The organism is Robiginitalea sp. (assembly GCF_982776155.1).
The window spans coordinates 1-48,620 of the sequence record NZ_CEXZKX010000013.1; the positions used below are offsets into that span (position 1 = coordinate 1).

The 48,620-nt window shown below is 56.4% G+C and carries 44 protein-coding genes, 1 tRNA gene and 1 pseudogene; 24 read left to right on the plus strand and 22 right to left on the minus strand.

Going from position 1 to position 48,620, the window contains the following annotated elements:
* Window positions 1–80 (minus strand): annotated as a pseudogene (locus AC3DKS_RS14460) (30S ribosomal protein S12); the annotation flags it as partial.
* A gap of 569 nt (window positions 81–649) precedes the next feature.
* On the opposite strand from AC3DKS_RS14460, the gene AC3DKS_RS14465 reads away from it, so the two are divergent.
* The 5 genes from AC3DKS_RS14465 (at window position 650) to rlmB (ending at window position 8,305) form a co-directional block, all read left to right on the plus strand.
* On the plus strand, window positions 650–3,892 hold the full coding sequence (locus AC3DKS_RS14465; protein WP_041327031.1) for a SusC/RagA family TonB-linked outer membrane protein: 3,243 nt from the start codon (window positions 650–652) through the stop codon (window positions 3,890–3,892).
* 21 nt (window positions 3,893–3,913) lie between these two features.
* Window positions 3,914–5,560, plus strand: a complete 1,647-nt coding sequence (locus tag AC3DKS_RS14470) for a SusD/RagB family nutrient-binding outer membrane lipoprotein (protein ID WP_272608236.1) — start codon at window positions 3,914–3,916, stop codon at window positions 5,558–5,560.
* Window positions 5,561–5,577: 17 nt separating this feature from the next.
* Window positions 5,578–6,576 carry a hypothetical protein gene (locus AC3DKS_RS14475; protein WP_272608234.1) on the plus strand — a complete coding sequence of 333 codons (999 nt, stop codon included), beginning with the start codon at window positions 5,578–5,580 and terminating at the stop codon, window positions 6,574–6,576.
* Between the two features lie 195 nt (window positions 6,577–6,771).
* On the plus strand, window positions 6,772–7,506 hold the full coding sequence (locus tag AC3DKS_RS14480; RefSeq protein WP_148214302.1) for a hypothetical protein: 735 nt from the start codon (window positions 6,772–6,774) through the stop codon (window positions 7,504–7,506).
* Between the two features lie 64 nt (window positions 7,507–7,570).
* The gene (gene rlmB, locus AC3DKS_RS14485) at window positions 7,571–8,305 is read left to right on the plus strand and encodes a 23S rRNA (guanosine(2251)-2'-O)-methyltransferase RlmB (RefSeq protein ID WP_272608232.1); all 735 of its coding nucleotides are present in this window, start codon (window positions 7,571–7,573) and stop codon (window positions 8,303–8,305) included.
* Between the two features lie 106 nt (window positions 8,306–8,411).
* Here the strand turns inward: rlmB and AC3DKS_RS14490 are convergent, their stop codons facing one another.
* Window positions 8,412–9,308, minus strand: coding sequence for a rhomboid family intramembrane serine protease (locus AC3DKS_RS14490; RefSeq protein WP_272608231.1), 897 nt, complete (start codon window positions 9,306–9,308; stop codon window positions 8,412–8,414).
* A 92-nt stretch (window positions 9,309–9,400) separates the two neighbouring features.
* Between AC3DKS_RS14490 and AC3DKS_RS14495 the strand changes: the two genes are divergently transcribed.
* Window positions 9,401–10,684 carry a replication-associated recombination protein A gene (locus AC3DKS_RS14495; protein ID WP_272608229.1) on the plus strand — a complete coding sequence of 428 codons (1,284 nt, stop codon included), beginning with the start codon at window positions 9,401–9,403 and terminating at the stop codon, window positions 10,682–10,684.
* Window positions 10,685–10,759: 75 nt separating this feature from the next.
* On the opposite strand, the gene AC3DKS_RS14500 is transcribed toward AC3DKS_RS14495, so the two are convergent.
* The 4 genes from AC3DKS_RS14500 to radC all read right to left on the minus strand — a co-directional run bounded on the left by AC3DKS_RS14500 (window position 10,760) and on the right by radC (window position 14,572).
* Window positions 10,760–11,710 carry a hypothetical protein gene (locus tag AC3DKS_RS14500; RefSeq protein ID WP_272608227.1) on the minus strand — a complete coding sequence of 317 codons (951 nt, stop codon included), beginning with the start codon at window positions 11,708–11,710 and terminating at the stop codon, window positions 10,760–10,762.
* Window positions 11,711–11,825: 115 nt separating this feature from the next.
* Window positions 11,826–12,515: a YjjG family noncanonical pyrimidine nucleotidase gene (locus AC3DKS_RS14505; protein WP_272608225.1), complete on the minus strand. Its 690-nt coding sequence runs from the start codon at window positions 12,513–12,515 to the stop codon at window positions 11,826–11,828.
* A gap of 53 nt (window positions 12,516–12,568) precedes the next feature.
* Window positions 12,569–13,870: a polysaccharide deacetylase family protein gene (locus tag AC3DKS_RS14510; RefSeq protein ID WP_272608223.1), complete on the minus strand. Its 1,302-nt coding sequence runs from the start codon at window positions 13,868–13,870 to the stop codon at window positions 12,569–12,571.
* A gap of 3 nt (window positions 13,871–13,873) precedes the next feature.
* Window positions 13,874–14,572 (minus strand): RadC family protein, encoded by a 699-nt coding sequence (gene radC / locus AC3DKS_RS14515; protein ID WP_041327562.1) that lies wholly within the window; start codon window positions 14,570–14,572, stop codon window positions 13,874–13,876.
* Window positions 14,573–14,652: 80 nt separating this feature from the next.
* On the opposite strand from radC, the gene AC3DKS_RS14520 reads away from it, so the two are divergent.
* Entirely contained in the window at window positions 14,653–15,096 is a 444-nt protein-coding gene (locus tag AC3DKS_RS14520; protein ID WP_015753938.1) for a DUF1569 domain-containing protein, read from the plus strand.
* Between the two features lie 28 nt (window positions 15,097–15,124).
* On the opposite strand, the gene AC3DKS_RS14525 is transcribed toward AC3DKS_RS14520, so the two are convergent.
* A complete protein-coding gene (locus AC3DKS_RS14525) occupies window positions 15,125–16,480 on the minus strand; it encodes a UDP-N-acetylmuramate--L-alanine ligase (RefSeq protein ID WP_272608220.1) in 1,356 nt (451 codons plus the stop codon).
* A 147-nt stretch (window positions 16,481–16,627) separates the two neighbouring features.
* Here AC3DKS_RS14525 and AC3DKS_RS14530 point away from each other — a divergent pair, with 147 nt between their 5' ends.
* Both AC3DKS_RS14530 and AC3DKS_RS14535 read left to right on the plus strand, forming a co-directional pair.
* Window positions 16,628–16,945, plus strand: coding sequence for a cupin domain-containing protein (locus AC3DKS_RS14530; protein WP_272608218.1), 318 nt, complete (start codon window positions 16,628–16,630; stop codon window positions 16,943–16,945).
* A gap of 10 nt (window positions 16,946–16,955) precedes the next feature.
* Window positions 16,956–17,741, plus strand: a complete 786-nt coding sequence (locus AC3DKS_RS14535) for an SDR family oxidoreductase (protein WP_015753935.1) — start codon at window positions 16,956–16,958, stop codon at window positions 17,739–17,741.
* Window positions 17,742–17,802: 61 nt separating this feature from the next.
* Here the strand turns inward: AC3DKS_RS14535 and AC3DKS_RS14540 are convergent, their stop codons facing one another.
* The 3 genes from AC3DKS_RS14540 to AC3DKS_RS14550 all read right to left on the minus strand — a co-directional run bounded on the left by AC3DKS_RS14540 (window position 17,803) and on the right by AC3DKS_RS14550 (window position 20,601).
* The gene (locus tag AC3DKS_RS14540; protein ID WP_272608216.1) at window positions 17,803–18,321 is read right to left on the minus strand and encodes a DUF4136 domain-containing protein; all 519 of its coding nucleotides are present in this window, start codon (window positions 18,319–18,321) and stop codon (window positions 17,803–17,805) included.
* A 114-nt stretch (window positions 18,322–18,435) separates the two neighbouring features.
* Complete coding sequence (gene obgE, locus AC3DKS_RS14545; RefSeq protein WP_272608215.1) at window positions 18,436–19,437, minus strand: GTPase ObgE; 1,002 nt, start codon at window positions 19,435–19,437, stop codon at window positions 18,436–18,438.
* Between the two features lie 48 nt (window positions 19,438–19,485).
* The gene (locus AC3DKS_RS14550) at window positions 19,486–20,601 is read right to left on the minus strand and encodes an adenylate kinase (protein ID WP_015753932.1); all 1,116 of its coding nucleotides are present in this window, start codon (window positions 20,599–20,601) and stop codon (window positions 19,486–19,488) included.
* Between the two features lie 118 nt (window positions 20,602–20,719).
* Between AC3DKS_RS14550 and AC3DKS_RS14555 the strand changes: the two genes are divergently transcribed.
* From AC3DKS_RS14555 to AC3DKS_RS14565, 3 genes are read left to right on the plus strand one after another with little or no spacing between them, the layout of a single operon-like run.
* Window positions 20,720–21,898: a 5-(carboxyamino)imidazole ribonucleotide synthase gene (locus tag AC3DKS_RS14555; RefSeq protein ID WP_015753931.1), complete on the plus strand. Its 1,179-nt coding sequence runs from the start codon at window positions 20,720–20,722 to the stop codon at window positions 21,896–21,898.
* The gene (purE, locus tag AC3DKS_RS14560) at window positions 21,895–22,392 is read left to right on the plus strand and encodes a 5-(carboxyamino)imidazole ribonucleotide mutase (protein WP_015753930.1); all 498 of its coding nucleotides are present in this window, start codon (window positions 21,895–21,897) and stop codon (window positions 22,390–22,392) included. The genes AC3DKS_RS14555 and purE overlap by 4 nt, the downstream gene beginning before the upstream one ends.
* A 57-nt stretch (window positions 22,393–22,449) precedes the next feature.
* Entirely contained in the window at window positions 22,450–24,480 is a 2,031-nt protein-coding gene (locus AC3DKS_RS14565; protein WP_272608211.1) for a M3 family metallopeptidase, read from the plus strand.
* 5 nt (window positions 24,481–24,485) lie between these two features.
* Here the strand turns inward: AC3DKS_RS14565 and AC3DKS_RS14570 are convergent, their stop codons facing one another.
* Window positions 24,486–24,842 (minus strand): rhodanese-like domain-containing protein, encoded by a 357-nt coding sequence (locus AC3DKS_RS14570; protein WP_272608209.1) that lies wholly within the window; start codon window positions 24,840–24,842, stop codon window positions 24,486–24,488.
* Between the two features lie 74 nt (window positions 24,843–24,916).
* Between AC3DKS_RS14570 and AC3DKS_RS14575 the strand changes: the two genes are divergently transcribed.
* Both AC3DKS_RS14575 and AC3DKS_RS14580 read left to right on the plus strand, forming a co-directional pair.
* Window positions 24,917–25,483: a sigma-70 family RNA polymerase sigma factor gene (locus AC3DKS_RS14575; protein WP_272608208.1), complete on the plus strand. Its 567-nt coding sequence runs from the start codon at window positions 24,917–24,919 to the stop codon at window positions 25,481–25,483.
* Window positions 25,480–25,725 (plus strand): hypothetical protein, encoded by a 246-nt coding sequence (locus AC3DKS_RS14580; protein ID WP_015753926.1) that lies wholly within the window; start codon window positions 25,480–25,482, stop codon window positions 25,723–25,725. The genes AC3DKS_RS14575 and AC3DKS_RS14580 overlap by 4 nt, the downstream gene beginning before the upstream one ends.
* Here AC3DKS_RS14580 and AC3DKS_RS14585 read toward each other — a convergent pair.
* A complete protein-coding gene (locus AC3DKS_RS14585; RefSeq protein ID WP_272608207.1) occupies window positions 25,707–26,537 on the minus strand; it encodes a UbiA prenyltransferase family protein in 831 nt (276 codons plus the stop codon). The genes AC3DKS_RS14580 and AC3DKS_RS14585 overlap by 19 nt on opposite strands.
* Before the next feature lie 136 nt (window positions 26,538–26,673).
* On the opposite strand from AC3DKS_RS14585, the gene gcvP reads away from it, so the two are divergent.
* Genes gcvP through AC3DKS_RS14600 form a run of 3 tightly spaced genes read left to right on the plus strand, consistent with a single transcriptional unit; the run spans window position 26,674 to window position 30,946 of the window.
* Window positions 26,674–29,523, plus strand: coding sequence for an aminomethyl-transferring glycine dehydrogenase (gene gcvP, locus AC3DKS_RS14590; protein ID WP_272608206.1), 2,850 nt, complete (start codon window positions 26,674–26,676; stop codon window positions 29,521–29,523).
* 2 nt (window positions 29,524–29,525) lie between these two features.
* Window positions 29,526–30,068 (plus strand): class I SAM-dependent methyltransferase, encoded by a 543-nt coding sequence (locus AC3DKS_RS14595; RefSeq protein ID WP_015753923.1) that lies wholly within the window; start codon window positions 29,526–29,528, stop codon window positions 30,066–30,068.
* Window positions 30,069–30,079: 11 nt separating this feature from the next.
* Complete coding sequence (locus AC3DKS_RS14600) at window positions 30,080–30,946, plus strand: glycosyltransferase family 2 protein (protein WP_148214300.1); 867 nt, start codon at window positions 30,080–30,082, stop codon at window positions 30,944–30,946.
* On the opposite strand, the gene pafA is transcribed toward AC3DKS_RS14600, so the two are convergent.
* Window positions 30,938–32,623: an alkaline phosphatase PafA gene (gene pafA, locus AC3DKS_RS14605; RefSeq protein WP_272608204.1), complete on the minus strand. Its 1,686-nt coding sequence runs from the start codon at window positions 32,621–32,623 to the stop codon at window positions 30,938–30,940. The two genes, AC3DKS_RS14600 and pafA, sit on opposite strands and share 9 nt — an antisense overlap.
* A gap of 111 nt (window positions 32,624–32,734) precedes the next feature.
* Between pafA and AC3DKS_RS14610 the strand changes: the two genes are divergently transcribed.
* The gene (locus AC3DKS_RS14610; protein ID WP_015753920.1) at window positions 32,735–33,472 is read left to right on the plus strand and encodes an MlaE family ABC transporter permease; all 738 of its coding nucleotides are present in this window, start codon (window positions 32,735–32,737) and stop codon (window positions 33,470–33,472) included.
* Window positions 33,472–34,239: an ABC transporter ATP-binding protein gene (locus tag AC3DKS_RS14615; protein ID WP_015753919.1), complete on the plus strand. Its 768-nt coding sequence runs from the start codon at window positions 33,472–33,474 to the stop codon at window positions 34,237–34,239. The genes AC3DKS_RS14610 and AC3DKS_RS14615 overlap by 1 nt, the downstream gene beginning before the upstream one ends.
* A gap of 78 nt (window positions 34,240–34,317) precedes the next feature.
* On the opposite strand, the gene AC3DKS_RS14620 is transcribed toward AC3DKS_RS14615, so the two are convergent.
* From AC3DKS_RS14620 to AC3DKS_RS14630, 3 genes are read right to left on the minus strand one after another with little or no spacing between them, the layout of a single operon-like run.
* Window positions 34,318–35,781 (minus strand): DUF389 domain-containing protein, encoded by a 1,464-nt coding sequence (locus AC3DKS_RS14620; protein WP_015753918.1) that lies wholly within the window; start codon window positions 35,779–35,781, stop codon window positions 34,318–34,320.
* Between the two features lie 5 nt (window positions 35,782–35,786).
* A complete protein-coding gene (locus tag AC3DKS_RS14625; RefSeq protein ID WP_015753917.1) occupies window positions 35,787–36,875 on the minus strand; it encodes a mannose-1-phosphate guanylyltransferase in 1,089 nt (362 codons plus the stop codon).
* Window positions 36,876–37,481, minus strand: coding sequence for a SprT-like domain-containing protein (locus AC3DKS_RS14630; protein ID WP_015753916.1), 606 nt, complete (start codon window positions 37,479–37,481; stop codon window positions 36,876–36,878).
* 96 nt (window positions 37,482–37,577) lie between these two features.
* Between AC3DKS_RS14630 and AC3DKS_RS14635 the strand changes: the two genes are divergently transcribed.
* Complete coding sequence (locus AC3DKS_RS14635; RefSeq protein WP_148214299.1) at window positions 37,578–37,994, plus strand: hypothetical protein; 417 nt, start codon at window positions 37,578–37,580, stop codon at window positions 37,992–37,994.
* Here AC3DKS_RS14635 and AC3DKS_RS14640 read toward each other — a convergent pair.
* The 6 genes from AC3DKS_RS14640 to porV all read right to left on the minus strand — a co-directional run bounded on the left by AC3DKS_RS14640 (window position 37,984) and on the right by porV (window position 44,257).
* Window positions 37,984–38,664 (minus strand): SDR family NAD(P)-dependent oxidoreductase, encoded by a 681-nt coding sequence (locus AC3DKS_RS14640; RefSeq protein ID WP_272608199.1) that lies wholly within the window; start codon window positions 38,662–38,664, stop codon window positions 37,984–37,986. The two genes, AC3DKS_RS14635 and AC3DKS_RS14640, sit on opposite strands and share 11 nt — an antisense overlap.
* Entirely contained in the window at window positions 38,646–39,659 is a 1,014-nt protein-coding gene (locus tag AC3DKS_RS14645; protein WP_015753913.1) for a M28 family metallopeptidase, read from the minus strand. The genes AC3DKS_RS14640 and AC3DKS_RS14645 overlap by 19 nt, the downstream gene beginning before the upstream one ends.
* Window positions 39,660–41,378 carry a pyruvate dehydrogenase complex dihydrolipoamide acetyltransferase gene (locus tag AC3DKS_RS14650; protein WP_015753912.1) on the minus strand — a complete coding sequence of 573 codons (1,719 nt, stop codon included), beginning with the start codon at window positions 41,376–41,378 and terminating at the stop codon, window positions 39,660–39,662.
* A gap of 10 nt (window positions 41,379–41,388) precedes the next feature.
* Window positions 41,389–42,387, minus strand: a complete 999-nt coding sequence (gene pdhA / locus AC3DKS_RS14655; RefSeq protein ID WP_041327555.1) for a pyruvate dehydrogenase (acetyl-transferring) E1 component subunit alpha — start codon at window positions 42,385–42,387, stop codon at window positions 41,389–41,391.
* Between the two features lie 145 nt (window positions 42,388–42,532).
* Window positions 42,533–43,018, minus strand: coding sequence for a cytidine deaminase (locus AC3DKS_RS14660; protein ID WP_015753910.1), 486 nt, complete (start codon window positions 43,016–43,018; stop codon window positions 42,533–42,535).
* Between the two features lie 81 nt (window positions 43,019–43,099).
* A complete protein-coding gene (porV, locus tag AC3DKS_RS14665) occupies window positions 43,100–44,257 on the minus strand; it encodes a type IX secretion system outer membrane channel protein PorV (protein ID WP_015753909.1) in 1,158 nt (385 codons plus the stop codon).
* Between the two features lie 413 nt (window positions 44,258–44,670).
* Between porV and gldJ the strand changes: the two genes are divergently transcribed.
* The 4 genes from gldJ to AC3DKS_RS14685 all read left to right on the plus strand — a co-directional run bounded on the left by gldJ (window position 44,671) and on the right by AC3DKS_RS14685 (window position 48,432).
* Window positions 44,671–46,332 carry a gliding motility lipoprotein GldJ gene (gldJ, locus tag AC3DKS_RS14670; RefSeq protein ID WP_015753908.1) on the plus strand — a complete coding sequence of 554 codons (1,662 nt, stop codon included), beginning with the start codon at window positions 44,671–44,673 and terminating at the stop codon, window positions 46,330–46,332.
* Between the two features lie 67 nt (window positions 46,333–46,399).
* Window positions 46,400–47,677 carry a UDP-N-acetylmuramoyl-tripeptide--D-alanyl-D-alanine ligase gene (locus tag AC3DKS_RS14675; RefSeq protein ID WP_272608197.1) on the plus strand — a complete coding sequence of 426 codons (1,278 nt, stop codon included), beginning with the start codon at window positions 46,400–46,402 and terminating at the stop codon, window positions 47,675–47,677.
* Window positions 47,678–47,770: 93 nt separating this feature from the next.
* A complete protein-coding gene (locus AC3DKS_RS14680) occupies window positions 47,771–48,280 on the plus strand; it encodes a hypothetical protein (RefSeq protein ID WP_148214298.1) in 510 nt (169 codons plus the stop codon).
* Between the two features lie 77 nt (window positions 48,281–48,357).
* Window positions 48,358–48,432 (plus strand) — tRNA-Val (locus AC3DKS_RS14685).
* Window positions 48,433–48,620: the final 188 nt, after the last annotated feature.

The window sequence follows — 48,620 nt, forward strand, 5'->3', positions numbered from 1 at the left end:
CACGAATCCAAAGCAGCCGATTTACTCTTCTTGGTAATTGTGGCCCTTCCTTTTCGTACTAATTGTGAAATTGTTGGCATAAAATCGCTTGATAAAAAAATATACCCCTGTTTAAGGGCTGGCAAATGTAGCAATTATTTCCTGTAATTCAAATCCCTGACATTTAATTTTAAGGCATTTTTATCCCCGCAACCCTTCATCCCCGGACCGACCCCTCCGCACACCTGAAACCGCACGCACCCGGATGCCGGTTTTGCCGTTCGGTTATACCTTAATATATATAGGGGCCCGGTTGTGTCTCCCCAACACTTCCACATGAGTTGCGGGGAAGCAATCGCGTGTCACTGGCCGGGAACAGGCCGCCTGCTCCAGCTGCCGCCCCCGGTCTTGTGAAGGCGCGACGAAAAGCCGGGGTCGAAAATGACGCTCGTTACCGGAAAGACTTAAAGTGAACGTTCGGCAGCAGGCAGCAGTCATTTTATCTTTTTCGCAACCAGGCGGGGTCAAAAATACGCATCTGACAAATGGGAAAGGCCTAAAATTTTGACTACGAATTATCCCGGCAGCGCTTAAAGTTTTATTAAAATAAGTTTGGATTATTAACACAGAATTAAGATTTTCGCACTTAGCTAATTCAAATAATTAAAAAATGAGAACAAAATTAAATGGAATCCTGACGCTATTTTTAGCGTTGGTTGTGCAGATTTCCTTTGCACAAGAAAAGACGATTTCAGGTACGGTTGCCGACGCAGACGGTCTGCCGCTACCTGGGGTTAACATCCTTGTTCAGGGCAGTACCACGGGTACGCAGACCGACTTCGACGGAAACTACGCCATCCAGGCGAGTGAAGGCGATGTGCTGGTCTTCACCTATCTCGGCATGCGTGCAGAGAACCGTACCGTGGGCGCCGGGAACACCATTAACGTTCAGATGGCAGAGGACGCCCAGGCCCTGGAAGAGGTGGTTGTAACCGCCCAGGGTATCAAGCGGGAAAAGAAAGCGCTTGGTTATGCGGTCTCCTCGGTAGACGAGGACCAACTGGAAAACCGGACGGAAGGTGATGTGGGCCGTATCCTCAGGGGTAAGGCTTCCGGTGTGAATATTACCCAGCAAAGTGGTATTTCAGGTTCTGCGACCAATATCGTTATCCGGGGGTATCAATCCTTCAGCCAGGACAACCAGCCGCTCTTTATCGTGGACGGGGTGCCTTTCAGTAGCGACACCAACGCCCAGGGTAGCTTTGTGGACGGGAACAACGGTTCCTCCCGTTTCCTGGACCTGGACCCGAACAACATCGAAAGCGTCAACGTACTGAAGGGGCTCTCTGCAGCTACCCTGTACGGGGAGCAAGGTAAGAACGGGGTTATCCTGATCACCACCAAGAACGGTGCTGTGGGCGGGCAACCCAAGAAGTCGGAAATCACGGTTTCCTCTTCGATCTTCTTTAACAAGATCGCCTCCACCCCGGACTACACCATGAAGTACGGGAATGGGTTTGACCAGGCATTCGGCTGGTTCTTCTCCAACTGGGGTCCTTCCTTTGAGCGCGAAGGCCGCGCCGGATGGGGGAACTTTTCAAACTTCCCGTCAGTTTACGACATTCGTAACGACGGGACCATCCTCCACCCCTTCTCCACTGCGGGTGCCTCTACGGGCATCCCTGCAGCCTTCCCGGAATTCCAGGGACGCCGCTACGAGTGGAAGCCCTACGCCAGTGTGCCGAACTTCTTCCGCACGGGAACAGTTTCCAATCTCTCGGTAAACGCCAACGGCTCATCCGACGACGGAACACTGAGCTACAACGCGAGCTTCGGTCACCTGGAAGACGAAGGATTTACCCGCGGCAACACGCTGAACCGGAATACTCTCGGTCTCGGTGGGCGCGCGGTGCTCAGCAATAAATTCACCATCAACGGGACGATGAACTATTCCCGTACCGATTTCAAATCGCCTCCTGTAGCTCTCGGAGACGGTAACCAGGTAATCGGTAGCGGTGCTTCTGTATTTAGTAACGTATTCTTTACGCCGCGTTCGGTAGACCTGATGAACATCCCGTTCCAGAACCCGATCACCGGAGGAAGCGTTTACTACCGTCAGAACAACAGTATCCAACACCCGCTTTGGACAGTGAACAACGCCTTTACGCGTCAGCTGACCAACCGGGCCTTTGGTAACATCTCAGCCCAATACGATATCAACGACAACCTGAACCTGCTCTACCGCTTTGGTTACGACGTGTACAACGAGCGTAACCTGAACGCTCAGAACAAAGGAGGTATCGGGGTGTCTACCCAATATATCAGCGGGGTTTACCAGACCTGGGACAACAACAACACCATCTGGAACCACGATGTGATCCTGAACGGATCCTATGACCTCTCCGAAAAACTGGACCTGACGTTTAACGTCGGTGGGCAGTCGCGACTGACGCATTTCGACCAACAGGGGGTTGCCAGTAGCGGCCAGAACGTCTTCGGCGTCCTCCGTCACTTCAACTTCGACCTGCAGGATGAAATCCAATTTACGCAGCAGCGGAACATCGTCGGTCTGTACGGCCAGGTAGACTTTGGCTACGACAGCTGGCTCTACCTGACGCTGAATGCGCGGAACGACTGGGTTTCCAACCAGTCGGTGGACAACCGCTCCCTCCTCTACAAAGGTGGTAGCTTCTCCTTTATCCCGACTTCGGCCTTTGACGGCCTGTCGAGCCCGGGAGGGATCAACTACCTGAAGATCCGGGGTGGTTACGGGGAATCTGCCGGTTTTGCAACCGGGTATCCGACTTCTGTCGACCTGTTCCTGAACACGCAGAACTTCGTTGACCAGGATGGTGCCTTTGTGGTTTCCAACACGGTATCCAACACCCTGGCCAACCCGAATATCAAGCCCGAGCGTTACGCCGAGTACGAATTAGGTTTGGAAGGGCGTTTCTTTAACTTCCTGACGCTGGATGTTTCCGCCTACAAGCGATTCACCAACGACCTGATCGTCAACCGTCCCCTGGGGCCGGCTACCGGTGGTACCACCATCCAGACGAACGTCGGGGAAATCGAAGGTGAAGGACTTGAGATTGACCTGGGAGCAGCCCTGGTTCAAACTGAGGATTTCAGCTGGAACGTAAATGCCAATTTCAACACGAACCAGTCTACAGTTACTGATCTGGGAGAAGACACCGATATCATCGTGTACGCCGGTTTCACCAACCTGGGGAACGCCGCCATTGAAGGCGAGCAACTCGGGGTGATTGTCGGTAGCCGCATCCAGCGGAACGAGAACGGCGAGTTTGTTGTGGATAGTAACGGAAACTACATTTCGGAAGAAGTAGATGAAAACGGTCGTCTGCCCGTCATCGGGAACCCGACTCCGGATTTCATCCTCAACGTAGGCAGTGACCTGAATTACAAAGGCTTCAACCTGAGCTTCCTGTTCAACCACCAGCAAGGTGGGGACATCTACTCCCAAACCGTAGCCACGCTACTCGGACGGGGGCTGATTGCCGATACGGACAACCGGGAAGCCACGTTCATCCTGCCGGGTGTAAGCACCGACGGCAGCCCGAACACCGTAGCCATCAACAACTCTGCTTATTACTTTAGCAACGTGCTTTTCGGACCTTCCGAGCTGCAGATTTACGATGCTACCACGCTCCGTCTCCAGGAGGTATCCCTCGGATACAGTGTGCCGAGCAAATACCTGGACAAAACGCCGTTTGGAAGCCTTTCCTTTACCGTTTCAGGATTTAACCTGTGGTATAAGGCCTTCAATGTGCCGGAAAGCTCCAATTTCGATCCCAACGTAGCGGGTATCGGAGTAGGAAATGGCCAGGGATTCGATTACCTGAACGGACCGAGCTCCAAGCGTTACGGATTCAGCATCAAAGCCAGTTTCTAAAAAAAAATATAGCAATAGATTATGAAAAAAGTATTAAAAATAGCGAGTTTCATCCTGGCTGCCGGAGCGTTGACGTTCCAGTCATGTGAAACCACGGAATTGGATCTTCGGAACAATCCGAATGCACTCTCCCCGGAAAGTGCCTCTCCAGATTTCCTATTGAACAGCATCCAGCGGGAATTTATCCGTACGGTACAGACCGTAGGGACCCGGAACGCTGAGTTTGCACGAATCGAATATATGTTTGGCCGCCAGTACCGGACCGTTTACGACCCGGGCGACTTCAACGTCCAGTGGACCGACGTATATACCGAACAATTGACAGATACCTATGCCCTGTACGGCATTGCCGATACGGACGACCTGCCCTTCCATAAAGGAATGGGGCAGTTCATGGAGGCTTTCTCCATGACCATGCTGGTCGACAACTTCGGGGATGTTCCCTATTCCGAGGCTAACCAGGGCGCGGATAATTTCAACCCTAGCGCCGATTCAGGCGCGGCCATTTACGCGGCCATGCTGGACCTGTTGGATGAGGCGATTGCCAATTTCAACGCAGGTGGAGTTGCCCCCGGCACGGATTACTTCTTTAACGGGGATGCCGATGCCTGGGTAAAGGCCTGTAACACCTTAAAGCTGAAGTTACTGGTCAACACCCGCCTGGTAGATGCCAGCGCAGTGAGCCAGTTTAACAGCATCATCAGCAGCGGCAACTACATTTCCTCTATCGAAGACGACATGCAGTTCCAGTGGGGCACGCAGGAGGTACAGCCGGATACACGGCACCCGCAGTACGCCGGGGACTATACGCCTTCCGGGGCCAATGATTATCGTTCCAACCACCTCATGCAGTACATGATGGATATGGACGACCCGCGGATGCGTTACTACTTTTACCGCCAGAATGCTGAAACCCCGGGTGCTCCCGGTGTTCCACCGAACCTTGAGACCATTGAGTGTTCCCTGCAATCACCTCCCGTACACTACAACGGCTTTCCGTTCTGTAGCCTGGAGAACGGCTACTGGGGCCGCGACCACGGTAGCGACGAAGGGATTCCGCCGGATGGTTTCCTGCGGTCTATCATCGGAGTGTATCCTGCCGGAGGGAAGTTTGACGACGACACCTTCGAAGGCCAGGTACTCGGAGATGGTGGCGGCGGAGCCGGTATTACTCCTGTACTCCTCGCGTCTACTGTAGATTTCTGGGAAGCCGAAATCGCCCTGGTTAGCGGCAACACGCCCGCAGCCCGCCAGCATCTGCTGGACGGCCTTGCCAAGAGCGTAGAGAAAGTGAGCAGCTTCGGATCTGTCGATCCGACCGCCGACCTTTCATTCGAGCCCAGCGATGCGGATATCGCCTCCCACGCAACAGCGGTTGGGGACGCTTTTGACGCTGACAGCGAAGGCGGGTGGAATGTCCTGGCTCAGGAATTCTACGTAGCCCAGTACGGTAACGGAATGGATGCCTTTAACTTCTACCGGAGGACCGGATATCCGGATAACCTCCAGCCGAATATCGACCCGAGCCCGGGGAACCTGGTTCGCTCGTTCTTCTATCCGTCTACAGAGGCCAACAACAACTCGTCTATCACTCAAAAAGGAGATCACACGCAGCAAGTCTTCTGGGACAACAACCCGGCAGGACCGAGCTTCCCGTTCTCTAACTAATAAAACTCCGAAGTAAGATGAAAAAGATTTTAAATATCAAATACTTAGCCTTGGCGTTGACTCTCGCTTTCTTTAGTTGCGAGAGCGATGATAAGGTGATCGATCAAGTTTTCGACGGAGTGGATACCGAAACTCCATTCCTCCGGATCCTAAACCAGTCGGGTTCGAATCTGGATATATTCAATACCAGTTCGATGCACACCTGGGAACTGGAATACCAACTCGTTCCCAACGACCCGTCCCTGGATAAACTGCAAAGCGTGGACTTTCAGGTATCATTTATTGATAACAATGACGAGGATGGTGTAGACCGCTCTGCGGGCCCCGCTGCTTTTGGCTCCCTGGGGCCGGCAGACTTCGATACCGAAGGGGACTATGGCAACATGAAAGCTTCATTCAGCTATTCCCTGCAGGAAGCCATGGACGCCGTTGGCGTTACGATCGACGACCTCTCCGGAGGGGACAATTTCCTGGTAACCTGGGAATTGACCACCACGGATGGAGATGTAATCGGCCCGGATGATGTGAGCGGGGACGTTGCAGCTGTTGGGGGATACTATTCTTCCCAATACCAGCTGATTGCCTCCCTGGTTTGCGACTTTGACCAGCCGGACTTCTTTACAGGTGATTACCTGTTGGAGCAGCTCGACCTGGGTGCTGACCCGTTCTTCCCCTCTTTCGGGGATACTTTCGCCACCCAAACGGTTACGCTCAGTGGCAGTGGAACAAGCCGTACGTTCGATTTCACGTATTACCCGGCGTCCTTCGCCATCGGTAGTACGATGACCCTGAACTTTGTTTGTGACCGCGTATTTATCAGCGGTGCGAATATCGGGTTATCTTGTGATGGTGGAGCTACTCCGATTAGCCAGTCGAACAGTGATGCTACCATCACCTTCTTCGACAACACGGATTTTACCAGTGACGAGATCATCCTCTATGTAGAGGACTTTGATCCCGACGGAGGATGTGACACCGGCACTTACGATGTTCGTTTGCGTCTGACCAAACTGTAGATCAGTTTACTTAAATTGTAAAGACCGCCTCTCGGGGCGGTCTTTTTTTTGTATTTCCTCAAAAAACAGGCGTTCAAATTTCATAAAATCATATGAGTATCGCTTTGAATTACCGGGTGTCTAAAGGTTTTGTTAATATGTCGAATGAAACTCAGGAAGCCCTTTAATTTTGTTATATTTCGCAAAATTTTTGAGATGTTTAAAAATATAATGATAGTCCTTTTGTCCGTGGCCGCGTCCGGCACCCTTTCCGCCCAGGCCAACCGGCAATTGCGCAACAATGGCATGAGTGCCGCAACCGGGAATTTCTTCTCTGAAATGCGCAAGAAGAAAGATGCGCAGTCTTCCATTACGGAAACCGTGGGCACCCCGTATATCGAAGAGAGTTTCAAACCCTGCGAGGTGTATTACGGGGACGAACTGGTAGGAAAGTTTTTCTACCGCCACAATGCTTTCAATGACGAAATCGAGATTAAGGACTCCCAGGTTCCCGGGGAAGAGGTTACTTCTCTGGCAACTATGCGGGAGCTTCGGCTGGTGGATTTGGTAAGCGGCAATGAGCTCTCCCTGATGACCTATGAGAATAAGGATGAACAAATGCGGAACGGGTATCTCTACGAACTGAAGGATGGGGAAAAATACCACCTGCTTTTCAAAAAGAACGTTAAGTTCACCGAGGGGACCAAACCGGCCAACCCGCTGCTCCGCCCCACCCCGAACAAGTTTTCGAAGTTTGTAGAGTACTACTACTTCACGGACGACAGCAAGGTTGCCCATTATGTGCCGACGCGCAAGGGTAAATTCCTACGCTCCTTCTCCGATAAGGAGATTCAGGAAAAACTCAAGGAATTTATCAAGGAGGAGGACATCAACCTGAACCGGGAGGAAGACCTTGTACGGGTTTTCAAGTTCCTGGACCAGCAGGCCTGATCCCAATTAAATATTCCCAAAAACCATCTGCCCGGGCAGGTGGTTTTTTTTTTACCTTCAATCCATGAAAGAGGAACTCCACATCTTTGGCATACGCGCGGTCCTGGAAGCGCTTGAAGCAGGGAAGACCCCGGAAAAAGTCCTAGTGCGCAAAGATCTTACGGGCAACCTGTTCCGGCAGTTGCAGGAAGCGGCCAAAAAGCATAATATGAGCCTTACGGTGGTTCCGCCAGAGCGGTTCCGGCGCTTTGAATCGCGCAACCACCAGGGGGTGGTGGCCGTGCTCTCCCCGATCACGTACCGGGAACATACGGCCCTGATCGATGAAACACTGGCCCGGGACAAGGCTCCTCTCTTCCTCCTGTTGGACGGTGTATCCGATGTGCGCAACCTCGGCGCAATCATCCGTACGGCTGAATGTGCCGGCGTCAGCGGGCTTTTCCTCCCCGCCAGCGGCAGTGCTCCCGTTTCGGCCGATACGATCAAAACTTCCGCTGGGGCTGCATTTAACCTTCCCATAGCGAGAAGCCCGCACCTGAAAGACGTTGTATACTACCTCCAGGCCTCCGGGGTGCGCCTGGTGGCTGCCACCGAAAAAGCAGAAAGCACACTCTACGAGGCGGACCTTACCGGGCCCCTGGCCGTGATCATGGGATCTGAGGACCGGGGCATCCACCCTTCGCTCCTGAAGCTCTGCGACATCCGGGCCCGGTTACCCATGCGGGGGAGCATTGAGTCCCTGAACGTCTCGGTGGCCTGCGGGGTTTTCCTCTTCGAAGCCCAGCGACAACGGGGGTAAGCGATCAGCATTTAACCATTTTTTTTGCGAAACCGGCAAGCCCGGAACCGGGAGCCGGCACCAATGATTCATCCCGACTTTACGGCATTTCTTTGATTTCCGGATTTTATTTGCTTTTCGGGTTTTCCGCACCATCCGGTTTATCCTGTCCATCCGGTTTATCCGGGCCATCCGGTTTATAGTGGTATCGGTAGGTGACGGTTGCCCGTCCCGGGGATCGACGGCTTCCGGGATTTGCAGGGGGTGCGGGGACTTTGGGGGTATCCGGGCCTGAGGCGTACGGGCCTGAGGCATCCGGGCCGGCGATGTCTGAACTTGGGGAGCCCGGGTCGGGGCTCTCCGGGGATCCAATAAAATTTCCCTCCTGGTCGAATTGCTGCATAAACGGGTCGTCCTCCTCCCGGTAGTCCTCCCGTTCCCAATCGTATTTGGGCGGCACAGGCACCCGGACCCGGAAGAATGCAGCCAGAAGGAACCCCACCAGGGCCCCGCTTAAGTGCCCTTCCCAGGATATCCCCTCCTTGATAGGGAAGACGTACCACAACAAGCTGCCATACAGGAAAACGACCCCAAGCGACAGGGCCACCAACCGGTAATGCCGGGTAAAAACCCCCTTGAAGAAAATAAAGCTCGCCAACAAGTAGATAATGCCACTGGCCCCGATGTGATAGGACGGCCTGCCGATGCACCAGGTGAGCAACCCGGTCAGTAACGCGCCGAGGATGAGCGTCCGCCAGGCGATGGGACGGTAAAAATAAAACAGGGTCGCTGTCAGGATGCCCAGGGGGAGCGTGTTGTTGTACAGGTGATCCAGGGATCCGTGGATCCAGGGGCTCGCCAGGACGCCCCGCAAACCCGTCAGGGTCCTCGGGTATATGCCCCAGGTATTCAGGTTCAACCCCAGGCGCAATTCCAGCAGGTATACGCTCCAGATAGCCAGGACCAGGACCATGGGCACGGCCAGGACCCAGGTGGAGTACCGGAAATGTTGCTCGTCGGACATAGGCTGCCAAGTTACTAAAATCCCCGGCCCCGGCAGGAAAACAGCAGGATCATCCCACGAGGCTTTCCTGTTAATTATAGTATTTTTGAATTATGAACGAACCCCTTGCCGAACGCGTCCGGCCGCGAAAACTCTCCGAATACCTGAGCCAAACCCACCTGGTGGGGCCCCAGGGCGCCCTCACCCGGCAAATCGCAAACGGTACGGTGCCCTCGATGATCTTCTGGGGCCCGCCCGGTACGGGCAAAACCACGCTGGCCCATATCATTGCCGAGGAAAGCGGCCGGCCCTTCTTCACCCTGTCCGCTATCAACAGCGGGGTAAAGGATGTCCGGGAAGTCATCGAAAAAGCCCGCCAGGGGGGTGGCTTGTTTACCACGCGCAACCCGATCCTCTTTATTGATGAAATTCATCGCTTCAGCAAATCCCAGCAGGATTCCCTCCTGGCCGCTGTGGAAAAAGGCTGGGTCACGTTAATCGGCGCTACCACGGAAAACCCGAGCTTCGAGGTAATCCCCGCACTGCTCTCCCGCTGCCAGGTATATACGCTGGAATCGTTTGGAAAGGAAGACCTGCTAAAACTCCTGGAGCGGGCCATGGCCAGCGATACCCAGCTCCGGTCCCGGGAAATTAAATTGGAGGAAACCGATGCGCTCCTCAGGCTTTCCGGGGGAGATGGCCGTAAGCTCCTGAATATTTTTGAACTCGTCGTTTCGGCTTCCCCGGAAGACCCGGTGCGCATTACAGACAAAATGGTGACCGACCTGGTGCAGAACCAGCCCGCGCGATACGATAAAACAGGCGAGCAGCACTACGATATCATCTCGGCATTTATCAAGTCCATCCGGGGCAGCGACCCGAATGCAGCTGTGTACTGGCTGGCCCGTATGGTTGCCGGTGGCGAGGACGTAAAGTTCATTGCCAGGCGCATGGTCATTGCCGCTTCCGAAGACATCGGCCTGGCCAATCCCACGGCACTGGTCATGGCCAATACCACCTTCCAGGCGGTGCAGGCAATCGGGTATCCGGAAGCCCGGATTATCCTGAGCCAGTGTGCCGTTTACCTGGCCACCTCCCCCAAGAGCAACAGCACGTATGCCGCCATCAACAAGGCCATGGGCGCGGTTGAAAAAAGCGGGGACCTGCCGGTGCCCCTGCCGCTGCGAAACGCCCCCACCAAACTGATGAAAGAACTGGGCTATGGGACGCACTACCAGTACGCCCACGACCAACCCGGGAATTTTGCCGAAATGGAATTCCTCCCGGAGGCCCTGTCAGGCACGGGATTCTACACTCCGGGTAAGAATGCACGGGAAGCTGCCCTGGTGGAATTTTTAAAATCCCGCTGGAAGGATAAATACGATTTTGAAGGGTGATACCCCCCGGGGGGATTTCGCCCAATTGTCCCCGCCTGGAATTTTACGGCACCTGCATCTGTCTGCGGACCTGCATTAAAATTTAATCCGAATCCGCTCCGTCCGCAGTTTGCCCGCGTCGTAAAACTCGTGGATCCAGAAATCGTCCTGTTGGTACAACATCCCCCGGGTTTCGCCGTCCACCACAACGATGTACCGGTCGGCCTGGGAGGTTTTCATCAGTTTCATTCGAATCTTAGGGGTACTGTCTACCAACTGGAAGCCATTTTCGATTTCCTGGGCATATAACAATTCGCCGGAATCCGGGGCCGGGGAGCCGGAATCCGTTGCATGGGAGCCGGAATCCGTAGCTTGGGAGCTGGCACCCGATACACGGGGTTCGGTATCAGCCCCGCTGCCACCGGGGTCCGCTGTATCCGGCCGGGAAGCGGCGGGCACATTGCCGGAAACCGGGCTCTCCGGGCGCTGGGGGATCGCCTCTCGGGCGGCTTCAAGGCCACGGGCAGACTCCTCCCGGGTCAGCTGGCCCCCAGGAGGCTGATTTACGGATGCAGCCTGATTACCAATGGATTCCGAAGCCGTGCCGGCCATATCATCCCCGGGAGTATAGGAGTACCCCATCCCCGCCAGGGACTGAAAGGCTTCGGCTATTGCCCCTTTGTAGGCGTCCGCATAATCCTTCTCCTTGCTGGTTCCCTCCATGGTTTCAAAAACCACCTCGCCCTGGCAGTCCACAAACTGCAATGCGACGCGGGTCATAAACATACCCGAATCGTCCCGAAGCTTCACATAGGCAGCCTGGCAGGGGTCTATCCGGAGCTCCGTCGGCTGTTGCGTATCGTATACGGCCGGGAAACCGTTTTCTGTCAGGTAATACTTAACAATCGTGCTGGTCTGGTGCTGGTTCACCTTTTTAAACGCTTCAAAGTGCGTGGGCACCACGATGTATTTGTAGGGGTTCAACTGGCCACGGCCGCTAAAAACACAGCAGCTAAAAAACAGCAACACACTAATCCTCAGTAACATAGTAGATTAATCTCTTAGAACTCCAAGATAGGATTTTTAATCCGAACTGGAAAGGTAGCAGGCGGTCCGGGCACCGGGTCCTTACCCACACGCCCCCCTTACGGGGACCTGGCGGTTACAGGAGGGATTTTAGTTCCTCAAGGCCGTAAATCACCGGGCCTGCGGTATCCGCCGGCTCCGGGTGGACATGGAAATGAACCGTCTGCAGACCTGCAGAGCGGGCACCCAGGACATCCGCCTCCAGGCTATCCCCTACCATCACCGACCGACTGGCTGGGACGCCCGCCAATTCCGTGGCAAGGTGGAAGATCCGGGGATCGGGCTTTTTGACCCCGGCCCGTTCCGAATGGACAATTTCGGAGAAATAACTGTCAATCCGGCTATTGCGCAACTTGCGATACTGCACCTCCCCGAAACCGTTCGTGATGATATGCAACCGGTATTTTCCGGACAGGTAGCCCAGGATGTCCGCAGCACCCGGGACCAGGTGCGTCTGTAAACACAACTGGTCGATGTACGCCTGGGCCAACTGGTTAATCTGCCGGTCGTCCAGGCGGAGATCCAGCCGGTCGAAAACGATGCGGAGGCGCCGGTACCGCAATTCTTCCGCCTGAATCCTGCCTTCCCGATACTCCTTCCAGAGTTGCAGGTTCAGCGGAATATAAACCTGCAGGAACCGGGAAACATCCACCGGCAGGCCGGCTTCCCTGAAAATATTGCGGTAGGTGACTTCCGAATTCCGCTCAAAGTCCCAGAGGGTGTGGTCCAGGTCAAAAAAGATATCGGTGACGGGGTGATCGATCATGGTTGGGATTGGGGATTCTATCAGGCTGTTAAAGGTTATCAGGCTGTTGAAGGTTACTTGTGATACTTGGCAACTACCTGTTCGTAGAGTTCCAGCCAGCCCTTGGTCTGGTATCCGCCCAGGAGTTCATTGGAAAAGATACAGCCAAAATACCCGTTGACCTCTTTCAAAGTAGCGTAAAGCTCGTCCAAAGCCTCCCAGAGCGCCTTCCTGTTGGCAAAGGCCAATAGGGAATAATCGTGAAAGGCAAAGGGGAAGATCTTGATGGGCTGCTGCGTTTCCAGGTTGATGTCGTAGAAATAGAAGGGGGTACAGGTGCTGGCCCTGAACCCGATCCGGTGCGTGTACCCCATGGTGTAGTCTTCGGTGAATTCGGCTTCGATCAGGTCGCGGTACGTCTGGGGGATGTCCACCCGGTTGTAGCGCAGGCGCGAATAGTTCACCGGGCGGTTCAGCACGTCGGACAACCGCCTTTTTTCCTCCTTGAGCACCTCCAGGTTCCCCGAGGCCGTATAGGAGGCTGCCAGGGAGACCACCGAGTAGTCCGCCACCGATTTGATCAGGTGCCGGAACCGGTTGTTGTACGGGGATACATTCTTATCATAGGTGGAATACTCGGCAAACTGGAAGAAGAATTTGGCCGCCACCGGAAACTTCTTATGAATATCTATCAGCGCATCGTAGTTGTCGTACGGGTCCCGGGAAGGGTCGAACCAAACCCGGACGCGGTCCCAGGTCCTGCGGAATTTCAGCCGGGAAAGGTCTAGCAGGAACCCGCCCAGGCTCCTGAAGAAGCCCCGTCGCGCGTAGCAGTGAGACGTGGTCACGTCGATGACGGGCCGGAATGTATAGGCCGGTGGAGCTGCCTGGAGTTCCGGGAACCGGTCCTTCAGGAGGCCGAGGAGTTTGTACGCCCAAAGGTCGATCAGGGGCAGGTGGAGGAAATCGTGTTCAAACGCCAGGCTCTCCCTGGGTGGGAAACGGCCGTGCATATCCCGGACGTGCGGCAGGTATTCCTCATACCGGCTGATCAGGTAGAACGAAGCCGCCAGGATGTCATAGGGGATGTTGGATCGGTCCCCGGTGCGGAAAAAACAGGGCAACCCGTCCCACTGGCCCATCTGGACGGGGATGGTATCCACCCCCTGCTGAAAGAGCAGGTCGTGGCTGCGGATAAAAAATTCATTTTGCAGCGGCTGGCGCGTATAGGTGATTTTAGGGCCCTTGTGACCGATAAAATCTTCCACCTTACTGCTAAAGCGTACTTCAATCCCGAGGATCCTGGTAAAGAGCTGCCGGGCCGTATACGTAAAACGCGGGCTTATCTTATGGGTATAGATCAGAAGTTCTGTCAATGCCTAAAGTAATTGTTCGTCTGCAAAGCTAAAATACGCCGTTCCTCCGAGTATCAGGTGATCGAGCACCCGGATATCCATGGAACGGGCCGCTTTTTCAATTTTACGGGTAATCTGCCGGTCCGCTTTACTCGGCTGCAGGTTCCCCGATGGGTGGTTATGGGCCAGAACCAGGGACACGGCGTGTAACTCCAGGGCTTTACGCAGCAACAGCCGAACGTCTACGAGGGTCCCCGTCAGCCCGCCTTTGCTCAACTGGAACCGGCTGAGGACCCCGTTTGCATTGTTCAGGTAAAGCACCCAGAATTCTTCGTGGTCCAGGCGGGCAAGCACCGGCTGGAGCATCCGGAATGCATCCGCGCTTTCGCGGATCCGGATACGCTTGAGCCCCGGGCCGTTTGCCAACCTCCTGGCCACCTCCAGGGCAGCGGCAATCGCGGCGGCTTTCGCCGGCCCCACCCCGGAAAAGGAGCGCAGCCCTTCCACAGATATGCGTTCCAGGCCGCTCAGACTGCCCCCGGCGTTTCCCAGGATACGGCGCGCAAGCGCGAGGGCTGTTTCCCCCCGCGTCCCGGAACCCAACAGCACGGCCAGCAATTCCGCGTCCGACAGGGCGGTTACCCCGGCGTCCAGAAGGCGCTCCCTGGGGCGTTCCCCGGGCGACCAGCAGGGAATGGATTCATTGGGTTTCAGTTCCGGCATATAAAAATAGATAACAATTTGAAAACGCAATCCTCCAGCAGCAGCCGCTGAATTTTGTAACTTTCCGTAAAACTCGAATTGTGAAATCCCTCTTTGACCCGGAAGCCCACAGGGAAATCAAATCCCGCCTGAAACAGCTCAGGGCCGACGACAAGCCGGCCTGGGGTCGTATGAGCGCAGGGCAGATGGTATGGCATTGCCAATTCCCCCTCAAAATAGCCATCAAAAACAAGGACGTCCGGATGCGCACGAACCCCCTACTCCTTTGGTTCTTCAAAAAAAGCCTCTACAACGACCGGTTATGGCGTAAAAACCTGCCAACTGCCCCCGGCGCTAAAGCTACCGAACCCAGGGATTTCGACGCGGAATTTCCGGTACTGATAGACCTGGTGGATGCCTGCCACGCCCTGAAGGACCGCAAAGTGTGGAACCCCCACCCCATGTTCGGCGAACTAACCCCGGAACAATGGGGGAAAATGCAATACAAGCACCTGGACCACCACCTCCGCCAATTTGGGAAATAAGCCCGCACGGAAAAGCCGGTGCGGCCCCTTACCTGAATTTTCCGGCAAGCGCCTCCAGATCCAGCCCCCCGTAATTCCCGCTGCTCATCATGAGCAGGACGGTATCGGAAACCTCCAGGTCCTCCAGCGCCTCCCGTAGCGCGGCCGTTTCTGTATATACCTCCAGATGCTGCAGATTAAAAGCACGTTGGATATCCTCCGGGCTGATTTCCTCCAAACCCTTGATCTTTAGCGCTTCGGGGGTGTAGAACACCAGGGCGCGGTCTGCGGCATCCAGGCTTCCCCTGTAGTCGGACAGGAAGTCCGCGTTCAGGCTGCTGTAGGTGTGCAATTCCAGGCAGGCGACGAGCTTTTTCCCGGGGTATTGCTCCCGGACCGCCCGGGTAGTGGCATGCGCCTTACTGGGCGAATGCGCAAAATCCTTGAACAGGTATCCCGAATCATTCCCCGCCAGTAATTCGAGGCGGCGCGCAGCCCCCTTAAAGGTTGCCATGGCTTCGTAGAACTCCGTGGCATCCACCCCCATTTGCTGGCAGATCCACTGGGCACCTGCCATATTGTTCAGGTTGTGCCGGCCAAACACCTTCAGCGGCATCATGCCTTCCGGGGTGTCCAGGTAGGTTACCCCGTCCCGGATTTCATAATCCGGCGTGGCATAGGGAAACTTGCGGATCGGCGCCTGAAGGCCCTCCACAAGCGCCTTCACCTCGGGGTCTTCCGTGTTGTAGGTAATGCTGCCGCCGGGGACAATCCCCTCCAGGAATATCCGGAACTGCTCCAGGTAGTTTTCAAAGGTGGGGAACACGTTGATATGGTCCCAGGCAATCCCGCTTAGCAGCGCAATGTTCGGTTGATACAAATGGAATTTCGGCCTCCGGTCGATGGCGGACGAGAGATACTCATCCCCTTCCAGGACCATAAACTCATTCTCCCCGGTGAGGTGGACCATCCGGTCGAAACCCTCGAGTTGCGCCCCCACCATGTAATCCGCGGGTTTGTCCCAGTAGCTGAGTACGTGCAGGATCATGGAAGTGATCGTCGTCTTCCCGTGGCTGCCCCCGATAACCACGCGGGTCTTGTCTTTGGCCTGTTCGTACAGGAATTCCGGATAGGAGTAGATGGGCACCCCGAGTTCCCGGGCCCGGGCCAGTTCCGGGTTGTCGGCCCGCGCATGCATCCCGAGGATCACCGCGTCCAGGCCGCTGTGGATTTTATCCGGGAACCACCCAAAGGTGTCCGGGAGCAACCCGGCTTTTTGCAAACGGGTTTTGGAAGGTTCAAAAATGACGTCGTCGCTCCCGCTGATTCGGTGTCCCTTGTCGTGGAGCGCGAGCGCCAGGTTGTGCATGGCACTTCCGCCTATGGCGATAAAATGGATGTTCATACCTATTGGATAGCTGCCGCCAAAGATACGCAATGCACATGGGTTGGCCAGCCCGGGTGCCCTCCGGCAACGACCTTGTCTTTTGGGGACGAAAGGCGTAATTTACACCGCGAACACGGGAACTTTTCCCAAGGAAATATTTCGTTTATGGAATACTCGCTCAACACGATGGCCCCCAGGGAAATCATGCCCGGATTCAACGGGCGGATGGTACACGGAGAAAAAATGAGCCTGGCCTTCTGGGAGGTCCGGGAAGGGGCCGAGGTGCCCCCGCACCAACACAAACACGAACAAATCATGCACGTCCTGGAGGGGCGTTTTGAATTTACGCTGGACGGGCATACGGGCATCTACGGCCCGGGGGATATCGTCCTGATCCCGTCGGGGGCGATGCACAGCGGGAAGGCCCTGACCCCCTGCCGGTTACTGGACGCCTTTGCCCCCGTTCGCGAAGAATACCGATAAACCGAAGGATATGGAAATCTCATTAGAAGGGAAACACGCCCTGGTAGGCGGCAGCAGCCGGGGTATCGGCCTGGGGGTTGCCCGGGAACTCGCAGCCAGCGGTGCACGGGTAACCCTCGCGGCCCGGAGCGGGGACAAACTCCGGCAACTCGTCGGGGAGTTGGCGGATGAAACCGGGCGCGGGCACGGGTTTATCCAGGTAGACTATACGGACCTTGCAACGTATAAAACGCAAATCGCGGAGTTTCTTGAAAATGACCCGGTCGATATCCTGGTCAACAACACGCAGGGGCCGCCGGCAGGCACCAGCCTGGAGCAGACCGTGGACGACTACCAACAGGCGTTTGACCTGTTGTTTAAATCCGTGGTGCATACGACGCACTGCGCCCTGCCCCACATGCGGCAACAGGGTTGGGGGCGCATCATCAATGTCGCCTCGGTTTCCGTCCGCGAGCCGCTGGGCTACCTGGCGCTTTCCAATAGTATCCGCGCGGCTGTGGTGAGTTGGGGCAAAACGCTTGCCTCCGATGCCGGGCCCCATGGCATTACGGTAAATTCGGTGCTTACGGGCTATTTCGACACGGAGCGACTCGCCTCCCTGAACAATAAAAAAGCGGAGCAAATGGGCGTTGACACGTCCGAAGTCACCGGGAAACTCCTGGATAATGTCCCCTTGCGCCGGTTTGGGAAGCCCGAAGAGTACGGGTACCTGGCCACCTTCCTGGCATCCGACAGGGCTGCGTATATCACCGGGGCGGTGATCCCGCTGGACGGCGGGCTGCTACGTTCCTATTAACCCGCCAGAACGAAAGGGGGATTCCCGCATCCGGTCGGAAGGCCGGCAACCCGGCAGCCCGCTACCGGGGAGGAAAGGATGAAAACGCTTTTTGCGCCACCTGCAATAGCCGGGCCTCGCGTTCCGCCGGGTCGGCCTGCTCCGGGAACCGATCGGTAGTGATTGCCTGCCATACCAGGGTTTCCCTGGTGCGGTCTATCACGTCAAAGGTAATCCGCCGCTCCAGCCCGTTGCCGTTGACCGGGATGCCAACGGATACCCCGCCGCCCACCTGCCGGCCCGTACCCCCCATGCCAAAGCCCACGCTGCTGCCCGACGGCCGGTCGTAGGTATCGCTGTAAATATTTACCAAAAAGTCCGGTTCCTCGGATTGCTGGAACCCGCGCTGCCGAAGGACTGTTTCCACGGCGTCGAGCAAACGGCGCGCGTCCAGGTCGCTCAGCCCGGTTTGCATTTCGGGGTAGAAGTTATAGGTGCCGTAAGCGGACCAGTCCTGTTCCCGCTCATAATCGGTTTGAACCCGGACGGTTCCGCATGCTGAAACCAATAGGAGGCAGATCAGTATCCGAAGGTGATTCATAGCAGAGGTACTTGGGTCTTCCTCCCTAAATTACGCAAATTGGCGCTAGTGGTAAAGCGTTGTCCGGCCTATTCGTTGAACGGCTCCCGGCTTATTCGTTCAATGGTTCCGGGCTTATTCGTTCAACAGCTTCCAGAGCTGATCCTTCAGCTGCGTCAGGCCCTGGCCGGAAACCGAGGAGATAAACAGGTTAGGCACCCCGGGCAAACTGTTCTGCAATTCAGCGTCGAGTTCCCGGGTGAGCTCCGCGTCGAGCAGGTCGGACTTGGAAACGGCGAGCAACCGACGCTTGTCCAGCAGTTCCGGGTTGTATTTGCGGAGTTCCCCGAGCAGGACCTGGTAGTCGGAGGCAATGTCCTGGCTGTCTGCCGGCACCAGGAACAACAACAAGGCATTTCGCTCGATATGTCTCAGGAAATAATGCCCCAGGCCCTTCCCCTCGGAGGCGCCTTCGATAATCCCCGGGATATCCGCGATGACAAAGCTCTGAAAATCCCGGTATTTGACAATCCCCAGGTTGGGTTTGAGAGTGGTAAACTCGTAGTCGGCAATTTTTGGCTTGGCGGAAGTCAAGGCGGCTAAGAGCGTGGATTTTCCGGCATTCGGAAAGCCCACTAGCCCAACATCCGCGAGCACTTTAAGCTCCAACAGCAGGTTTTTCTCCTCCCCGGGCAACCCCGGCTGGGCATAGCGGGGCGTTTGGTTTGTGGAGCTCTTGAAGTGCCAGTTGCCCCGGCCCCCCTTCCCGCCTTCGGCCACGATCTCCTCCTGCCCGTCTTCGGTAATCTCAAAGAGTTGCTCCCCGGAATCGGTATCCTTTACCACCGTGCCCAACGGAACCTCCAGAACGACGTCTTCCCCGTCCGCCCCGGTGCTGCGCTGGCGTCCTCCGTGTTCCCCGTGGCCCGCCTGGAAGTGGCGTTTGAACTTAAAGCCCAGCAAGGTCCAGAGATCCTTGTTTCCCCGGACGATCACATGGCCGCCCCGGCCGCCGTCCCCGCCGTCCGGACCGCCCTTGGCGACGTATTTTTCGCGCCTGAGGTGCGCAGAACCCTGCCCCCCCTTCCCGGACCGGAGGTGGATCTTAACATAATCGACAAAGTTGCCTTCCGTCATGGGGTGCAGGTGTTGGTTACTGCGGCCTGTTGCAGCCGCTGATTGGTCCTACAGCGATTCGATGACCCCGGCCAGGCGGTCGGTAATCTCCTGGATCTCGCCGATCCCGTTTACGCTGTAGAATTTATCCTGTTCCTCGTAGTAGGATTTAAGGGGTGCCGTTTTCTCGTTGTATTCCCGGAAACGGTTCTTGATTTTCTCCGGGTCCTGGTCGTCCGAACGGCCGCTGACCTTGCCGCGCTCCAGGAGTCGCTCCAGCAGGACGTCGTCCGAGGCCTCCAGGGCAATGGTAGCGTCGATTTGCATGTCCTTGGTCCGGAGGAAATCGTCCAGGGCTTCGGCCTGCGCCACAGTCCGGGGGAACCCGTCAAAAATAAAGCCTGCGGCTTCCGGGTTTTTCTCGACCTCCTCCTGCAGCATCCGGATGGTAACCTCATCGGGCACCAGGTCCCCTTTATCGATATAGGATTTCGCCAGGTTGCCGAGTTCCGTGCCGTTCTTGATGTTGTATCGGAACACATCGCCGGTGGAGATGTGCTTCAGGTCGTACTTCTCTTTCAGGAAAGCCGCCTGGGTACCTTTTCCGGCCCCGGGTTTCCCAAATAAGACCAGGTTGATCATGGGTGGTTTGTTTAGTTGGTAAATATCGCGCAGGTTCCGGCCCTGCTCTTTGTAATCCAGGCCGTAACCCACAATAAATTTATCGGGGATTTCCAGGCCGAAATAGTCGATCGGGTACTCCCCGTTGTAGATTTCCGATTTGTAGAACAAGGTGGCTATCCTGAAGTCTTTGACATTCTTGTTGGCAAACAAATGCACGAGTTCCTGGAGGGTGCGCCCCGTATCCACGATGTCTTCCAGGATGATAACGTGCCGCCCCTCTACCTGTTCGGGAAGGTCCAGCAGGGTTTCCACAATCCCCGTGGAGGTCAGCCCCCTGTAGGAACTCAGCTTAACAAAGGTGAGCTCGCAGGGATGCGGGTAGTGTTTCATAAAATCGGAGACAAACATGTAGGCCCCGTTGAGGACGCCCACAAAAACGGGTACGGCGTCCCTGTAATCCTCCGCGATTTCAGCAGCCACCTTCTCCACTGCCCTGAGGATCTCGGATTCCGGGATAAAATGGTTAAATCGTTTGCCGTAAATTGTTACCGACTGTTCCATGCCTTATTAGAAACGCGAAGATAGTGTTTTGATTTTTCTTTTTTGACCGGGGGCCCCCGGCTTTCTGAGATTAAGCTGTATTTTTGTGGGACCGTTCATAAAACGAAAACACCCGAATATGCCGGGCACCAAGCCATATTTTTCTACCGATTTTACCCTTGGGATCCTGGGAGGCGGCCAACTGGGGAAAATGCTCCTTTACAAAACGCGCCAATGGGATATTGCCACCAAGGTGCTGGACCCGTCCGGTGCAGCGCCGGCACGGTTGGCCTGCAACCAATTTCAGCAAGGCGACCTGATGGACTACGACACGGTGATGGACTTTGGCCGGGACGTGGATGTCCTGACCATCGAGATCGAAAACGTCAATGTTTCCGCCCTGGAGGACCTGGAAGACCAGGGCGTGCGCGTCTATCCGCCGCCGGCCATGCTCCGGACCATACAGAACAAGGCGAGCCAGAAATTATTCTATACGGATAAGGGTATTCCCACCGCGCCGTTCACCCGGTTTGCCTACACCAGTGAGATAACCGACAGCCTGAAAAACGGAGGGCTCTCCCTGCCGTTTGTCTGGAAAAGCGCCCGGTTCGGTTACGATGGGCAGGGCGTGAAGATCGTCCGGGAAGCCGCCGACCTGCAGGGACTTCCCAACGTGGAATGCATTGCGGAAAACCTGGTGGATTTTGCCACGGAACTCGCAGTTATCGTAGCCAGGAACCCGGACGGGGAAGTCGTCACCTACCCGGTAGTGGAAATGGAGTTCCACCCGGAAGCCAACCAGGTGGAATATGTGCTCTGCCCGGCCCGTATCCCGGACAAGCTGGCCGGCAAAGCGCGTGAAATAGCGTTAAAGGCCGCTTCGGCATATGGCGCCGTCGGCCTGCTGGCCGTTGAGCTTTTCCTCACGCCCGGCGGGGACATCCTGGTTAACGAGGTGGCGCCCCGGCCCCACAACAGCGGGCATTTCAGCCTGGAAGGCAGTTATACGGACCAGTTCGAACAACATCTCCGGGCCATCCTCAACCTGCCCCTGGGCAGTACGGATAACAAGGTGGCCACGGTCATGGTCAACCTGGTAGGCGAAGCAGACCACCGGGGGCCTGTGAGCTATGAAGGAATCGGGGACATCCTGGCAATGCCCGGAGTCAGCCCGCATATTTATGGGAAAAAGGAAACGCGGCCCTTCCGGAAAATGGGGCACGTAACCATCGCAGACGCCTCCCTGGAAAAAGCCCGGGAAACCGCCGCAAAAGTCAAGGCCCGGATCCGGGTCCAATCCAAAACGAAGGAAGCATGAGTAAAGTAGCCGTTGTCATGGGCAGTACAAGCGACCTGCCTGTCATGCAGGAAGCTATCGACCTGTTGCAAAAGTTGGAAATAACCGTGGAAGTCGACATCGTTTCGGCCCACCGGACGCCGGAAAAGCTCGCTGAATTTGCCAGCGAGGCGCATAAAAAAGGCATTTCCGTCATTATTGCCGGGGCCGGTGGCGCTGCCCACTTGCCGGGGATGGTAGCCGCGTATTCGCCCCTGCCGGTTATCGGGGTGCCGGTCAGGAGTTCCAACTCCATCGACGGATGGGATTCGGTCCTCTCCATCCTGCAAATGCCGGGAGGGGTGCCGGTAGCCACCGTAGCCCTGAACGGGGCCCGGAATGCCGGTATCCTGGCAGCACAGATCCTGGGCAGTTCCGACCCCGCACTACTTAAAAAAATTATCGCCTTTAAGGAATCCCTCAAGGAGAAAGTACTCGATGGCGCCAGCGAAGTGCGCCGCAAATTCAATAGCTGAGGCCAGAGCCACTGCCCGGCCGGAAATAGAAACCTCTCGCATTCCAAATCCAAAAACATGGAGAACCCGCTGCTGCAGCCCTTTGACGCTGCCCCTTTTTCATCGATCCGAACCGAACATTTCAAGCCCGCCTTTGACGCAGCACTGGCCGAAGCCCGGGCGGAAATCGACGCTATTGCGGACCATCCGGCCCCGCCGGATTTTGAGAATACGATTGCAGCCCTGGATTATGCCGGCTCCAGGCTGGACCGCATCAGCAGTATCTTCTTCAACCTGAATGCCGCCGAGACCAATGCTGAAATCCAGGCGCTGGCCCAGGAAGTCTCCCCCCTGCTCAGCGAATTCAGCAACGATATTACACTGAACGAGTCCCTCTTTGACCGTGTCCGGCAAGTCTACGAGGCCCGGGAAACGATGGACCTGGATGCCGAATCCCGGACCTTAGTGGAAAAGAAATTCCTGCACTTCAGGAGGAACGGCGCCCTGCTGGATGCCGCGGGCAAAAAACGGCTGCGGGAAATCGATTCGGAATTGTCCCGATTGAAGCTCACCTTCGGGGAGCACATCCTGGAGGAAACCAATTCCTACGAATTGCACATCACCCGGGAAGAAGACCTGGAAGGCCTGCCGGAGTCCCAGCGCGAAGCGGCCCGCATACGCGCCGGGTCGGGCGGCAAGGAAGGGTGGATCATTACGCTGGACTACCCGTCTTACCTCCCGTTTATGAAGTACGCCGCTAACCGGAACCTGCGAAAAGAACTCTACCTGGCCTTCGGCAGCAAGGGGTTTCACGGCGATGCCCGGGACAACCGGGAAATTGTGCTCAGGATTGCCAACCTCCGCTTTGAACGGGCCCGGTTGCTGGGCTACGCGAGCCACGCCGATTTCGTGCTGGAGCAGCGCATGGCAAAATCCCCGGAAACCGTCCGGGAATTCCTGGAGGAACTCTTGGAGAAGGCGCTGCCTGCAGCAAAACGAGAGCTTGGGGAACTGGCAGCCTACGCGGAAAAACGGGACGGGCTGACCCAATTGGAGCCCTGGGACAAAGCCTATTATTCGGAAAAACTAAAACAGGAAAAATTTGCGCTGGACGATGAAATCCTCAAACCGTACTTCCAGCTCGAGAACGTCATTGACGGCGTTTTTGAAATAGCCGGCCGGCTCTACGGCCTGTCCTTCCAGCCTGAGGATTCCCTCCCCACCTATCACGAGGAAGTCCGCACCTACCGGGTTGTGGATGCGGATGGGAAGCTGGTAGCCCTGTTCTACGCGGATTTCCACCCGCGCCCCGGAAAACGGGGTGGCGCCTGGATGACTTCCTATAAACCCCAATACCGCAAAGGCGGTACGGTGGAGCGCCCGCATATCGCCATCGTATGCAACTTTACGCGGCCGACCTCCAGCCAACCCGCCTTGCTGACCTTTGACGAGGTGACCACCCTCTTCCATGAATTCGGGCACGCCCTCCACGGGATGCTCGCAGATACCACCTACCCGGGGCTATCCGGAACGTCGGTATACTGGGATTTTGTGGAACTGCCCAGCCAGCTCATGGAAAACTGGTGTTACGAGCCCGACGCCCTGGCGCTTTTTGCCAGACATTACAAAACCGGGGAAATTTTGCCGGATACATTGATTGAAAAAATCAAGGCCAGCGCGAATTTCCAGGAGGGGATCGCCACGGTGCGCCAGCTCAGCTTCGGATTCCTCGACATGGCCTGGCACGGGGGCAACCCGTCGGACATCACGGATGTCAAAGCGCATGAATCCGAAGCATTTGCACCTACCCGGCTCTTCCCCGAACATCCGGAAACCTGCATGAGCACGGCTTTTGCGCATATTTTCCAGGGCGGGTACGCCTCGGGCTACTACAGCTACAAATGGGCCGAGGTCCTCGACGCGGATGCCTTTGCCTCATTCAGGGAATCCGGGATATTTGACCGGGAAACAGCCCGTCGTTTCCGGGATCACATCCTGTCGCGGGGGGGTACCGAGGACCCGATGGAACTCTATGTCCGTTTCCGGGGCCGCGAGCCGGAAATCGACGCCCTGCTCAAACGGGCCGGCCTGGTGCCTGCCGCGAACTAGTTCGTTTACTGTCCGGGGTGGTAAGCGTCGTACCCGCCGGTCAGGTCGACCACACGGGTATAGCCCAGGGTGAGAAGCCTTTCGGAGGCCCGGGCGCTCCGCCCCCCTTTTTTGCAATACAGGTAGATTTCGGCATCTTTCGGGATATCTTCCAACCGCGAGTTGAAATCGTCGGCAAACCAGTCGATATTGACGGCCCCCGGCAGGTGACCCTCATTGAATTCCGCAGGGGTCCGGACATCCAGCAGTACCGCCCCTTCGGACAGGGAGGACGGATTGAATGCCTCCATGGGCAATTGTTCCGCCTGTGCCGCAACCTGCAGGGAACACATGGCCAAAAATAACGCGATCAATGGTTTCATATACGAACGACTCTTTAGAGCAAGGTAGCATTATTCCTTAAATTTCAGTTATTTTTGATCCTAGTTTTACCCGGATGCCCAAACAAGAATTACATCCAGAAAAATGGGTAGACCGCTATGCGGATTACCTCTATAATTACGCCGTGGTACGGGTAAACGACGAGGAACTCGCCAGGGACCTCGTTCAGGAAACCTTCGTCGCCGGCTTACAGTCGGCTCCCAACTTTAAAGGGAATGCCGCCGAAAAGACCTGGCTCATAGCCATCCTCAAACGCAAAGTCATCGATCATTACCGCAAATCGAACACCTTCAAGGGCAAGGCAGAGGTCCGGATGCATTATTCCTCCCAATCCGGGCAGGAAGGCGACTGGCTGGAAGAGATGGCCGCAGACCCGGAATCCACAAAGGAAAACGACACGGTCGAAAACGAGGAACTCGGGCAGGCCATCCGGGAATGCATCGGACGTTTACCCGAAAAGCAGGCGCAGGTATTCACCATGAAAACCATACGCGGGATGCGTACGGAAGATGTTTGTAAAGAATTGGATATTAACCCGTCTAATCTCTGGGTAATCGTACACAGGGCCCGAACGGCCCTGATGGGGTGCCTGAACGAAATATGGTTTAAACAAGCGACATGATCAGTTGTGACGAAGCGGTAACGATCTGCCATAAGAACCAGTACAGGGAAGCCTCCCTGGCGGAGCGGCTCCGGCTGTGGGCCCACCTGATTGTCTGCCGGCAATGTGCGCGCTTTTCCAGGAAAAACAGCCGGCTCACCGACTTGTGCAACCAGGCTTCACTCCACGTCCTGCCGGAGGAGGAAAAGGAAAAATTAAAACAACGGCTGGAAAAGGAACGGGGTCAGGGCCCGGCCAGCTGATCCCAGGCTACGAATGCCGCCAGGCATACCATGGGAATGCCCTCCACCCAGAAGGAAGCGTAATAGGGGGGTTGATCCCTGCTGCTGAACTGGATGGCGAGCCCGGTTAAAACAGCCGCGAGCCCCTTACTCACCCACTCTGCGCCTGTTGGCAGATCCTTAAGCGCCACCGTCACCAAAAGCAAGAAGGCCCCGATCCACCCCAGCCGGCGGGTTCCGGCCATCCCCAGCCGCCTCGGCAGCGTACGGATGGCCGGCGGATCCGAATCCATATCCCGTATTTCGAAAGGCAGCATCAGCAATCCCACCCATAGGAATCGCTGGACACTCTCCACCCAAAGGTCCCAGCCAAGAGTACTTCCGCTGCCCCATACCGGTATCCAGACCGTGGCTGCCACCCAGACCAGGGCTACCAGAGGCACCTTCAGCAAGCCAAAACTGCGCAGGTTCCGAAAGCCCGGAAACAGGGGCAGCGAATACAGGGCAGCCAATACGGCGCATGCCGCACTCATCCACCAGTAGGGTATATCCAGCAGAAACAGGAAATACAGGCCCACCAACAGGCAAACGAGGCTCAGGGCAAATAACAGCCGGATGCGCGATCCCTTTTTCGGTCGGTACTTCCAGGGCTCCGCCCCGTATTTCAGGCAATTGTAACCCGCAATACTCCCAAAGAACAGGGCGCCGTAATACTCCGGCTGCACGGTAGCCCCGGATAGCCGCTCCGTATAGTAGAGCAGCGCCAGCAATACGGCCGCAACGTGGATACTTCCACCGACATACATGCGGAAAACTGCGTGGTAAAGGCGCATGGGGCAAAGGTATGCCAAAGTGTTCATAAGCCGGGATTCCGGTTAAAAACTTTCACCTGACACTGTGCGCCTATCCGCGGTTATCCAGTAATTTATACCTAATTTTGTGACCTCTAAAAAGTCAATCCGGATTGCTATGAAAACTGCGCAATTTGCTTCCCGCCACCTGGGCATTCGCACCGGCGACCTGCCGGCCATGACAGGGCGGATCGGGGTGGAAAACCTCGAACAACTCATCTATGAAACCCTGCCGGACGGCATTCGCCTGAAAGGGCCCATGCAACTGGACCCGCCCATGGCCGAACATGAATTCCTGCAGCACATACACGAACTGGGACGGGAGAACGACCTGATGAAATCCTATATCGGTCTCGGATACCATCCTACGATTACGCCCTCCGTTATCAAGCGCAACATCCTGGAGAATCCCGGATGGTATACGGCCTATACCCCTTACCAGGCGGAAATCGCCCAGGGGCGCCTGGAAGCCCTGCTCAATTTTCAGACCGTCGTCAGCGACCTCACAGGCATGGAACTGGCCAACGCCTCCCTCCTGGACGAAAGCACGGCAGCGGCAGAAGCCATGGCCATGATCTTTGAACTGCGAAGCAGGGAACAAAAGAAAACCGGGTGTTTCAAATTTTTTGTCTCTGAGGGTGTGCTCCCGCAAACACTTGCCCTGCTGGAAACCCGGTCGGCGCCCCTGGGGATTGAACTCGTCCCGGGCGCTCCCGAAACGGCCCGCCTCGACGGGGACTTCTTTGGCGCCCTCCTCCAATACCCCGCAGCCGACGGCTCCGTAGGCGAATTCGGGGATTTTGTGGCGCAGGCCCACAGCCTGGATATCAAAGTAGCAGTTGCAGCAGACCTGATGAGTCTCTGCCTGTTGGTACCCCCGGGGGAATTCGGGGCCGATGTGGTGGTTGGCAGTACGCAGCGCTTTGGCATACCGATGGGGTATGGCGGGCCGCACGCAGCCTTTTTTGCCACCCGGGAGGCCTATAAGCGGCAAATCCCGGGGCGGATCATCGGCCTGAGCAAGGATGTGGACGGGAAACCGGCCCTGCGGATGGCCCTACAGACCCGGGAACAACATATCAAACGGGACAAGGCCACTTCAAATATTTGTACCGCCCAGGTATTGCTGGCCGTGATGGCAGGCGCCTATGCGGTATACCACGGGCCGGACGGCTTGCGGAGGATTGCAGGCAACATCCACGCAGCGGCGGCATCCCTTGCCGAAGGCCTGGAAAAAATGGGCGTATCCCTCCGGCATTCCAGCTTTTTCGATACGGTGACCGCGGAGGTGCCCGCCGGGGCCGTCCGAAAGGAAGCGGAAGCAGCCGGTATCAACCTGAATTACTTCGGGGATGGCGTATCCGTCTCCCTGAACGAAACCACCGGGCCCGGGGATATCGCAGACATCCTGGAAGTTTTTGCCCGCGCCCTGGGCACGGACAGTCCGGGCTGCACCGACTTCTCCGCGGAATCCCGAATCCCGGCAGGACTCCGCAGGGCCACTGACTTTCTCGGGCAGGATGTCTTCAATCGCTACCACTCGGAAACCGAGATGATGCGCTACCTGAAAAAACTCGAGCGAAAAGACCTGGCGCTGAACCATTCGATGATCTCGCTGGGATCCTGTACGATGAAACTGAATGCCGCCACCCAGATGCTGCCGCTGAGCATGGCGGAATGGGGCAACCTCCACCCGTTTGTGCCGGTAAGCCAGGCAACAGGGTACCAGAAGATGCTCAGAAAACTCGAGGCCTACCTAACCGAAATCACGGGTTTTGCGGCCACTTCCCTCCAGCCGAATTCCGGCGCCCAGGGCGAATACGCCGGGTTGATGGTCATCCGGGCCTACCACGAGTCCCGGGGAGAAGGCCACCGCAATGTCTGCCTGATCCCGGCTTCGGCCCACGGGACCAACCCGGCTTCGGCCGTGATGGCGGGCATGAAGGTGGTGGTAACCAAAACCGACGACAAGGGGAATATCGACGTGGCCGACCTGGAGGAGAAAGTAGCCGCCCACAGCGATTCCCTGGCCGCACTGATGGTCACTTACCCGTCCACGCACGGGGTCTTCGAATCCTCCATCCGGCAGGTAACCCAGCTCATCCACGATAACGGGGGCCAGGTCTATATGGACGGCGCCAACATGAACGCCCAGGTAGGCCTCACCAACCCGGCCACCATCGGGGCCGACGTCTGCCACCTGAACCTCCACAAGACCTTTGCCATCCCCCACGGCGGGGGCGGCCCGGGGGTGGGCCCCATCTGCGTGGCACCCCAGCTGGCGGAATTCCTGCCCAAAAACCCGCTCGTGGAAACGGGCGGCAAACACGGTATCCCGGCCATTTCGGCAGCCCCCTGGGGAAGCGCCCTGGTCTGCCTGATTTCCTATGCCTATATCCGGATGCTCGGTGCGGAGGGCCTGACGCAGGCCACCAAAATCGCCATCCTGAACGCCAATTATATCAAGGAGCGCCTGCGGGAAGCCTATCCCATCCTGTATACCGGGGAACTCGGGCGGGCTGCCCACGAAATGATCATCGATTGCCGTCCGTTCAAAAAAATGGGAATCGAGGTTACAGATATCGCCAAGCGCCTGATCGATTACGGCTTTCATTCGCCGACGGTCTCTTTCCCGGTAGCCGGGACCATGATGATCGAACCCACGGAGAGCGAAAGCCTGGAAGAACTCGACCGCTTTTGCGATGCGCTCCTGTCCATCCGCCGGGAAATTGATCTTTCCGGGGAGCAGCCCAACCCGATCCTGAAAAACGCCCCCCATACCGCGGACATGGTTACCGCCGATACCTGGGATTACCCGTATAGCCGGGCCGAGGCGGCCTTTCCCCTGCCCCATGTGCGGGAGAATAAATTCTGGCCCAGCGTCCGGCGCGTGGACGACGCCTTTGGCGACCGCAACCTGATGTGTACCTGCGCCCCGCTCGAGGCGTATGCCGAAACTGTCGAATAGCCATGTACACCCATTATCCCGAAAAACGCTACAGACTCACCCTGGAATTCCTCCGGAAGCATATCCGTCCGGAAGAGACCATCCTGGATCTGGGGGTGGATAACCCCTTTGCGGAGATTATGCGGGAGCATGGATATACCGTCAGCAATACGCAGGGAGAGGACCTGGACGAAGACCTGGAAGCCATCAAAAACACCGGGGCCGGGGTAGTCACTGCCTTTGAGATCCTCGAGCACCTGGTGGCCCCCTATAACGTCCTGCGGGCCATACCGGGCGACAAACTCCTGGCCAGCGTCCCGCTCAGGCTGTGGTTTGCCAGTGCGTACCGCTCCAAAACCGATGACCGCGACCGGCATTTCCACGAATTCGAAGCCTGGCAGTTTGACTGGTTGCTCGAAAAATCCGGGTGGGTTATCAAGGACCGGCTCCAGTGGGCCCACCCGGTTCAAAAAATCGGCTTCCGGCCACTGTTGAGGCGTTTTACCCCCAGGTATTACCTGGTTTATGCGGAACGCCCCGGCCTGTCGCCCACCGACGGCAATTAACCCTCCGGAATTTGGCAACTGAAAACAGCAAACGGCTCGTAATTATCATGCCCGCCCACAACGAGGGGAAGTACCTGCGCGCCTGTTTGGAATCGTTCGCCAGCCAGGAGCGGCAGCCGGACGAGCTGCTCATCGTAGATGACAACAGCACGGACCGCACCGCCCAAATCGCCGGGGAGTTTGCCCGGGCACACGACTGGATCCGATTGGCCGGCCGGACTTCCGGTTCGGGCCACCAACCGGGGCCCAAAGTTGTGGAGTGTTTTGAGTACGGGCTCAGCCAGACCGAACAACCCTACGATTTCATCGGGAAATTCGACGCGGATATCCTCCTTCCCCCCGACTACTTCCGAAAAGTCCTGGAAGCCTTTGAAGCGCATCCGGGCCTGGGCCTCTGCGGGGGCCACCTCTATGTGGAACGAAACGGAAAAACCGTCTATGAGCCCATCGCCGGGCCCGGGCATGTCCGCGGCCCCGTGAAACTCTACAGTAAAGCCTGTTTCCGGACCATTGGCGGGCTGCGGCCTTCCATTGGGTGGGATATGGCCGACGCCCTGTTGGCCCGCTACCACGGGTTTGGCGTCCGCACGCTGCCGGAGTTGAAGGTGATCCATATGCGGCCTACCGGCTTTGCCTATTCAGCCAGAAATGCCAGGCTGCAGGGACAGGCGCTCTATCAGCTCCGCTACGGGGTTGGCATCAGCCTGCTCTCTTCGTTGAAAATGGCCTGGAAACGTCGGAATCCACTCCTCCCTTTCCAGCACCTCTCCGGGTACCTCCGCGCGTTCTTTTCGGGTTCCGGGAGGTTACTGACCCGTCAGGAAGGGGCATTTGCCCGCAACTGGCGCTGGCGGGAAATTCGCCGGAAGCTATCGTAGGATTTCCACAATAGGTTCCCCCGTGGTGCCATTTGGAAATGCAATCCCCAACATGGCCGCCAACGTTGGCGCGATATCCGGGATTTCCGTCCTGCGGAACGACTGGCCGGGCCGCACGCCGTGCCCATAGAAAATCAGCGGGATATGCGTATCGTAATTGTGCACTGTGCCGTGGGTAGATCCCGTCCGGGAATACTCGGCAAAGCCCGGGTCATAAACCAGCAACAAGTCTCCGGAGCGTTTCTGGTTGTACCCCTGTTGCAGGATGGCCGGAATTCCGTCCTGGTATGTTGAACCCTGCATCTGGGTGGCCGTATAGACCCGGTTGATCCCGTCGTATCCCAGGAGCTCCCCGGCCATCTGCGCCTGTACCTGGGCGGGTTCCAATTCCAGGTTGCGGAGCACATCGTGGTCCAGGAATATCTGGGAATTCGAAGTGGCGCGGACAATGTCCGTGGTGCCGTAGGTGTATTGCAGGAATTCCCCGAAACGCCGGTGCATTTCACCGGAGTCGGGATATCCCGCACGCACCCGCTGGTCGGCCAGGAAGGCCGGTACCTGCACCGCCCCGTGGTCGGCGGTCAGAAATACCGTATACTCCCCTTCGCCCACCTTTTTATCCAGGGCATCCAGCATCCGTTCCAGGTCCTGGTCGAGCCGGATATAGGTGTCCTGGACTTCCTTGGAATCCACGCCGAATTTATGGCCCACGTAGTCGGTACTCGAAAAGCTGATGGCTAAAAAGTCGGTGATCAGGTCGTCCCCGAGCCCTTCCGCCTCCAGGGCAGCCAGGGCAAAATCCAGGGTGAGGCTGTTGCCGAAGGGCGTTACCCGCAGGAGGCCGAATTGCCCGTTGTCCTCCCAGAGAGCCGGCAGGTCGTAGGGGAAAACCGGGGCCGCCTGCCCGTTAAACGCACTTTCGTACACCACGTTGTCCAGGCCGCTCTCGGCATAGGTGTTCAGGGGTTTGGCCGGTTCCCAAACCCGCTTATACTTTTCAGCGGCGTCCGACGCATTGAAGGCGCGGACCCATTCCGGCAGCGTTTCCATATAATACGAGCTGCTGATCCAGTTACCTGCAGCCCCCCCTTCAAACCAATAGGCCGCGTTCGCGGTAAAGCCGCCCGGCAGGGCAGCGCCCCGGTCTTTCAGGGCAACGGCTATCACCTTGGATCGCATTTGATGGTGGAGCCTCAGCTGGTCGGTAATGGTGGTTACCATCAGGCGGTGGGGAGACATCTTCCCGGCGTCACTGGTGGTCCCCACGGATTCCACCTGGTCGTCCCCGGCGCAGTAGACATTTTCCCCGGTCACTTTGTCGAACCAGCTATTGCCGATAATCCCATGGACCGCGGGGGTCGTACCCGTATATACAGAGGCATGGCCGGGGCCCGTGCTGGTAGGGGCATAGTTGAAATGGTGGTTCCGGCAGAGGAAGCCATCGCCGGCCAGCCGCCTGAAACCGCCTTCCCCGTAGTGGTTCCAGAACCGGGACAGGTAATCGAAGCGCATCTGGTCTACCACGATGCCGACAATGAGTTTCGGGGGGCGCTCAAACACCTCGGCCCGGGAATCCCCGCGTCGTTCCCGGATAGAGACCTGGGCGGTGAGGAGTACAATGGGGGCCAGCAGGGCGATTGTCGTCAGCCAGTGCCTTATGATCGGATTTCGCGTCATGGGAGTTGATTTTGGTATCAAAAATAGGGATTCGTCCTGTTTATCCCCCGGAACTGGATTTAAATCAATGTGAATATTGTTATTTTTACGAACCTAAGCCCGGCGCGACCTATGAACTACCTGGCATCTATAGGGAGTTACGCAATCATGATTGTCGAAACTTTCAAAAAGCCCACCAAGTGGCCAATCATGCGATCCCTGATCCTCAAGGAAATCGATGAACTGATCTACGGGTCCATGGGCATCATCATCTTTATTTCCTTCTTTATCGGGGGGGTTGTAGCGATACAGACCGCTTTGAATATCAGCAACCCGTTGATACCCAAGAACCTGATTGGTTTTGCCACCCGCCAATCGGTGATCCTGGAGTTCGCCCCCACATTCACCTCCATTATCATGGCCGGAAAAGTGGGCTCGTATATTACCTCGAGCATCGGCACCATGCGGGTAACGGAACAGATCGACGCCCTCGAAGTCATGGGGGTCAATGCGCTTAATTACCTGGTATTCCCGAAGATCATCGCCATGTTGCTCTACCCGTTTGTGGTGGCAATTGCCATGTATGTGGGAATTCTGGGGGGTTGGATAGCCGGGGTGTTCGGCGGTTTCAGTTCGAGTGCCGACTTTATCGAGGGCCTGCAACTGGATTTCATCCCGTTCCACGTGATGTATTCGTTTATCAAATCGGTGGTGTTTGCCTTTATCATTGCCACGGTCCCTTCCTACCACGGCTTCTATATGAAGGGGGGCGCCCTGGAAGTCGGCAAGGCCTCCACGGTCTCCTTTGTGTGGACCAGCGTGGTGATCATCGTCATGAATTATATCCTAACACAATTGCTGCTCGGCTGATGATAGAAGTAGAAAACCTGCGAAAGTCGTTCGGCGACACCGAAGTCCTCAAGGGAATCTCCACCACCTTCGAGAAGGGGAAGACCAACCTGATTATCGGCCAAAGCGGCTCGGGGAAAACCGTATTCATGAAGTGCCTCCTCGGCTTGCTAACCCCGACGGCGGGCAATATCCTGTACGAGGGCAAGGCCTATTCGGAAATGACGCGGGAGGTCCGTCGGGACCTGCGGCAGGAAATGGGGATGGTCTTCCAGGGCAGCGCCCTTTTCGACTCCATGACAGTGGAGGGGAATGTGATGTTCCCCCTGGATATGTTTACCAAACAGTCCCGGGCGGAAATGCAGGAGCGGGTGGATTTCGTGCTCCATCGGGTGAACCTGGTGGATGCCCACAAAAAGTACCCTGCGGAAATTTCCGGGGGAATGCAGAAACGCGTCGCCATCGCCCGCGCCATCGTCATGAACCCGAAGTACCTGTTTTGCGACGAGCCGAATTCCGGACTCGACCCGAAAACGGCCATGCTTATCGACAACCTGATCCAGGAAATCACCGAGGAATACAACATCACCACGGTGATCAATACCCACGACATGAATTCCGTCATGGAAATCGGGGAAAAAATCATCTTTTTGAAAAACGGGATCAAAGAATGGGAAGGGACCAAAAAGGAAATCTTCCGCACGGACAATGAGGCCGTCACCAATTTTGTCTATTCCTCGGAACTCTTCAAGAAGGTGCGCCAGATGTATCTGGAGGGTAAAAACTAATACGCCCCGGACCGCACAGCCACAGCTGGCACAGCCACAGCCGCAACCAACCTGACCACAACTACCAAAACCCGGGTCTCAGCTCCCGGCCTCCCGCACCTGGATCTTCTGGTTTTTCAGCCGCGTCCGGAGCCAGTTGGAAAGGCGCCTCTGGTCTTCCTGCCGCACCGCCTGCGGAATATCTTCCCGCCACCGGGCCTCAAAAAGCGGGATGGTATCCGTCTTGTTGAAATCGGTTTGCAGCGTATAGGCAAACCCCAACCCGACGAGGTTTTCGTAACTGGCCCGGGCCTCGGCGGATATCTCCCCGAAGGGCACCATGCCGTCGGCCAGGCTCCGCATACTGGTGAGCTCCTCCTCGAGCAGCCGGATGCGTTCATCCTTGTTCAGTAGTTCCGCCTTTTTGGCTTCATAGAGCTCGTTGACATAGCGGAATTTTTCCTCCCCGTCGTCCCGTCCGCCCTGGACAATCTTGAGTTCCGCATCGGCGAGTTTTGCGTAGCTGTTCTTCCGGGCACGCCAGGTCTGTATCACATTTTCCGGGATCACGTCATCCCCCATGCAAACCAGCTCAATCACCGAAGTACCGTCTTCCCGGTATTCAATCTGGGTGAGGTTTTCCATATAGCGCCCATTGCCCGGGAACTGGTAGATGCCAATGGTCTCGCTGATAAATTCCCGGGCCTGCCCGCGGAACCGCGACTCCTGGAACACCTTGTAGAAGGTATACCCCGCCGGCACCATGACCAGGATCGCAATCAGGGAGGCCATCCGGGCAATAAAGCGGCGCTTCTTTGAATTGGCGTAGCGCACCATGGGGAACCGGAGGATCTTCAGGATCAGGAAGGTGGCCAACGCGATAAATATCGTGTTGATCGTAAAGAGGTACATGGCCCCTGCCGCGTAGTCCCAGTTGCCGATGGCCAGGCCAAACCCTACGGTACACAAGGGCGGCATCAGCGCTGTGGCGATGGCGACCCCGAAGATCACGCTCGCAATGGTCCCTTTCTTGGCCCGGGCAATCACCAGGGCCAGACCGCCGAAGAACGCGATGAGTACATCCCGGATATCCGGCTCGGTCCGCGCGAGCAACTCGGACGACTCGTCCCGGAGCGGGAAGAATTCAAAAAACAGGTAAGCCGTCAACACGCTGAGCACGACCATGACGGCAAAATTCTTCAGGGAACGCCGGAGCGTATCGATATCGTTGATCGCAAGGGACATCCCGATGCCGAGGATGGGGCCCATCAGCGGGGAAATAAGCATCGCCCCGATTACCACGGCGGTGGAATTTGCATTCAGGCCCACCGATGCGATAAAAATGGAACACACCAGGATCCAGGCGGTGTGCCCCTTAAAGGAAATATCCGCCACGATCGCCTCCCTGGCAGCGTCCTGGTCGGTGTTCCGCCGGATGTTGAGCAATTCGGTCAGGAACTTGCGGACGCTGCCCACCAGCCCCTGAAAATCTTTCTTAACCTCCTCCCCGCTGTCCGGGTCCTGGGTGGGGGAAATGTGATCCTGGTTTAAATTTTCCTTCATGAATGCTAGATATATTCATCGCCGAAGGTGTCTCCCACTTCGGCAACCCATTGTTTAATTTCCTGCTCCCGGTCCCTGGGGATAATCATCAGTACTTCCGGTTTATCGATAACGATATAATCCTTCAACCCTTCCAGCACGGCCACCTTCTCCCCGGGCAGGCGGACCATATTGCCCGAACTGTCCCGGGAAAGCACCCGTCCCTGTGCCACCGCATTATCCTGCCGGTCCTTTTCCATTTTATCGTAAAGCGAGCCCCAGGTCCCCAAATCGTTCCAGTCGAAACTCGCCGGCAACACTTTTACGGAATCCGAACGCTCCATAATGGCGTAGTCGATGGAAATATTTTCCGCCGTCGGGTAATAGCGTTCGATAAATTCTGATTCCCCCTCCGTATTGAAGCTTTCCAACCCCTTTTCAAACAACTCAAAAAGCCCCGGTTGGTAGTGCCTGAAAGCTTCCAGGATCCCTTTTGCACTCCAGGCAAATATCCCGGCGTTCCACAGGAAGTTGCCCTGCTGCAGGAACCCTTTTGCCGTTTGGTAATCCGGTTTCTCCCGAAACTGCACCACGTCCCGCAGCTCCCTGGGGGCATTCCCCCCGGCATCGAATTCGATATAGCCAAAACCGGTATTTGGAAAAGTGGGCTGAATACCCAGGGTACACAGCGTCTGGTGGTCAGCACACTGAGAAAAGCAAGCGGTTACGTCCCGTTCAAATGCCGCTTCGTCCTCAATCCAGTGGTCGCTGGGCGCCACAAGCATCAGGGCCTCCGGGTTCATTTTACGGATTTTCATGGCGGCGTACAGGATACAGGGCGCCGTGTTCCTCATGGCGGGCTCCCCGATGATCTGCTCCGGGGAGAGTCCGGGCAATTGCTCCAATACCAGGTCGTTGTATCGGGTGTTGGTCAGAATCAATATTTGCTCTTCCGGGATAAACCTGGCAAGTCGGGAAAACGTCCGTTGCAGGAGGGATTGCCCGGTACCCAGCATATCGTGGAATTGTTTGGGGAATTGCCGGGTACTTACCGGCCAGAACCGGGAGCCGACGCCCCCGGCCATCAGTACGGCGTAATAGTTGGATGAGTTCATTCAGGCTTCGCTTACTAATTCAACTTCTGCATGCGGCTGGAAAAGATACAATTTTCCGGTGGCAACCTCCATGCAACGGTATCGCTTAATTTGTCTCGGCCCCTTGCGAAATACCTTGCCGTTATAGAGGCGGAAAACGGCCCCTTCCGGCAATTGGTAAACATATTGTTGCTCTTCCGCATCCGGGTCGTAGGATTTCAGGGCCAGGGCCAGGGCGGAATCCGTACTGCTGCTGGCCTTCGGGTTTTTAAAGTGACGGGCGAGATACGGCAGGAGGCGTTCCGGGAAGATATCCGGCCGCAGGAACGGCAGCATCAGGTCCCGGAAGGTGGCCTTCCACTCAGACCCATGGGGTTTGATCTGCCTGCCGAAGCGTTCAAAGGCAATTAAATGGGCAATCTCGTGGATAAGGGTCAACAGGAACCGATAGGGATTTTGGGAAGCGTTTACGGTGATCTGGTGTCCCCCCCCTGGCAGCGGCCGGTAGTCGCCGTGGCGCGTGTGCCTCCTGCTGACGATTTTCAGGTGCACCCCGTTGGTGCGGATCAGGGCCAGACACGGTGCCACGCTTCGTTCCGGCAGGTATCGCTTCAACACGTCGTCCATGGCTACAAATGTAGTATTTTAATGGGGCAGCAGGCAGGCTATAAAAATTTTCCGTATTACCGGCCAACCCATCCGGTATTCCCGTATCTTATGGATATGAAAAAGCTGATACTATTGTTGCCTGTAGCCCTGCTGCTCCTGGCTTGCCAGAATGACCGGGACGATCGGGTAACGCCCAACCAACTGGAAGGCACCTGGTTGCTCACCGAGGTCTTATTCGACCCGGGGGACGGCAGCGGAGAATTTGAACCGAGCGACGCCGGCTTCCAAATCACCCTCAATTCGGATAATTCCTTCGAAGCCAATTTCCACGTCTGCCGGGTCTTCGAAGAAGGAGAACGCCTCACGGGTTCCTTCACGCGCATTGCCGTAAGTGAAATCCTGATTGCCTGTAGTGAGAGTGTTGTCAACGGCATTCAGGGCCGGTTGGAAGAGGGAAACCTGATCTTTTACTATCCGTGTATCGAGCCCTGCGTGTATAAATTCATCAAAGTAGCCGACCCTACGGGGTAGTCTTGCTGACCTGGAGCACCTTCCCGTTGTAGTAATGATGGCCCGTCAGGGCAAAATCCCCGATATACTTCGCCATTTCGGCGGCAGATACCGGAGCCTGGTATCCGGGAAAAGCCGCTTCGAGCATCTCGGTCTGGACGGCACCCAGGGCCAGGGCATTGAAGGCGGGCCCGGTTTCTTTGTACTCCTCGGCCAACAACTCGGTGAGGGTTATCACCGCACCCTTGCTGGAACTGTAGGCTGCCAGGCCGGGAAATTTTGCACTGCCCTGTATCCCCCCCATGGAACTGATCGCCAGCACGTGCCCGGAGGGCTCCAGCACCGGCAGCAGGGACCGGGTAAGTGCCGCTACGCCAAAAACATTAACCCGGTATACCCTCTCGAAATCGGCGGTACCGGTTTGCCCGAATGGCTTGTTGACCAGACTGCCCGCATTGTGGACCAGGATGTCCGCACGGGTCCAGTTTTCCCCAATCCAGTCGCGCACCCGGTCGCAGGCCTTTTCATCCGTGATATCAAAGGGAAGTGCCGTAACCCCCGGCAATCCGAGGTCCAGCACCGGGGCCTCATTGCGGGATAGCGCAAGGACCTGGTGCCCTTGGCCGGCCCAGTACTTTACGAGTTCATACCCGATCCCGCGACTTGTTCCGGTTACTGCGATTCGGGCCATGGATACATTTTCAGGGTTGCGGGAGGAGAGTCGGCAATACCTTTTACCACGGGGATCAAATCGTTCAGCAACTCTGCCATATGGCCAAAGTCCATGCCCGACGGCTCATCGCCCGGAAGGTGGTAATAATCAAAGTTCGTAAAGTCAAATGTGGAGAAGGTATGGGCCGGCACCTGGAATTCCTGATAGAACGGCAGGTTATCCGACCGCTGGAACAAATTGAACTCCTGGGCCTGGGGCAACAACCCCACCAATTTGGAGCCGGCCAGCTCGTTGGCCACCTCTGCCAGGTTACTCCTTTCATACCCGGTGAGGTAGACCCGGTAGTCCTTCCCGGCCATGGGGACGCCGGTCATTTCAAAGTTGAGCATGGCGTATAAATCGGCGCCCTGTGCCTTAAGCCTTTTCGCCAGGTGGGCGCTTCCCATCAGGCCGCGTTCCTCCGCGGAGAAAAAAGCAAAAACCAGGCTGCGCGCCGGCGGTTTACAGCGGGCAAAAAATCGGGCCAGCTCCAACACCATGGCCGTACCCGTGGCATTGTCGTTTGCCCCGTTGGCAATGCTGTCCCCTTCCCGGGGGGCTACCCGGCCAATATGGTCGTAATGGGCCCCGATCAGCACATATTCCCCGGAAAGCCCGGGTTCCGAGCCCTGCAAATAGCCTACAATATTGTATCCGGTGTCTTCGATGTTCGTCAGGGTGTCCCGGTAGGCGTCAAAATAAGGCTGGATTCCAAAATCTTTGAGCCTGCCCTCCAGGTAAGTGGCCGCCTGTTCCAACCCTTCGGATCCGGTATCCCGCCCCCCCAGGGCATCCGAAGCAAGGAATCCCACAATACGTTGCATGGCAACGGAATCGCTGAATTCGCGGTAGTTTTCCGGCCCGCATGCCACTTTCCGTCCGGCTCCGCAGGAAGCCAGCGCCAGCAGCAGGAGTACGGCAAGCGCCCCGGCCAGCAGCTGTTGGCCGTTCGCCGGAATTCGCGGGCATTCCATTTAGGCCAGCATCGTTACGGGATGCTCCAGGTAAGCCCGCAGGGTTTGCAGGAATTGCGCCCCTGTGGCGCCGTCCACCGTGCGGTGGTCGCAGGCCAGGGTGATGGTCATCGTATGGCCGACGACGATCTGGCCGTCCCGGACCACCGGTTTCTCCACAATGGCCCCTACAGACAGGATCGCCGAGTTGGGCTGGTTGATGATGGATGTAAATTCCCGGATACCAAACATCCCCAGGTTGGAGACGGTAAAGGTACTCCCCTCCATCTCCGCAGGGGTGAGTTTCTTGTTGCGCGCGCGGCCGGCGAGGTCCTTCACGGATGCCCCGATGGCGGTCAGGCTCATCTGGTCGGTGAATTTCAGGACGGGCACCACCAGTCCTTCTTCAACCGCTACTGCAACTCCGATATGCACGTGGCCGTTGTACTTTGTGGTATCCCCGTTCCAGGTGGTGTTGACCTGGGGGTGTTTCCGCAGTGCCATCGCACAGGCCTTGACGACCATATCGTTAAAGGACACCTTGGTGTCCGGCAATTCGTTGATCCGCGCCCGGGAAGCCATGGCCTGGCTCATATCCACCTCGATGGTCAGGTAGTAGTGGGGGGCGGTAAATTTCGATTCGCTCAGGCGTTTGGCAATGACCTTGCGCATCTGTGAGTTCTTGACCTCTTCCACAGATTCCTCCCCGGCAGGGGCCATGGAGGCCGCAGAGGCGGGAACGGCCTGCTCGGCAGGAGCCTTTGCGGCGCCTTCCCCCACACTTGCCGCCGGTTTGGCAGACGGGGTGTAATTCTCAATATCCCGCTTGACGATCCGCCCGTTGTCGCCGGTGCCTTCCACGTCACTCAGGTCGATACCCTTTTCCTCTGCCATTTTCCTGGCCAGGGGCGAAATGAAGATCCGACCGTCACCAGACGATGACCCGCCGGACCTGGCTTCTTCCCTGCCCGCAGCCGCACCGTCGGTGGATGCTGCCTTTTCCTCGGAGCTTTCCTTTTTGGCCTCAGCCCCTTTCTCTTCCGTGGCAGCCGGTTTGCCGGATCCGCTACCGGCAGACAATACAGCCTCAACATCCGTTCCCTCGGGTCCGATCACCGCAAGTACGGCATCTACCGGGGCGGATTCGCCTTCTTCAATCCCGATATGCAACAGGGTCCCGGAATAGAAGGACTCGAATTCCATGGTGGCCTTATCCGTTTCGATTTCGGCCAGGATATCTCCTTCTTCCACCGCGTCCCCTTTCTTCTTGATCCAGGAGGCAACCGTGCCTTCTTCCATCGTATCGCTCAGGCGGGGCATGCGGATTATTTCCACACCCTCGGGGACCTCGGCCTGCCCTCCGGCATCATCCCCGGAGGCAGTTTCTGCATCCTCCGAGCCATCCCCGGTTGCAGCCTCCTCCGCGACAGTTTCTTTTGTGTCCTCGCCGGCGCCGGCATCACCCGAACCTGCGCCGTCGATCAGGCCCGATATGTCTTCGCCTTCCTCCCCGACTATAGCCAGGAGGGCATCCACCGGAGCGCCGTCCCCTTCTTCTATCCCGATATGGAGCAGCGTACCCTCATAGAACGATTCGAATTCCATGGTCGCTTTGTCCGTTTCGATTTCCGCAAGGATGTCGCCTTCTTCGATCTTATCTCCAACCTGTTTCAGCCATTTCGCCACGGTTCCTTCCTCCATGGTATCGCTGAGTCGGGGCATTTTTATGATTTCTGCCATCTGCTGAATCTTATAATTTGTGGGCCAGGAACGGGTAGTCTTCCTGTTCGTATACCGTATCGTAAAGTTGTTCCACCGGCGGGAAATCGGATTCTTCCGCAAATTTCTCGCACTCCTTCACCCGCTGCTTCACCCGTTTGTCGATTTCCGAAATTTCCTCGTCCGTGGCATAGCGCTTGTCTTTGATCACATCGAGTACCTGGGTAATCGGGTCGATTTTCTTGTATTCCTCCACTTCTTCCTTGGTCCGGTAGTGCTGGGCATCGGACATGGAATGCCCCCGATAGCGGTAGGTTTTCATTTCCAGGAAGGTGGGTCCGCCGCCGGTACGCGCGCGATCCACGGCCTTGTAAACTTCTTCCGCTACGGTAACCGGGTCCATACCGTCTACCGGGCCGCAGGGCATTTCATACCCCAGCCCGAGTTTCCAGATCTCCGTGGAATGGGCCGTCCGTGCTACAGAGGTCCCCATGGCATAGCCGTTGTTTTCACAGATAAAAACTACCGGTAGTTGCCAGAGCATGGCCAGGTTGAACGTTTCGTGCAGGCTTCCCTGGCGAACCGCCCCGTCCCCCATGTAACAAAGGGTCACGGCGTCCCGCTCAAAATACTTATCGGCAAAGGCGAGCCCGGCCCCCAGCGGGATCTGCCCGCCCACGATGCCGTGTCCGCCATAGAATCGGTGTTCTTTTGAGAAGATGTGCATGGATCCCCCCATGCCCTTGGAGGTGCCGGTGACCTTCCCGTACAACTCGGCCATGACGCGTTTCGGATCGACACCCAGGCCAATGGGCTGTACGTGGTTCCTGTAAGCCGTAATCATCCGGTCTTTTTCCAGGTCCATGGCGTGGAGGGAACCGGCAAGCACCGCTTCCTGTCCATTGTAAAGGTGCAGGAACCCGCGGACCTTTTGTTGTATATATACTGCGGCCAGCTTGTCCTCAAACTTCCGCCAGAACAGCATATCCTCATACCACTTCAGATATACTTCCTTGGTAACTTTTTTCATCCAGATTGGTTTTATCTCGCTTCCCGGTGCTTCGGAAATCCCGGCATGCCGTCGATTCCCCCGGGGTAGGGAAGCAAAAATACATATTAAATCATTCATGAAAAAATGGGAATCCCGATTGCGTATAACCGGGTTCCGGATGGGGTCAGGAGAGGAATTCCGGGTCGAATCCCAGGGGTAGCAAAGCCCGGATGGACGGGCATTCGTAGACGGCTCCTCCCCCGGCCTGCAACAGGATTCGGATCGGGCCTTCCTGCCGGTGTTCGTACTCCAGCAGGGATTGCCTGCAATTCCCACAGGGCGCCGCGGGCTTGTGGAGGCTTCCCCCGGGGTTCCCCACATATACGGCCAGGGTCCGGACCGGGGTCCCCGGAAACCGGGCACCGGCCTGGAAAACGGCCACCCGCTCCGCGCAAAGCCCGGATGGATAAGAGGCATTCTCCTGATTGCTGCCGATAACCACCTCCCCGGTCGCCAATTCAATCGCCGCCCCAACGGGGAATTTGGAATACGGGGAATAGGAGCCCGAGGTCGCCTCCCGGGCAGCGGCCAGCAAAGCCCGGTCATCCCCGGAGAGTTCCGCGGGATCCGGGTAGATGTTCAGGTCAAAACCGATATGTTTTTTCTGCATGGGCAAAAGATACGGAATTGGACGGGCCGGACATAAAAAAACCTGCCCGTGGGGCAGGTTGGATTTTCGGTTTGGAACCGATCAGTCGTTATAGAATTCTTCCCCCAGGGCGAAGCTGAGCGAAAAGCGCAGCGTATTCTCCAGCGGGTTGCGAACCTGTGCCGTGGAAAACAGGTAGGACAGGTCAATCTGTACGTTGTTGTACCGGAAACCGGCTCCCAGGCTGAAGAACTTCCGGAAACCTTTTTCCTCCGATTCGTTGAAGTAGCCCCCGCGCAGCATAAACTGGTCGCGGTATTTGTACTCGGCGCCGAGAGCCCAGGTCATTTCCTTGAGCTCTTCTCCGAAACCGTCCGGTGCATCCCCCAGGGAGGTGAATACCCCTTCGAAGAATCCAATACTCTGGTATTCCTGATTGTCGTCTGCATCCAGGTCCCCGTCCCCGTCAAAATCCTGGGGCGTCGGAACCAGGAGCTTGTTGATTTCCGCCGTAAGTGAAAGCTCGTTGTCGAAGTCGAAAATAAAATCGAAACCACCCCCGAGCCCGAGGTTGGTGGGCAGGAAGTTTTCCTGTCCTCCGTCGTCGTACTTGATCTTGCCCCCCAGGTTGGAAATATTGAACCCGGCGCGCCAGCGGCCGTCAAAACTGTCATAGGCCTTTTCAGGACCCCGGTAATACCCCGCCACATCCACCGCAAAGGTGCTTCCGGCCTGGACGGCATTGTCCAGCTGTGGGATTTCCAGGTTGGAATTGATAAAGCGTCCGCCAACAGCCATGGCAAAGGTCTCGCTGAGTTTCAGCGAATAGGAACCGTCAATAGCCAGTTCGTTTGGTTTGACCGTGGTGCCGTTTTCCTGGAAGGTATTCCGCAATTCAATTTCCCCCAGGGTGAAATAGCGGATGGAAACGGCAAATGCGCTCCGGTCATTGATTTTGTTGTAGAAACTACCATTGAGAAGTGCAATATCGGTGATTATGCTCTCCAGATAGGGCGTATAGCTGATGCCCACACCCATTTTCCGTTCTGCAAAGGCAAATTTGGCCGGATTCCATTGCTGGGAAAAAGCATCCGTGCTGGTGGCCACGCCCACATCGCCCATCCCCGACGCCCGGGCGTCGGAAGCGATGGTCAAAAATGGTACGGCTGTGGTGATGACGCGTTCCCCGTCCTGGGCCATGGATTTTACGCTGATTGCCAGGAGGAGCAATAGGCTGATTTTCTTCATTATACTGTTCATACGATTAGAATTCGCAAACTTGCTACTAAAATGTGTATAACTGAAATTTATACGATGTATTGTTCTAAAACGGGATATTCGACAAAATCGTGCCCCGGAATCGGTTTGCGGGCATCCCGAACTCCCCGGCACACCCTCACCCCGGCACCTCGCTCCGGGGCCTGCAATGTAGCGGTTCCCGCACAAACCAAAAAGTAAATTCAACAGCATACTAGAACCTCATTTTACCCGTTATCATTGGAAAGAGTGCAGGACCGCGGAGCCGTTGGCCACCCGGGCCGCAAATTTTAACAACTGGTAAAATATAATAGGGTTTTGCCCGTTGTATTAGCCGAGATATCAATTTTTACGAATTGTCAGCAATCATCCGGCCGCTTCGTTCGGCCAGATATGAACTTAAGTCCTAAATACAGATGAAACGAACACGAATCAGCGCACTACTGTCGGCAGCCGTTATCGCCGGTTCCCTGAGCTTGCAGAGTTGCAAGAACTCCGGAGGAGGGTCCAAGAATACTTCCCGGGCCACAGGCTGGAAGATCAACGCCAAGGAAGGCGGCTTCCAGTACAATACCGACTTCAAGGAGCAGGAAACCGCACCGGGCCTGGTCTTTGTGGAAGGGGGAACCTTCACCAAGGGGAAACTGCAGGACGATGTGATGCACGATTGGAACAACACGCCGACTACGCAGCACGTGCAGTCTTTCTATATGGACGAAACCGAGGTAACCAACGTCATGTACCTGGAATATCTCGATTACCTGAAAAGCGTATATCCGCCCGAAAACCCACAATACACAGCCATCTACGAGGGTGCCTTGCCGGACACGCTTGTCTGGAGGAACCGTCTGGGCTTCAATGAGACGATGACCAACAACTACCTGCGCCACCCCGCCTATGCGGAATACCCCGTGGTGGGGGTCAACTGGGTGCAGGCCGTCCAGTTTGCGGAATGGCGTACAGACCGGGTAAACGAAGCGATGCTCGAGCGGGAGGGCTACCTGGCCGAAGACGTGAAATACCGGGCAATGAACGGGGAAATCGGGGGTACCTTCTCCACCGAGGCCTACCTGAACCGACCGGGATCCGTGTACGGCGGACAAATCGATTCCCTCACCGGGAAAAATCAAAAGGATTCCGTACCGAGCTTTGCCAAGCGCAGCAGCGGAATCATCATGCCGGAATACCGCCTGCCTACGGAAACCGAATGGGAGTATGCCGCCCAGGCGCTCCAGGGTTCCCGGGAATACAACAATTACCGCGGGCGTAAAAAATATCCCTGGGATGGCGACTACACCCGGAACGGCCAGCGGGTCGGCCGGGGCGACCAGCTCGCCAACTTCAAGCAGGGCAAAGGGGACTACGGCGGGATTGCCGGTTGGTCTGACGATGGCGCCGATATCACGGCAGAAGTCAAGTCCTACAAACCCAACGACCTGGGTCTCTATGATATGGCCGGCAACGTAGCCGAGTGGGTAGCAGATGTCTACCGTCCGATCGTAGATGACGAGATCAGCGATTTCAACTATTTCCGGGGCAACATCTTTATGAAGGCCGCTATCGGCGAGGATGGCAAAGTCCAGGTACTGCGCGACAGCATCGTTTACGACACGCTGCCAACAGGCAAAGTGGTGGCTGTCAACCTTCCGGGGGAAGTGAAAATGGTACCTGTCGGCGAACAGGAGACCTACCTCCGCACCAACTTTTCCAAATCGGACAACCGGGGTTACCGGGACGGGGATCCGAGCTCCTCGCGTTTCGCCGATTTCTACGGGGAAGATGAGGAAAAGCCTGCCATGTACAATTCCCCGAAGCATAAAGTGGAAAGGGATGAAGATGGGGAACTCGTGCGCCAGTACGATGAGAGCAATTACCGGACAAGCCTGATCAACGACGAGGTTCGGGTGTACAAGGGAGGATCCTGGAGGGATCGCGCCTACTGGCTGGACCCGGCCCAGCGCCGCTACCTGCCCCAGTATATGGCCACCGACTATATCGGCTTCCGCTGTGCAATGTCGCGGGTGGGTTCGAAATCCAAAACCAAGAACAAAACCGTACGCGGCAAAAAAGTCCGCTAATAAACCGGAATACTTAAAAGCACTCCAAAAGCCCCGGCCAATCGCCGGGGCTTTTTATCTTTACCCCATGGATACGAAAAGCCTGTACGAGTTCTTCCTGAAACACCCGAAGGTCAGTACGGATAGCCGAACCATCCCGGAAAACGGCATTTTTTTTGCGCTGAAAGGACCCAATTTCAACGGGAATGAATTTGCGATAGAAGCCCTGTCCCGGGGAGCGGCCCTCGCAGTGGTAGACGAAGGGGACTTTCCCGACGAGCCCCGCTGCATCCGGGTGCCGGATGCACTCGCCGCCCTCCAACAACTGGCCATGCACCATCGCCTTCAATGCAAGGCCCGGATCATCGGGCTTACCGGGAGTAATGGAAAGACCACGACCAAGGAGTTGATAGCCGCCGTCCTGAGCAAAAAATATCGGACACTCGCTACCCGGGGAAACCTCAACAACCACATCGGCGTCCCCCTCACCCTGCTCCGGATCGCCCCGGAGACAGAATTGGCCATCGTTGAAATGGGGGCAAACCACCAGGGGGAAATCCGCCTGCTCAGTGAAATGGCACAACCCGATTTCGGATATATCACGAATTTCGGAAAAGCCCACCTGGAGGGATTCGGGGGGGTGGAAGGCGTCATCCGGGGAAAAAGCGAGCTCTATGAAAACCTGATGGAACGGGGCGCCACCATTTTTATGAACGCCGACGACCCGGTGCAGTTCGAAAAACTGGCAGGGTATGCAAATTGCGTGGGTTTTAGCACCCGAAACCCCGCCTATATGCAGATCAAAAACCTGACCGACGGGCCGGCTGTCCGAATGCAGGTAGATGACGTGGTGGTGCAGACCCAATTAACGGGGAGATATAACTTTTCGAATTGCGCCGTTTCTGCCTGTATCGGTAAACACTTTGGGGTACCTGCTGAAGCGATTGCCGAAGCCCTGGAATCATACATCCCGGCAAACAACCGGTCGCAATTGATCGAACGCGGCAACCTGCGCATTCTCCTGGACGCCTACAACGCAAATCCCACGAGCATGGCGGCAGCACTCGAAAACCTCGCCGAAATGGATGGCCCCCGGAAAATTGCCATCCTGGGGGACATGTTTGAACTGGGTGCGGAGGCGGCTGCGGAACACGAAGCCGTCGGGAGGTTCGCACTGTCCAAAAACCCGGAGAAACTCTATCTGGTGGGACAGCACTTTTACGATACTGCGCTGCCGGCCGCACGGTTTCCGGATTTTGCAGCCCTTTCCCGGGAATTAAAGGCCAACCCGTTAACCGGGCCGGCCACCGTCCTGATCAAAGGCTCCCGGGGCATGGCCCTGGAACGCGTTCTGGAGTTCCTCTGACCGCGGTTCTTAAAATTTTGTTAAACCGGTTGCAGTTTTGGTTGTCCCGGCTTGGTTTATTACCTTCCGCAACCTCGATAAAATACCCCCATTATGTTGTTTCTCCCCCCTACCACAATGGGCTATTTACTATTGACCGCCTTCCTGACCAAGGAAGGTCCGAGCCTGCTGATCGCTGTTTCCGGATCCCTGGTATTCCTTACAGGCCTCTACCACCTTTTGGAAATCCCCAGGCAGCAACGCCACAAGCGCAAATGGCTCCGCTCACACGCGGATGCCATCCGGGGGCACCTGATCGTGCAATATTGCCTCAACCGGTGGAAAGAAAAACGGGGCTTCTGCAACAAATGCGGCAGCCATCGCCTGGAACTCTGGGACCACTGCGACAATTTACTCGTACTGCGTTGCAGTAACTGCCGGATCAACTACACGCTGACGGCACAATCCGGCCCGATGATTGCGCAGATTCTGCAGTATATGCCGTCGGAATACGTCCTGGTTTCGGGGCTTAGGGAGAACCGCTTCGAATCGCTCGGACGGCATCTGAGCCGCACGTGCGGGCCGTGTTCCACTTTTATTGAAAACAAGTTGTCCGAATCCTGACTTCCCCTGCGTACGGGATTATTTTTCCGCCTGCTCTTTACGCTCTCCGATATTTTTACGATCTTGCACCGCCTTTTGGGATATTAGCTCAGTTGGTTTAGAGCGCTGCCTTGACAGGGCAGAGGTCACTGGTTCGAATCCAGTATATCCCACATCAAGCAGAAAACCCCGCAACAAAGTTGCGGGGTATTTTTTTGGCGGCTCCGTCAAAAGCTCGCTTTTGTAAGGAGACGACGAAAAAAGACTTCAATCCGCCTTGGCGGATTGGGGTTTTCTATTTGCAGTAGTGGGCACGGTCTGGATCACGAGGCGAATGCCGAGTAATCCAGCAGGAGTGGTT

Bases quoted from the DNA above. Each gene is read 5' to 3' on its own strand.
- AC3DKS_RS14465 (WP_041327031.1), top strand. From the start codon at position 650: ATGAGAACAAAATTAAATGGAATCCTGACGCTATTTTTAGCGTTGGTT.
- AC3DKS_RS14470 (WP_272608236.1), top strand. From the start codon at position 3,914: ATGAAAAAAGTATTAAAAATAGCGAGTTTCATCCTGGCTGCCGGAGCG.
- AC3DKS_RS14475 (WP_272608234.1), top strand. From the start codon at position 5,578: ATGAAAAAGATTTTAAATATCAAATACTTAGCCTTGGCGTTGACTCTC.
- AC3DKS_RS14480 (WP_148214302.1), top strand. From the start codon at position 6,772: ATGTTTAAAAATATAATGATAGTCCTTTTGTCCGTGGCCGCGTCCGGC.
- rlmB (WP_272608232.1), top strand. From the start codon at position 7,571: ATGAAAGAGGAACTCCACATCTTTGGCATACGCGCGGTCCTGGAAGCG.
- AC3DKS_RS14490 (WP_272608231.1), bottom strand. From the start codon at position 9,308: ATGTCCGACGAGCAACATTTCCGGTACTCCACCTGGGTCCTGGCCGTG.
- AC3DKS_RS14495 (WP_272608229.1), top strand. From the start codon at position 9,401: ATGAACGAACCCCTTGCCGAACGCGTCCGGCCGCGAAAACTCTCCGAA.
- AC3DKS_RS14500 (WP_272608227.1), bottom strand. From the start codon at position 11,710: ATGTTACTGAGGATTAGTGTGTTGCTGTTTTTTAGCTGCTGTGTTTTT.
- AC3DKS_RS14505 (WP_272608225.1), bottom strand. From the start codon at position 12,515: ATGATCGATCACCCCGTCACCGATATCTTTTTTGACCTGGACCACACC.
- radC (WP_041327562.1), bottom strand. From the start codon at position 14,572: ATGCCGGAACTGAAACCCAATGAATCCATTCCCTGCTGGTCGCCCGGG.
- AC3DKS_RS14525 (WP_272608220.1), bottom strand. From the start codon at position 16,480: ATGAACATCCATTTTATCGCCATAGGCGGAAGTGCCATGCACAACCTG.
- AC3DKS_RS14530 (WP_272608218.1), top strand. From the start codon at position 16,628: ATGGAATACTCGCTCAACACGATGGCCCCCAGGGAAATCATGCCCGGA.
- AC3DKS_RS14535 (WP_015753935.1), top strand. From the start codon at position 16,956: ATGGAAATCTCATTAGAAGGGAAACACGCCCTGGTAGGCGGCAGCAGC.
- AC3DKS_RS14540 (WP_272608216.1), bottom strand. From the start codon at position 18,321: ATGAATCACCTTCGGATACTGATCTGCCTCCTATTGGTTTCAGCATGC.
- obgE (WP_272608215.1), bottom strand. From the start codon at position 19,437: ATGACGGAAGGCAACTTTGTCGATTATGTTAAGATCCACCTCCGGTCC.
- AC3DKS_RS14550 (WP_015753932.1), bottom strand. From the start codon at position 20,601: ATGGAACAGTCGGTAACAATTTACGGCAAACGATTTAACCATTTTATC.
- AC3DKS_RS14555 (WP_015753931.1), top strand. From the start codon at position 20,720: ATGCCGGGCACCAAGCCATATTTTTCTACCGATTTTACCCTTGGGATC.
- purE (WP_015753930.1), top strand. From the start codon at position 21,895: ATGAGTAAAGTAGCCGTTGTCATGGGCAGTACAAGCGACCTGCCTGTC.
- AC3DKS_RS14565 (WP_272608211.1), top strand. From the start codon at position 22,450: ATGGAGAACCCGCTGCTGCAGCCCTTTGACGCTGCCCCTTTTTCATCG.
- AC3DKS_RS14570 (WP_272608209.1), bottom strand. From the start codon at position 24,842: ATGAAACCATTGATCGCGTTATTTTTGGCCATGTGTTCCCTGCAGGTT.
- AC3DKS_RS14575 (WP_272608208.1), top strand. From the start codon at position 24,917: ATGCCCAAACAAGAATTACATCCAGAAAAATGGGTAGACCGCTATGCG.
- AC3DKS_RS14580 (WP_015753926.1), top strand. From the start codon at position 25,480: ATGATCAGTTGTGACGAAGCGGTAACGATCTGCCATAAGAACCAGTAC.
- AC3DKS_RS14585 (WP_272608207.1), bottom strand. From the start codon at position 26,537: ATGCGCCTTTACCACGCAGTTTTCCGCATGTATGTCGGTGGAAGTATC.
- gcvP (WP_272608206.1), top strand. From the start codon at position 26,674: ATGAAAACTGCGCAATTTGCTTCCCGCCACCTGGGCATTCGCACCGGC.
- AC3DKS_RS14595 (WP_015753923.1), top strand. From the start codon at position 29,526: ATGTACACCCATTATCCCGAAAAACGCTACAGACTCACCCTGGAATTC.
- pafA (WP_272608204.1), bottom strand. From the start codon at position 32,623: ATGACGCGAAATCCGATCATAAGGCACTGGCTGACGACAATCGCCCTG.
- AC3DKS_RS14610 (WP_015753920.1), top strand. From the start codon at position 32,735: ATGAACTACCTGGCATCTATAGGGAGTTACGCAATCATGATTGTCGAA.
- AC3DKS_RS14615 (WP_015753919.1), top strand. From the start codon at position 33,472: ATGATAGAAGTAGAAAACCTGCGAAAGTCGTTCGGCGACACCGAAGTC.
- AC3DKS_RS14620 (WP_015753918.1), bottom strand. From the start codon at position 35,781: ATGAAGGAAAATTTAAACCAGGATCACATTTCCCCCACCCAGGACCCG.
- AC3DKS_RS14625 (WP_015753917.1), bottom strand. From the start codon at position 36,875: ATGAACTCATCCAACTATTACGCCGTACTGATGGCCGGGGGCGTCGGC.
- AC3DKS_RS14630 (WP_015753916.1), bottom strand. From the start codon at position 37,481: ATGGACGACGTGTTGAAGCGATACCTGCCGGAACGAAGCGTGGCACCG.
- AC3DKS_RS14635 (WP_148214299.1), top strand. From the start codon at position 37,578: ATGAAAAAGCTGATACTATTGTTGCCTGTAGCCCTGCTGCTCCTGGCT.
- AC3DKS_RS14640 (WP_272608199.1), bottom strand. From the start codon at position 38,664: ATGGCCCGAATCGCAGTAACCGGAACAAGTCGCGGGATCGGGTATGAA.
- AC3DKS_RS14645 (WP_015753913.1), bottom strand. From the start codon at position 39,659: ATGGAATGCCCGCGAATTCCGGCGAACGGCCAACAGCTGCTGGCCGGG.
- AC3DKS_RS14650 (WP_015753912.1), bottom strand. From the start codon at position 41,378: ATGGCAGAAATCATAAAAATGCCCCGACTCAGCGATACCATGGAGGAA.
- pdhA (WP_041327555.1), bottom strand. From the start codon at position 42,387: ATGAAAAAAGTTACCAAGGAAGTATATCTGAAGTGGTATGAGGATATG.
- AC3DKS_RS14660 (WP_015753910.1), bottom strand. From the start codon at position 43,018: ATGCAGAAAAAACATATCGGTTTTGACCTGAACATCTACCCGGATCCC.
- porV (WP_015753909.1), bottom strand. From the start codon at position 44,257: ATGAACAGTATAATGAAGAAAATCAGCCTATTGCTCCTCCTGGCAATC.
- gldJ (WP_015753908.1), top strand. From the start codon at position 44,671: ATGAAACGAACACGAATCAGCGCACTACTGTCGGCAGCCGTTATCGCC.
- AC3DKS_RS14675 (WP_272608197.1), top strand. From the start codon at position 46,400: ATGGATACGAAAAGCCTGTACGAGTTCTTCCTGAAACACCCGAAGGTC.
- AC3DKS_RS14680 (WP_148214298.1), top strand. From the start codon at position 47,771: ATGTTGTTTCTCCCCCCTACCACAATGGGCTATTTACTATTGACCGCC.